The following is a 57,671-nucleotide window of genomic DNA, read 5'->3' on the forward strand; positions in this document are numbered from 1 at the left end:
ACCGAGGCGGGATCAACCGGCGTTGCACGTGCGCGCGACGCCGCGGAAGGTGAGCAATTCCGTTGTCCGCCAACCCAGCACCCGCAGTGTCCGCACTGTTTCGCTACATCGAGACCCTGCACGGCGACCGCCCCTGGGGCAGCATGCTCGACTCCGGTGCCGGCGTGAAGTCCCTGCAATGGATCCAGACGCTGCCGACCGACCGCTGGACCGCGATCACTGCCGCATCCGGGATGGCCGAGGCCAGCCGCGCCGCAGTCGGGGACGGCGTCCGGCCGCAGGATCGGATACTGGTGGGCAACTGGATCGATGACGGCCTGCTCGCCGGCGAGACGTTCGACACCGTGCTTGTCGATTATCTCGTCGGTGCGATCGAGGGCTTCGCGCCCTACTGGCAGGACCACGTCTTCCAGCGGCTGCGGCCCCTGGTCGCCGACGGCGGCCGGCTCTACGTCACCGGCCTGGAGCCCTATGTGCAGTACCCGCCGAACACCGAAAGCGGCCGGATCATCTGGGAGATCGGCCGCGTTCGCGACGCGTGCCTGCTGCTGGCCGGCGAACGGCCCTACCGGGAGTATCCGCTGGAGTGGGTGCTGCGGCAGCTTGCGCGGGCCGGCCTGCGCACGGTGCAGTTCCGCCGTTTCCCCATCCGTTACGGCCCCCGGCACGTCCACGGCCAGCTCGACATGTGCCGCCGGCGGGCCGAACGCTTCGGCTCGCCGGAGCTGGCCGCCTCGATGCTGCGCTACGTCGACGACCTGCAGCAGCGAGCGCTGGCTCTGCACGAGCGCGAGGGCGGCCTGCGGCACGGTCGCGACTATGTGATCGCCGCCGAGCCCATACCCGGCGCAGGTGCCGGGTCTTAGATGTACATCGCCGGGTCGATGTAGCTGGTTGGGTCGACCAGCGGCTCCCGCTGCTTCTCGGTGCGGTGCCGCACCGAGGCCGGAATGCCCGTGGCGATGCAGTCCGCCGGGACGTCCTGGGTGACCACCGCATTGGCCCCGATGGCGCTGCTGTCCCCGATGGTGATCGGGCCGAGGACCTTGGCACCGGCTCCCACGGTGACGCCGTTGCCGATGGTCGGGTGGCGCTTGCCGTGGCTCAGCGAGCGCCCGCCGAGGGTCACCCCGTGGTAGACCATGACGTCATCGCCGATCTGGGTCGTCTCGCCGATCACCACGCCCATGCCGTGGTCGATGAAGAAACGCCGGCCGATGGTCGCGCCCGGATGGATCTCGATGCCGGTGGCGAACCGGGTGGCCTGGGCCAGCAGGCGGGCCGCCCCGCGCAGCGCCGGCCTGGCCCACAGCCGATGTGCCACCCGATGCGACCAGATCGCGTGCAGGCCCGAATAGACCAGGGCGTTCTCGAGGTCCCCGCGCGCGGCCGGGTCATGGTCTCGCGCGTTGCGCAGGTCCTCACGCAACGTCTTCCACACGCCTGTCATAGGCGTGATCATTCCCTAATGTGCTCGAACAGCGGCGTCGAGATGTAGCGTTCGCCGAAGTCGGGGATCACCACCACGATCAGCTTCCCAGCGTTCTCGGGGCGTTTGGCCAGCTCCAGGGCGGCCCAGACGTTGGCGCCGGCCGAAATGCCACCGAGAATGCCCTCCTCGGTCCCCAGGGCGCGAGCCACCCGGATGGCGTCGTCGAACTGGGCGTCGATGATCTCGTCGTAGCAGTCGCGATCGAGCACCTCGGGGATGAAGTTGGGTCCCAGCCCCTGGATCTTGTGCGGACCGGGCTGGGCACCGTGCAGGATCGCCGAGTCCTTGGGCTCCACCCCGACGATCTGGACTTCCGGCTTGCGCGACTTGAGGACGTGCGAGACGCCGGTCAGGGTGCCACCGGTACCGATACCGGCGACGAAGATGTCCACCGCGCCGTCGGTGTCCTTCCACACCTCTTCGCCGGTGGTGCGTTCGTGGATGGCCGGGTTGGCCGGATTGGCGAACTGATTGGCCGCCAAGGCGTTGTGGGTGTCGGCAATGATCTGCTTAGCCCTGGCCACCGCGCCGGCCATACCCTCGGATCCGGGCGTCAGGACGATCTCGGCGCCGAAGGCCCGCAGCATCACCCGCCGTTCGGTCGACATGGTGTCCGGCATGGTCAGGATCACCTTGTAGCCGCGCGCGGCACCGACCATCGCCAACGCGATGCCGGTGTTGCCGCTGGTGGCCTCCACGATGGTGCCGCCGGGGCGCAACTCCCCGGCCTTCTCGGCAGCCTCGATGATCGCGAGACCGATGCGGTCCTTGACGCTGTTGGCCGGGTTGTAGAACTCGAGTTTGGCCGCGACCTGGGCACCCAATCCCTCGGTCAGCCGATTGAGCCGCACGAGTGGCGTGTGGCCGATCAGCTCGGTGACGTTGTCGTAGATCCTGCCCATCAATTGCCCTTTCTCACCAAAACCACCATCGGAGCTACGCGCTTCCCTCGGCGATGCGCCGGACGGCCCTGATGAACACGTCGATCTCTTCGAAGGTGTTGTAGAACGCGAACGACGGACGCACGGTGGCCTCCAGCCCGTAACGGCGCAGGATGGGCTGCGCGCAGTGGTGCCCGGCGCGCACCGCGATGCCCTCGCCGTTGAGGGCCTTGCCGACGTCGGCCGGGTCGTGGCCGGCCAACACGAACGACAACACGCTGGCCTTCTCGTCGGCGGTCCCGACGATCCGCACGCCCGGTATGGCGGCCAACCGCGGCGTGGCGTACTCCAGCAGCGCGTGTTCGTAGGCGGCGATACGTTCGATCCCCACCTGCTCCACGTAGCGCAGCGCCGCGCCGAGGCCGACGGCGTCGGCGATATTGCCGGTGCCCGCCTCGAATTTGTTGGGCGGTTGCTGGTACAGCGAACGCTCAACGGTGACGTCGGCGATCATGTTGCCTCCACCCTGCCACGGCGGCGTCTCTGCCAGGGCCTCTTCGGTCCCGTAAAGCACGCCGATCCCGGTGGGCCCGAAGATCTTGTGCCCGGAAAACGCGAAGAAGTCCGCTCCCAACGACTGTACGTCGATCGGGATGTGGGGAATCGACTGCGCCCCGTCGATCAGCACCCGGGCGCCGTAGCGGTGCCCGAGTTCGACGATCTCGTGCACCGGAGTGACGGTCCCCAACGCGTTGGAGACGTGCGTGGCGGCAACCAATTTGGTCCGCGGACCCAGCAGATCCTCGAACTCGCCCAACAGCAGGTTGCCTGCCGCATCCACCGGGGCCACCCGCAGAATCGCGCCGGTCTGCTTCGAGATCATCTGCCACGGAACGATATTCGCGTGATGCTCCAGATGTGTGATGACGATTTCGTCGCCGGGGCGCAGATGCTTGCCGCCCCATGCGTAAGCGACCAGGTTGATCGCCTCGGTGGTGCCCCGCACGAACACGATGTCTTCGCTGCGGGGCGCGCCCACAAACCGCCGGACAGTGTCGCGGGCATCCTCGTAGGCATCGGTGGCGCGGGCCGCGAGTTCGTGCGCGGCCCGGTGGATATTGGAGTTCTCGTGGGCGTAGAAGTACGCCAGCCGGTCGATCACGGCCTGCGGCTTCTGCGTGGTGGCGGCGTTGTCGAACCAGATCAGCGGTTTGCCGTTGACGGTCTCGCGCAGAATCGGGAAGTCGGCCCGCACCGCGTTGACGTCGAAAACCTCATGGGTGTCCGGCGTCGCCGGAACCGGCTGGGTGGCCGGCGCCGGGCGCGACAGGAAGTAATAGTTCGCCTCGTCGCCGCCGGTTGCCGGCGCCGGAGCATCGGGCAGCCCCAGGTGGGGAACCGCCGGACTGCCGGCCGGCCAGCCCGGGGCCGATCCGCGCGGAGCGACCGGGACGGCCGGGCCGGTGGCCGGATAACCGGCCAAAACGCCCGGCACGGTCGGCACGATGCCGGACGGCACCGCGAACGCCGCGAGGTCGCCCACCCCGGCCGGCAGCAGTCCGCTCGGATCGCCCGCCCCGCCCCGCGGGGCCACCGCGGTGGTCTGCGGGGGTGAGTCCGGACCGGGCTGAGCGCCGAGGGTGTAGAGCTGGTTGGCCAAGATCTCCAGCTCGGCCGCGCTGATCGGCGGGTTTCCCCCGGCAGCTACCGGCCCGGGGTCACTCGTACTCATGGAAACGGTCCACCGAGACGTCGTCGAGCACAGCGAGCGCATCGTCGGTGAGCACGGCCAGCGAGTTGTACAGCGTGACCAGATAGGACGCGATCGCCGACCGGTTGATCCCGGTGAACCGGACCGACAAGCCCGGGGCCTGCTCGCCGACCAGGCCGGGCTGGAACAACCCGACGACGCCCTGGCGCTCCTCGCCGGTTCGCACCAGCAGGATCTTGGTCTTGGAGTCTTCCACCGGAACCTTGTCGCTGGGCACGATCGGGATGCCGCGCCAGGTGATGAACTGCGCGCCGAACAGGTTCACCACCACCGGGGGCACGCCGCGGCGGGTGGCCTCGCGGCCGAAGGCGGCCACGCCCAGCGGGTGGGTCAGGAAGAACCCGGGCGTCTTCCACACCTTGGTGATCAGCGAGTCCAGGTCGTCGGGAGTGGGCGGCCCGGTGATGGTCGAGATGGTCTGCTCCGGGGTCACCTGGGCCAGCAGGCCGTACTCCGGGTTGTTGACCAGTTCGAACTCCTGGCGTTCCTTGATGGTCTCGATGGTGAGCCGCAGCTGCTGGGCGACCTGGTCGTGCGGGCTGGAGTACAGGTCGGAGACCCGGGTGTGCACATCGAGAATCGTCGAGATCGACCGCAGCGTGTATTCGCGTGGGCTGGTCTCGTAGTCCACGAAGGTCTGCGGCAGCGGTTCGGCAGAGCCCGCCCCCTGCTCGGCGTGAATGGCCACCTGACCGGGGTTGACCACTCGGTTGACCCGGTAGATGCCGGCTTCCACCGGAACCCAGTTCAGCAGGTGTAACAGCCAGCGCGGCGTGATCGTGGCCAGCTGCGGGACGGTCTTGGTCGCATTGGCCAATTGCCGTGCGGCAAGGTCCCCGAGGGCCTGAGATTCGTTCTGCGCGGACGTCATTGATTTCCTCCTGATGAGTAACGGCGCCAATCATGGACTATCGGTCGGGTTTGCCCACCAGTTGCGCTCATGGCGAATTGAAATCATGGCAACTCGCGCCGCTGCGGTACATGTCGTAGGGTATGTGTATGTCGAACATCACGCAGCCGCAGCCGCACGTTTCGTGCCGCCTTGCCGCGTGTTGTTGTCGTTGATTCTCTGACGCCCTGATTCCTTAGCGTCGCAGCCCGTCCCCGGTTTCCGGTCAGGTGCTGCCGTGCGCGCATCAGACCAGAAAGTCGACTCGGCATGACCGTTTCTGCCTCCGTTCTTCCGCTGACCGATACCCATCCCGCGGTGACCGTCCGCCGCAGGGTCCATCCGCGACCGGCGGTCGATATCGACCGGATGACCCGCTACCACGGCGGGACCTATTCGCACACCGTGGACCGCATCGTGTTCACCGACGGCACGAGCGCGCGCACGGATCTGATTCGGCTCAACCCCGGTATCGCGGCGTATTCGCTGGACTTTCACGGCATTGCGCCGACCCGCCCCTCGGCCTACCGCATCGACACCTGGTCGGCGGTTCCCCACCTGGGGGCCGCCGAACGGGACGCCCGCGAGGTCCAGGTCGACTGGATCCTGCGCAACTCCGTACCGCGGCACAGCACCGTCGAGGTGAGCCGGCGGTTGCGAGAGGCCGGGTATCTGGGCCGCGGGAACATCGCCGAGCACGAGGCGATAGCGGCCACCCAGGCGGCGATCTGGCGGCTGACCAACGGTTTAGAGCTGGACACCCGTGCCCGCACCGAGCCCGTCCGGGTGCTGCGCCGGCCCGACGGTGTGACGGTCGAGTTCGCCGAGGCCCTCGAATTGGGTGGGTACACCGTCGAACTGGTCGCCGCGCAGCCGGTGGAGGTGACGCTGCACAAATCCGACGACGGCCAGACCTGGCGCGAGGTGCTGTCGTCGCGGCTGTCCGCCCAGACCCCTGGGACCCGGCGCAAGGCGCTCGGGGTCGGGGCCACCGCCGGGGGACACCGCTACTACCGCCTGGCGGTGACCGGACCGGGGGCAGCCACCATCGGCGACGTCGGCTTCTGGCCCGACGGCACCAGCACCTACCGCAATCCCGACCGGATCGTGGCCCTCTACCGCTATCTGGTGGCGGGGGCGGCACGGGCGCGCACCACCGCACCCGGGTTGGACGTCTCGGATGCCAGCGTGACCGACGGGGTGGTGGGGCCGCTGCGCCTGGCCGTCGCGGACTCCGCCGCAGTCAGTGCGCAGGGCGCCGTTGTTCTGGACGCCGACGGTGCCGAGTTGGCCGATCCGGTACCGCCCGGCGGCGTCTTCTTCCTGCGTGCACGGCCGGGCGCGGTCTCGGCGCGGCTCCGCGTCACGGTGCCGGGCACCGAGGACGGCTACGGCGGCCGGGTTCTCACCGGGATCGCCGGCGACGAGCAGTCGCAGACGTACACCCCTGTTGCGCTGGCGGTCCCGGCTGCACTGGTGGTCGACTTCCAGGTGTCCTGGGCACCGCGGCAGGCCGGCGCCCGGCGGGCCCGGCGCTACCCGCGCCGATAGGGCGACGGGGAAAGGGCCCGTCCGGATGTCACCGCGGTGCCGACAACCCGGGAACGGCAGTGGAATACAGCCAGGCCTGCCAGAACGACTGCAGCGGTTGTGCGCTGTATCCGGCGGCCAGCGCGGTGAAATCCTCAGTGCCGGCGTTGCTGTGGCGGTAGCGCGAGGTCCAGTCGCGCAGTAAGGCGAAGAAGGCGTCGTCGCCCAGTCGGCCGCGCAGCACGTGCAGGGTGAGCGCGCCGCGTTTGTACACCCGGTCGTCGAACATCTCGACCGGTCCGGGATCGGCCAACAGCAGATCCTGCGGCAGGCCGGTCAACTGTCGGTGGTAGCGCCGGGCAAGTTGGTCGGCGCTGGGCCCACCGGAATGCTCCGACCACAGCCACTCGGCGTAGCAGGCGAACCCTTCGTGCAGCCAGATGTCGCTCCAGCGCCGCACGGTGACGCTGTTTCCGAACCACTGGTGGGCCAGCTCGTGGGCGATCAGCCGCGTCGACGAGCCGCGGCCGTTGCAGTGGTTGGCACCGAAGATCGAAATCCCTTGGGCCTCCAAGGGGATCTCCAGATCGTCGTCGGTCACCAGCACCGTGTAGCCGGCCGCCAGCGGGTAGGGCCCGAACAGTTGCACGAACAGCTGCATCATCTGCGACTGGCGTGCAAAATCCCGCTCGAACTCGGTCTGCAGGCGGGCGGGCAGCACCGCCCGGATGGCCACGGCCGACCCGGGTACCCGGCGGGTCACGTACCGGCCGATCTGCAGGGTGACCAGATAGGTGGGCGTGGGCTCCGGCTGATCGTAGGTCCAGGTGGTGCGGGTGGCGCGGACCCGCCGCGAGATCAGTTCGCCGTTGGCGAGCGCGTAGTAGGAGCTTTCGGTGCTGATCTGGATCCGGTAGCTGGCCTTGGCGCAGGGATGGTCATCGCAGGGAAACCATGTCGGTGCGCCATTGGGCTGACCCGAGACCAGGACGCCATCGGAAAGCTCCTCGAAACCGACTTCCCCCCAGACCGTTTCGCTGGGACGCGGCGATCCGGAATACCGGACCGCGATCACCAGGGCGGCACCGGCGGGCACCGTGGCGGCCAGGGTGATCCGCAGCTTGGCCCCCGAGGTGGCGAACCGGGCCGGCGGCCTGCCGTTGATCCACACCTTTGCCACCGACAGCGTGTCGGCGAGGTCCAGGGTGATTTCGCGCAGCGCGGCCAGCGCGACCGCGGTGATGGTCGCGGTGCCCGCCAGCCGGTTAATGCTGACCTTGTACTCCAAGTCCAGTTCGTAGCGCGAGACCCGGTAGCCGCCGTTTCCGCTGCCGGGCAGGTAGGGATCGCCGACGGGGGCCGGGGCCGGCGTCGCGGGAATCTTGGCCGGTTTGCTCACGCCGCCGGCTCCTGCCTGGTCGATGCCGCAGAGGGCTTCTTGCCCGGCAGCGGCCACGGCGCGATCGGATTGCCCTGCCAGCGGGTGGCGGGGGGCACCTGGTCGCCGCGCATCACCAACGAGGCCGGTCCCACGGTGGCCCCGGAGCCCAGCCGGGCCGCGGGCAATGCGACACAGTTGGGTCCCAACGTGGCGCCCGCCTCCAGGGTGACGGTGTCCATCTGCATGATGCGATCGTGGAACAGGTGGGTCTGCACCACGCAGCCCCGGTTCACCGTTGCGCCGGCGTCCAGGGTGACCAGGTCGGCTTCGGGCAGCCAGTAGGTTTCGCACCACACGCCCCGGCCGATGGTGGCTCCCAGAGCGCGCAACCACAGGTTCATCACCGGGGTGCCGGTGGCGGCCCGGGCGAACCACGGGGCGGCAACCGTCTCCACGAACGCGTCGGAGACCTCGTTGCGCCACACGAACGACGACCACAGGGGGCGCTGGCAAGCCCGGATCCGCCCCACAATGAGCCATTTCGCCAGCACTGCGCTGGCCCCGGCCGCGGCGCCCGCGGCCAGCAGCGCCACACCGCTTCCCAGTGCGGTCCAGCCGTAGCCGAATCGTGTTGCTGCCCACTGCAGCACGCCCAGCACGGCGACACCGATCGCGAAGGTGACGATGACGGGGAGCAACCGGAAGGTCTCGACCACCGCGCGCATCACCCACAGTCTGCGCGGTGGGCGGAAGGTCCGTTCGACATCGAGGTCGGCGGCTTTGCGGCGCAACCGCACCGGTGGGCTGCCCAGCCACGACGAGCCGGTCTTGGCCTTGTGCGGTGCGGTCGAGAGCACCGCCACCAGGGCATTGTCGGGTACCCGCCGGCCCGGCTGGGTGATCCCGGAATTCCCCAGGAACGCGCGCCTGCCGATGGTTGCCGGTGCGACATGAATCCAGCCGCCGCCCAGCTCGTAGGAGGCGACCATGGTGTCGTCGGCCAGGAAGGCGCCGTCGGCGATCGTGGTGTATTTCGGGATGAGCAATGCGGTGGAGATCTCGGTTCCCCGACCGACTTTCGCGCCCAGCAGTCGCAGCCACCACGGTGTTATCAGCCCTGCATAGAGCGGAAAGAGGTAGTCACGCGCGGCGTCCATCAGGCGTTCGGTGGCCCACAGTTGCCAGCCCACGCGGCTGCGCACCGGGTGGTAGCCGCTGTGCAGACCGATCGACAACAGCCGCACCCCGATCGCGGTCAGGGCGGCGTAGCTCAACATCGCGACCAGCGCGGCCGGTGGAGTCGCGAGCAGCGCCGGCCGAACGGCATCGGCCAGACTGGCGCAGTCCCGCACGGCACGGCCCACCACCGCCAGTCCGGCGCCCAGCGCTAACAGCGGCAAAGCGCCGAGCAGCAGCGAGGTCAGTCCGTACACCGCTACCCACAGCGGGCGCGGCGGCGGCCGGTGATCCGGCCAAGGGTGGTGCGCCTTACCGGATTTCATAGCCGGCGAGCCGGTCCAGTACTGGCCTTTCTTCACCTCGCCGATCACTCCCGACCCCGGCGCCACGTCGGCGTCCTTGCCCACGGAAGCGCCGGGCAGCAGCGTGGTGCGGGCGCCGATGCTGGCGTCATTGCCGACCGCGATCCGGCCGACGTGGAACCGGTCGCCGTCGATCCAATGCCCGCTCAGGTCCACCTCCGGTTCGATGGAGCAGCGGTTGCCCAGCGTCAACATTCCGGTCACCGGCGGGGTCGAGTGCAGGTCCACACCCTCGCCGATCTTGTTGCCCAGCGCCCGTGCGTAGTACACCAGCCACGGTGCGCCGGAAAGGTTCTCGGCGCCGCTGGCGGTGGCGAGCCGCTCGGCGATCCAGACCCGCAGATGCTCCGGTCCGCCGCGCCGGTAGGTCCCCGGCTCCAGGCGGGCCAGCAACAGGCGCGCCCCCAGCGCGGCGATCCCCATCCGGCCCAGCGGGGTGACGAACAGCACGAAGGCGGCCACCACCCACCACCAGTCGAGCCGCGCCAGCCAGGGCAACGGGTGCACCGCCGCCACGATGTTGTTGATCAGCGCCAGCCAGGTGACCCACTGCAGACCCGACAGCGTCGCCAGCGGCACCGACAGCAGCACCTGCGCGGCCTGGGTCAGCGGTGGGGTAGGGGCCACCGTGCGAGAGGCCAGAGCGGCCTGCGGCCCGCGGTCGCCGCGGCCCAGGTCGTCGAGGAACCCCGCAAGCGAACCCAGCCGGGGACGGTCGTAGAGCTGGGCGACGGTGGTCTGCGGGTAGCGCTGCCGCACCGCGGCCACCAGCTGTGCGGCTTGCAGCGATCCACCGCCCAGGGCGAAGAAATCGGCCTGTTCGTCATCGACCGGGGCGCCCAGCACGTCGCGCCACAATCCGGCCAGCCAGCCCAGGGTGCTGTCCGGATCGTCGGCACCGGCCATGCCCGGCCCGGCGGACTCCGGCCCGACGGGCCAGGGCAGTGCGTCGCGGTCCACCTTGCCCGAGGTGCGGGTGGGCAGCTCGTCGACCAGGACCAGCCGGGGAACCAGCGCGGCGGGCAGCCGGCGGGTCAGCTCGGCGCGCGCAGCCCCCAGGTCGAAGTCCGGGTCGGTGCTGACCAGGTAACCGACCAGCAGCGGGGCGCCGGTGGCGCTGGTCCGCACGGCCGCTGCGCCGCCGCTGACACCGGGCAGCGTCACCAGTGCGCTGTCCACCTCGCCCAGTTCGATGCGCCGGCCGCCGATCTTGACCTGATCGTCGGCCCGGCCGCAGAAGGTGAGACCTGCGGGGTCCAGTCGCACCAGATCGCCGCTGCGGTAGGCCCGGGACCAACCCAGGGCGGGCAGCGGCGCGAATTTCTCGGCATCCCGGTCGGGATCCAGGTAGCGGCCCAGCCCCACCCCGCCGATCACCAGTTCGCCGGTCTCCCCGTCGCCCACCGGCGCTCCGTCGGCGCCCAGCACCGCCAGGTCCCAGCCCACCAGCGGCAGCCCGATCCGGACCGGACCGCTGCCGTCGAGCTGCGCGGCGCAGGCCACCACGGTGGTCTCGGTGGGGCCGTAGGTGTTCCACACCTCGCGGCCGTCCACCGCCAGCCGGGCCGCCAGCTCCGGCGGGCAGGCCTCGCCCCCGAAGATCAGCAACCGGACCGCTTCCAGGGCCTCGGCCGGCCACAGTGCGGCCAGGGTGGGCACGGTGGACACCACCGTCACGTCCCGCGCCACCAGCCAGGGACCCAGATCCATGCCGCTGCGCACCAGCGACCGCGGTGCCGGCACCAGGCAGGCGCCGTAGCGCCATGCCAGCCACATCTCCTCGCAGGACGCGTCGAACGCGACCGACAGACCGGCCAGAACCCGGTCGCCCGGCCCGATCGGGTTGTCCTGCAGGAACAGCTGCGCTTCGGCGTCGACGAAGGCCGCGGCGTTGCGGTGCGTGATCGCCACGCCCTTAGGCGTGCCGGTGGACCCCGAGGTGAAGATGATCCAGGCATCGTCGCTGGGCTGCGGCGCCGTGGCCCGCCAGCCGCGCGACGCCCCGGGCCCACGTGTCAGCCCCGCTTCGGTGAGCACTGCCGCCACCTGCGCCTCGCCGAACACCAGCTCGGCGCGTTCGGGGGGATCGTCGGCATCCACCGGGACGTAGGCCGCACCGGTGGCCAGCGTGGCCAGAATCGCCACGTAGAGCGCGTAATTGCCCGACGGCATCCGGATGCCGATACGGTCACCGCGGCCCAGGCCGCGGGCGGCGAGCCACGCAACGCTGTCCTGGACGTCCTCGATCAGCTCGCCGTAGGTCAACACCACCTTGCCGTCGTCGATGGCCGGCGCGTCGGGGTAGCGGGCGGCGGTCTCCCACAGAATGTCGATCAGGGTGCGGGGAGACGGCGCAGCGGAGCCGCGCAGAAACTGTGCGGGAACTTGCGGGGCGGGCACGCCTGTAGAACGTACCGAGCGTGGTGGCGGTGTGCAGCGTGTCATCGTCACCTCGGCGCGACGTAGCCGACAGGGCCGACGGCGATGCACACCGACAGCGCCGCAGTGTCGGCGCCCACGCGGAGACCGTCTCCGGCGCCGGGGAGCCGGACGAAGACACGGTTGAGACCGGGGTGCACCCGGACCCGGACCTGCGGTCCCTCGGACAACGACATCGTCATGGCGCCGTCGACATTGGCCAGGTAGTTGATCTCGGCGGTCCAGTCCGCGGGCAACAGCGGACCGTCGAGTGGCACGGTCACCGGCCGGTCGGGCTGCACCAGGTATCCGCAATCCGGCACCGGCCCGGGCGCCAGGGCACGGACCCAGGTCACCTGGGCGTCGGTCAGTGACCCCGAACTGGTCAGCATCCGCAACTGCGTTGTCGTCGAGGCGAATTCCGGCCGGTCGTGCAACAGGGCGAACATGTGGCTGGCCAGGTTCTCCGGGTAGACGACCCGCCCCAGCACCAACGGGTCCACCTCCTGGTCCAGCAGCGGCGCGTCCGAGGCGGCCCGGGCGGCGGCCAGAGCCTGCCGGGCGTTCTGCAGATATGCACGGGCCGGATCGTCACGCCAGCAGGCCAGGAAGGTCGCCGTGGAATACAGGCTGCTGGCGGTGAACGCCGCCGCCAGGGCCGTCACCGCCACGGCACGCCCGCGGGAGGGGGCCAGCCACCGCGCGGATTCCCGGTTGGGGGCGCACAACCCGACGGCACCCAGGATCGCCAGCACCACCACGAAGTCGGCCAGATAGCGCAGGGTCTGAGCCAGTTCCAGCGCGGTGAACGCCGAAGACCGCATCAGATAGATCGGCACCTGGCAGGCCGCCAGGTAGCCGGCCGCGGCCAGCCACACCGGCCCCAGGCGCCTTTTTCCTGCCAGCGACACCGCCACAAGTCCGGCCAGCACCAGCCAGCCCAGTGCCATCACCACCGGCCCCGGCAGTGCCCAGGGCGAGGCCGGCGCCCAGCGGGCCCACGTCCACGGGCCGCCGGCCAGGCTCGGGACCACGCCGTGGGTGATCGACCGCCACAGCAGGTCACCGGTCATCTCGAGGTCGAAACTCCAGCGCTTCTGATTGACCACTACCAGGTAGACCCCGATCCAGGCCGCGGTCACCGCGAGCGCGGCCGTCCACAACCGGGCCCCGGAGCGCCACGCCCCGGTGATCGCGCCGGTCAGCGGCGCTCCGCGGACGTAGCCCAGCAGTGCCGTCACGGTGAACGCGACGAACGGGATGACCGCGGCCTTCTCGAAGAACAGCAGGCCACCCAGGTAGACCCCAAGCGCGCTGTAGCGGTAGCGCTGATTTCCGGTGCGGGTCAACGCAATCGCGTCCGCACACACCCAGGACAGCGCCGCGCACAACGGCAGCGAGTTCAGCGCCGCCGCCCACCAGGCGAAGGCCGGCAGGCCCAGCGGAGACCACAGCGCAAAGGTCAGCGGCACCAGCAGCACCGGCCGCCAACCGAGAATCACCCACAGCACGCGCAACAACGCGCAGGAGAACAGCAACTGCAGCAACACCAGGCTGAGCGCCGGGGCAGCCCACTGCAGCGGCCACAGCCGCGACAGGGCACCGGCCACCAGGTAGGCGCCCGGCATCACATGACCGTCGTGATCGTCAAACAGGTAGGCCGGCGACCACAGGGGGTGGGTGCCGGCCCGGCCGATCAGGATCAGGTCATCCCAATAGAAATAGCCCCCGAAAGCGACCACCGCCCGGACCGCCAGTTGAGCGGCGATCAATCCCACGGCCGCCCAGAAGACCCACGGCAGGGTTCTCAGCTGCGCGCGCAGGTCCCGGCCCGTGCCACCCGCATCGTCGGGTGCTGCTCGCCGGGCCGGCACTGCTGTGTCGTCGCCGGCGGTCATCTGTCTTTCTTACCTGTCGGTATGGTGGGCGCGTGCGAGCACTGGTAACCGGGGCAGCCGGGTTCATCGGATCGACGTTGGTCGACCGCCTTCGGGCGGACGGGCACCAGGTGATCGGGCTGGACAATTTCGCCACCGGTCGAGCCACCAACATCGAGCACCTGGCCGACGACACCGGCTTCTGCTTCGTCGAGGCCGACATCGTCAGCGCGGACCTCGATGCCGTCCTGGCGCAACACCGCCCCGAGGTGATCTTTCACCTGGCCGCCCAGATCGACGTGCGCCACTCGGTGGCCGACCCGGCCTTCGACGGCACGGTCAACGTGCTCGGCACCATCCGGCTCGCTGAGGCGGCCCGGTCCGCCGGGGTGCGCAAGATCGTGCACACCTCCTCCGGCGGGTCGATCTACGGCACCCCGCCGACCTACCCGACCAGCGAAGACGTCCCGACCGACCCGGCTTCGCCCTACGCCGCCGGCAAGGTGGCCGGGGAGATCTACCTCAACACCTTCGGCCACCTCTACGGGCTGCAGTGTTCCCACATCGCCCCGGCCAACGTCTACGGGCCTCGCCAGGACCCGCACGGCGAGGCGGGTGTGGTGGCGATCTTCGCTCAGGCCCTGCTGAGCGGAACGCCGACCAAGGTGTTCGGGGACGGCTCCAACACCCGCGACTATGTGTTCGTCGACGACGTGGTGGACGCCTTCGTGCGGGCCTCCGGCGAGGCCGGCGACCGGCAGCGCTTCAACATCGGCACCGGCGTGGAAACCTCGGACCGCCAACTGCATTCAGCGGTGGCCGCCGCGGTGGGCGCACCGGATGACCCGGAGTTCCACCCGGCCCGGCTGGGTGACCTGCGACGTTCCTGCCTGGACATCGAGCGGGCGCGGCGAGTGCTCGGCTGGCAGCCGCAGGTGGCGCTGGCCGACGGAGTGGCGCGCACGGTGGCCTATTTCCGGTCTGCGCCCTGACTTTCGCTGCGGCGATTTGGTCCGCCGTTGTGGCATACTGGCCCGTCGGAGGGGAGTATTCCCCAAATCGCAGTGTCGTCATCACGTCACCCGTCATCGGGTGACCGGGGCTGTGGGCCGGTCTGCCCGGCGGAAGAGACCTCCAGCGCCGCAGTAACGCTGGAGGAAGTCGATGGACGTTTTCGCAATCGGGCGTTTCGGCATCGGCGCGGTCGGCGCGGTGGCATCTGCCAGCCTGGACCTCGCGGCAATCCCCCTGCGTGAAGGCGCCAAGCGGCTGGCCGGCGAAAGCAGCGATCTGACCACCAGCCGGCGCAGTTGGCGTGGCGCGGGCCGTGCCTGGATCGAGGTCCGTGGGCTCGACGACCCGGAGATCGGCGGCGATGTCGGATCCGCGGTGCTCGAAGCGCTGCAGGCCCGGCCGGAGGTCAACTCGGTACGGCTGAACCGTCCGCTGTCGCGGGTGATCGTCGAGATCGGCGATGAGGCATCGCTGGCCGAGCTGTGTGCCGCCGTGGCGGCCGCCGAACAAGACCTGGAACTGTCTGCCACCGAAACCGCGGCACTGCCGGGTGACGGTCTGCTGCTGGCCGCCAAGGGCGCCGCCTTCGGCGTCAACGCGGTGGGCCTGGCGATCGCCACCGCGGGCACGCTGCTGCGTTGGCCCGCCGCGCCCAAGATCTTCGATGCAGCCGCGTCGGTGGCCCGGTACCAGCCGCTGGCCCGGGAAACGCTGGAAAGCTGGATCGGTCCCGGGCGAGCCGACACGGTGCTCTCACTGGTTTCGCTGGGATCGCACGTCATCACCATGTCCCCGGCGATCCTGGCGGTCGACCTGTTGGTGGAGGGCCTCAAAGCCTCCGAAACCCGGGCCGCGGCGCTGGCCTGGAGTCGCTACGAACCGCAACTGGCGCGCTACTGCGATGTCCCCGAGGCATATGCCACGGCTCGCCCGGTCCCGCCGCCCGACGGTGCGGCAGAGCGCCACCTGAGGCGCACCGCGCTGGCGCAGGCGGCCACGGCTGCCGTGGTGGCCGCTTTGACCCGCAACCTGGACATGACGTCGAGCGCGATTCTGGCCACCTCGCCCAAGGCGGTGCGCACCAGCTGCGAATCGTTCGCTGCGACGTTGGGGCAGGGACTGGCCGACGAGCACGGGGTGCTGCCGCTGCGGCCGGACAGCCTGCGCCGCCTCGACAAGATCGACACCTTGGTCATCGATCCGCGGGCGCTGACCGGCGAGCAACGCCGCGTGGTGCAGATCCGCGGGGCGAGCGAACACGAACTGCCGCAGGCCTGGGAGAACGCGCAGAGCCTGCTCGGTAAGGCGGGGCTGGGCCCCGGCTGGCACCGGGTGCCCCGGATGACAACCCGGGGGACCGCCCGCAAACAACCGGTGGAAGCGCTGATCCTGCCCGCCCACCATGCGCTGGCCTCCGCGGTGGTCCTGCAGGGACGTGCCGCCGGCGTGGAGCTGGTCACTGTGGACACCGAAATCCTCGGCGAACTGCGTCCCGGCTTCGACGACATCCGCCCGGTGCACGGCGGCGGCACCGCCGACCTGGACGCCGCGCTGGCAGAAGCCGTGACCGAGCTGCAGCAGGCCGGCCGCACCGTGGCGGTGCTGTCGACCGAGGCGGCGCAGGCACTGGCGTCGGCGGATCTGGCGCTGGGGGTCATGCCGGAGCACGAGAATGACGCCCTGCCCCCGCCTTTTTATGCCGACCTGCTGCTGGCCGATCTGGACGGTGCCTGGCAGGTGCTTCATGCGCTTCCGGCGGCCCGGGACGCCACCGAGCGCGGTGTCGCGATCTCGATCGGGGCCTCGACCATTGCCGGGCTGCTGCTCGTCCGTGGGGTTCGGGCGACCATCCCCGGGGTGGGGGCAGGCCAGAGCCGCGGCCCGGGCCCGGTCACCATCGGCGCCGGAGCCGGGATGCTGTCGGGGTACCTGCTGGCCCGCCGGGTGCTGCGCGCGCAGACGCCGAAGCCGGCCCCGGCCTACGAGTGGCACGCCATGTCGGTCGAGCAGGTGCGCGAGATGCTGGGCACGCCGCAGGGCAGCGAATCGCACGCGTCGCTGACCGAACGCGTCCCGGCTGAGGTGGAATCGCCCGGCATGTTCTGGCCCTACGTCCACGCGGTGCGCGCCGAACTGTCCGACCCGATGACCCCGATCCTGGCGTTGTGCTCGGTGGCGACGGCCATGCTGGGCTCGCCGATCGACGCCGTGATGGTGGGAACGGTGCTCACCGGCAACGCCATGCTGGCCGCCTACCAGCGGCTGCGGGCCGAAAGCCGGCTGAACGACCTGCTGGCGCGGCAAGCCCCGCCGGCCCGGGTCGTGCTGATGGATGCCGCCGGGAATCCGACCTATCACGAGATCGCCGCCGAGCAGCTGCTGCCCGGGGACCTGATCGAGGTTCGCAGCAACGAGGTGGTTCCCGCCGACGCCCGGGTCATCGAGGTGTCCGACGTGGAGGTCGACGAGTCGTCGTTGACCGGTGAATCGCTGTCGGTCGGCAAGCAGCTGGACCCGACTCCTGGGGCCGAACTGGCCGAGCGCAGCTGCATGCTCTATGCCGGCACCACGGTGATCGCCGGCAAGGCCATGGCGATGGTGACCGCGGTGGGGGCCGACACCCAGAACCGCCGGGCCTCCGAATTGGCCTCCGGAGACCTGCCCGAAGTCGGGCTGCAGCACCACCTGTCCCAGCTGGTCCACCGGACCTTCCCCTACAGCGCCGCCGGCGGAGTGGCCGTCGGCGCGCTGGGGCTGCTGCGCCAGGGCGGCCTGCGGCAGGCGCTCGGCAACGCCATCGCCGTCGCGATCGCCGCCGTCCCGGAGGGCATGCCGCTGATGGCCACCCTGGCCCAGCACGCGTCGTCGCAGCGGTTGAGCAGATCCGGTGCGCTGGTGCGGATCCCGCGTTCGGTCGAGGCGCTTGGCCGGGTGGACGTGGTGTGCTTCGACAAGACCGGAACGCTCAGCGAGAACCGCTTGCGGGTCACCACGGTGCGCCCGCTGACCGGCTACACCGACGACGACGTCCTCGGCACGGCCGCGCAGGCGGCGCCGGCGCCCGATGGGGCGGCGCACGCGCACGCCACCGACCAGGCGATCGTCGAGGGCGCGGCGGCCGCGCCCGGTGCCCGGCCCTGGACCGAGCCCGACGCCCACCTGCCGTTCCGTTCCGGCCGGGCCTTCTCGGCGTCGGTCGTCGGGTCGGAGCTGCTGGTCAAGGGCGCACCGGAGGTGGTGCTGGGAGCCTGCAAGAACGCCGGAGCTCAGGAGGAGAAGCAGGTGGCCGCCATGGCCGCCCAGGGACTGCGGGTGATCGCGGTCGCCCAGGCCAAACTGACTGCCGCCCAGGCGCGTTCGGTCGGGGATGACCGCGAGGGAACCGACCGCATCACCGAACTCAGTTCCTCGGGGCTGACGCTGATCGGGTTCCTCGGCCTGGCCGACACGCCGCGCGCGGACGCCCCGAAGCTGCTCGCCGATCTGGCCGCCCGCGGCGTCGACATCCGGATGATCACCGGCGACCACCCGATCACCGCCACCGCGATCGCCGCCGAGATGGGCGTGACCGTGGCCCCCGAGCAGGTCATCACCGGCTCGGAATGGAACGCGCTGAACCGCAAGGAACAAGAACGCGTGGTCTGCGAGCGGGTGATCTTCGCCCGGATGTCGCCGGAGAACAAGGTGCAGATCGTTCAGACGCTGGAGCGCGCCGGCCGGGTTTCGGCGATGGTCGGCGACGGCGCCAACGACGCCGCCGCGATCCGGGCGGCCACGGTGGGCCTCGGTGTCGTCGCGCACGGCAGCGACTCGGCGCACGCCACCGCCGACGTCGTCCTGACCGACGGCAAGATCGGTGCGCTGGTCGACGCCATCGACGAGGGCCGGCGGCTGTGGCGCGGCGTGCAGCTGGCCATCTCCGGCCTGCTCGGCGGCAACGTCGGGGAAGTGCTGTTCTCGGTCATCGGCACCGCGGTCACCGGGAACTCGCCGCTGAACACCCGGCAGCTGCTGCTGATGAACACGCTCACCGACGCCCTGCCGGCCACCGCCGTGGCGGTGAGCACCCCGGCCGGTCCGATCGGCGGGGCGGTGCGCGGGCTCGACGAACGCAGTCTGTGGCGGGCGGTGGCGTTCCGCGGCGGAGTCACCGCCGCGGCGGGTACCGCCGCGTGGGCGATGGCGAACTTCTCCGGGTTGCCGGGCAGTCCGCAACGGGCCGCAACGGTGGCGCTGATCTCGCTGGTGACCACCGAACTCGGTCAGACGGTGGTCGACTCGCGGGCGCCCATGGTGCTGGCGACCGCGGCGGGCTCCTTCGTGCTGTTCGCGGGGATGGTCTCCACTCCCGGGGTCAGTCAGCTGTTGGGCTGCACACCGGTCGGTCCGATCGGTTGGGCGCAGGGTGTCGGAACGGCCGCGGCCGCCACTGCCGCGGTGGCTGTGGCGAGCCGGCTGTCGGCCGAGCAGACTCCGCCCGAGCCGGTAACGCAGGCCCCCGCTGAGGAGCAGCCCCGCCGGCTGGAACTGGTGCGCTGAGCGCCGCACCTCAACCGGCCGGCCGTAGCGATGTCTCCTCGGCCCGTGGGCTGGCCCGGGCGGCCATAACCACCTCGAGCAGGCCCGCCCGCCACAACGCGGCGTAGAGGTGTCGGGTCGGCTTGGTCAGCAGCAACGCCGTCACTTCCGCCAGGGGTTCTGCCAGGACTGCTTTGGCCCGCATACCTGCCACGGTGCGGGTACAAATCGGACGGGCGGCAAACCCGTCGTGACCGCGAAGACAACTGTTGCCGAATTACTGTGTTTTGTGCGGCGGCAGCTTCGTCTCGCCGGTAAGACCAGCTGGGCTGGACTCGGGCGGCTGGGCCGCGCTGAGCGCGATCAACCGCGCCAGCCGGGCATAGCGCAGTTCCATGTCGCGGAACCGCATGTAGGTGCTCAACGTGGTGAACGCGAACGCGATGACCAGCACATAGAGCATCAGATCGGTGCCGCGGCGCACCCCCAGCCAATTGGCCACCACAGTGGTGTCATCCGGGCGCAGCACCGCATAGATGCCGGCCACCACGAACATCAGGTAGCCCACTTTCACCCACGCCCGCGACTGCGCCGACCTGCGCGACAACAGCAGGTAGATCAACAGCCCCAAGACCGCTGCGATCAGCAGCACCTTGATCCAGTTCATCGGTGAATATCCCCCTCATCGCGACATCCTTCTGCGCAGCATGCCGTCGAACAAGATGTTGACTCCGTTGAGCAGCGGTTGTCCCTTCGACTTCGAATAGTCGGTGTAGAGCACCTCGACCGGTTCTTCCCCCACTCGCCAGCGGTTTTCGGCGATCAGGGCGATGAACTCCCCGGCATGGCTCATTCCAGTCATGGTGAGGTCAAGTCGGTCGGCCACCCGGCGGTCGAACACCCGCAGCCCGTTGTGGGCGTCGGACAATCCCAGCCGGCGGATTCGCGGACTGAGGACCACCGCAGCGCGCAGCACCAGCCGTTTGAGCGGCGGCACCGTCGTGGCCGCAGCCGGAGCGGCAAACCGGGTGCCGATCACGATGTCCAGGCCGGCGGTGTCGAGACGGTCGACCAGGCGCACCAGGTCGGCCACCCGGTGCTGGCCGTCCGCGTCGAACGTGGCGAAAAGCCGGGCGCCGGGCTGGGCGCGCGCGAACTCGACGCCGGTCTGGATGGCGGCGCCCTGGCCGAGGTTGATCGGATGGCGCACCACGTAGGCGCCCGCACGCCTGGCGGCCTCGGCGGTGTTGTCGGTGCTGCCGTCGTCCACACAGACCACGAAGTCGAACACCGCACGAATCCCGGCGATCACGTCGCCGACGACGGTCGCCTCGTTGAAGGCCGGAACGATGATCCAGACATCGGGGTAGCGGTGGTCTATATCCGAGAAAATACACGCCTACCGGGGTCAGGAATCGGTGCGCAACGCGGCCAGGTGTACCGCGATTCCCACCACGGGCCCGCACAGCAGGGCCACCACCGCCCGGGTGGGCAGATCCAGCGGGAGCAACAGGAGCAGGGCCGAGGCCACCGTCGCCCCCACCCAGCCCAGCGCGTACGCGCGGTGCAGGGCAGCGGCGACCGTTGCCGCACCGGTCAGCGTCAGCAGCGCTATCGCCGTGGCGGCCACGGTCAGTTCTGCCAGCAGCCACCCCCCGGCGTGGTATTCCGGGCCGAAGACCGTACGCAGCAGCCACGGACCGAGCAGACCCGCCGCCACCGCTCCGGTCGCGCCCAGCGCCGCCACCGCCGCCGCCGGTGTTCGCAGCGCCCGCAGCCGGCGGCCGCGCTGATCCACGAAGTGTGCGATCAGGTTGCCCTGCATGGCGGTCAACGGCACCAACAGCGGTGCTCGGGTCACCGTGACCGCCAGGATCACCACACCGCCCGCGGCGCCCAATTCGCCGTAGGTGGCCTGCAGCAGCACTGGAAATCCCATCACCAGGATCGCGCTCGCCCCGGCCGCGGTGATCGAATGTGCAGCGCCACGCAGGAATCCCGCGGTGCTCACCGGGGTCAGCAGCCGAGCCGCCGAGCGCGCCGTGGGTGAGGCTGCCAGCAGCAGCAGCCAGGCCAGCGCACCGGCAACAGTCGCCCACAGGAACCCGACCAGACCCCAGCCGATCAGGAAGGTCACGGTGGCCACGGCCACCCGGATGCCCGCATCGGTGACCATCAGCGCGCCGTACGGCGTCCACCGGTCGGCCCCGGCCAGGGTGCCGAGCAACGTCGCGTGCACCGCGAAGTTGGCCAGGCCGAAACTGAGCAGGCCCACCGACAGCCAGCGCGCCTCGACGAACACGTGCCCGCTCCACAGCGGCGAACTCGCGGCCACCAGCGCCGCGGCCACCAGCCCGCTGAGCCCGGCCACCCGCAACGGATGGGTGTGCGGCGTGGTCGCGCGGTCGGCCTGGATCTCCCGGGCGAACCGGATTTCCCGGGTGGTCTCCTGCAGCAAACCGTTGGCAGCCCCGTTGACCAGTCCGAACGCGCCCCAGAACACGCCGAACACCGAGAATCCGGCGGGGTCCAGGTCCCGCGCGGCCAGATACAGCACCGCGTACCCGCACAGGGCGCTCAGTAGGGTCGCGGTGCCGACCCGGGCCATACTGGCCCGGCCGACGGGTCCGGTGGTCATGCCACGGGGAAACCCGGCGGATCCGGTACCCCCGACATCGGTCACCACGGCGAAAATACTAAGCGGGGGGCGGGGTACGGTCGGGCGGCCCACTGAACCCACCACTGATGATCGGAGGCGCGCCGTTGGACCCGTCGCTGCTGGAATGGCTGCTGACATTCGCGGGTCTGGGGGCGGTGCTCGGGTTCGACCTGCTCATCATCGGCCGGCGGGTGCGCGAGCCCTCGATCCGGGAGGTCGCCGGATGGCTGACGTTTTACCTCAGCCTCGCAGTGGCTTTCGGTGTGTGGGTCTGGTACTACCACGGCCCGAAGTACGGCATGCAGTTCTACGCGGGCTGGCTGACCGAGTACAGCCTGTCGGTGGACAACCTGTTCGTGTTCGTCATCATCATGAACAGCTTCAACGTCCCCAGGAAGTTCCGGCAGGAAGCGCTTTTCGTCGGCATCGTCATGGCGCTGTCGCTGCGCGCGGTGTTCATCGCTCTGGGCGGGGTCGCGGTGCAGCGGCTGTCCTGGACGTTCTACGTCTTCGGCGCTTTCATGGCCTACACCGCCATCAAACTGCTGCGCCACGACGATCCGACCGGCGACGGCGAGCGCGAGGGGGGCAACAACGCCGTGGTGCGCTTTGCCCGCACCCACCTCAACGCCACCGACGGATGGGGTTCGGGGGTGCGGTTCTTCGTCCGGGACAAAGCCGGGGCGTGGGCCATCACCCCGATGTTTCTGGTCGCGCTGGCCTTGGGCACCACCGATCTGGTGTTCGCGATGGATTCCATCCCGGCCATCTACGGGCTGACTCGCCAGCCCTACCTGGTGTTCACCGCCAACGTGTTCGCCCTGATGGGATTGCGGCAGCTGTTCTTCATCCTCGGTCACATGCTGGGCCGGCTGGTGTACCTGTCCCAGGGGCTGGCGGTCATCCTGGGATTCATCGGGGTGCGGATGGTGTTGCACGCGCTGCGCACCAACGATGTGTGGTTCATCCACTCCGGGCGGCCCTTCAATGTCCCGGAGATTCCCACCCCGGTCAGCCTGGGCGTCGTGGTGGGCGTGCTGGCGCTGACGACGGCGGCCAGCCTCTACCGGACCCGCGGATCCGCCACAGCTGTCTAAGCCGCCGGCGTCTGCGCCGGCAGGGATCGAGCGGCCGGAGCCGTGCCGCTCAGTGACCGGAGGACTTGAACCGCTCGATCGACCGGGTGATCTCGGCCTCGGCTTCGGCCCGGCCCACCCAGTCGGCGGCCTTGACGAACTTGCCGGGCTCCAGGTCCTTGTAGTGCACGAAGAAGTGCTTGATGGCGTCCAGTTCGTGCGACGGCACGTCGCCGATGTCGTTGATGTGGTCCCAGCGGTGGTCGCCGGCCGGCACGCAGAGCACCTTGTCGTCGCCGCCGGCCTCATCGGTCATCCGGAACATGCCGACCGGCCGTGCCTCGACCAGCACACCGGGGAACACCGACTGCGGCAGCAGCAGCATCGCGTCCAGCGGGTCGCCGTCCTCGCCGAGGGTGTCCTCGATGAACCCGTAGTCGGTGGGGTAGCCCATCGGCGTGTACAGGTAGCGGTCGAGACGGACCCGCCCGGTGGCGTGGTCGACCTCGTACTTGTTGCGCTGGCCCTTGGGGATTTCGATGGTCACGTCGAATTGCACCGGGTCAGTGTAGAGCGGGTCGCATTGCCGCCCGGAGACCGCCCGTCGGGCACAATTGCGCCTGAGAAGGCAGGAGAGACATGCAACCCACTCGGTGGCGACACTCCACCACGCATCTGGGTATCGCGGCCGCGGTCCTGGCGCTGGCCGCCGCGGTGGTGGTCGTGGCGGCGGTCGTGCTTCCGAACGAGTCCGGTGCCGGTGCGCGGGTGGTCTCGCCGACGCCGACGGCGACCGCTGATCCCGGGGTGGTTCCGGTCTCCGAGGACGCCCCGGTGCCGGCCGGCAGCGGCCTGGCCGCAGCCCTGGCCGGGCCGCTGGCCGACCCCAACCTGGGCCGGCTCACCGGCCGGATCACCGATGCGTTGACCGGCAAAGCGCTGTGGACGAAGCAGGAAGACCTTCCGGTGCTGCCGGCATCGACCAACAAGGTGCTGACCGCGGCCGCCGCCCTGCTGGCGCTGGACCGCGACGCCCGGGTCACCACCCGGGTGACGACCGGCGCTGCGCCCGGGGTTGTTGTGCTGGTCGGCGGCGGCGATCCGACGCTGTCGACCGCCCAGGCCGGTGCCGACACCTGGTATCGCGAAGCCGCCCGTATGGACGATCTGGCCGAACAGGTCCGCAACAGCGGGGTCGAGGTCACCGAGGTTCAGGTCGACGTGTCGGCGTTCACCGGCCCCACCATGGCGGCCGGCTGGGATCCCGCGGACATCGAAGGCGGCGACATCGCCCCCATCGAGGCGGTGATGGTCGACGGCGGTCGCGTCCAGCCGACCACCGTCGAGTCCCGTCGGTCGCTGACACCGGCGCTGGACGCCGGCCGGGTGCTGGCCGCCGCCCTGGGCGTCGACCCGGACCGGGTGAGCATCGCCTCGGCGCCGGTGACCGGCCGGGAGCTGGGCGCGGTCCGATCGGCGCCGCTGGTGGTCCGCCTGGGCGAGATGATGAACGCCTCGGACAATGTGATGGCCGAATGCATCGGGCGTGAGGTGGCCGCGGCGATGGGCCGCCCCCGATCCTTCGCCGGTGCCGTCGACGCGGTGACCAACCGGCTGGCCACAGCCCACATCGCGGTCAGCGGGGCGAGGCTGTCCGATTCCAGCGGACTGTCGGTCGATGACCGGTTGTCGGCCCGGATCCTCGACGCGGTGATTCAGGCGGCGGCCGGGCCGGATCTGCCGGAGTTGCGGCCGCTGCTGGACATGCTGCCGGTCGCCGGTGGCAGCGGCACCCTGTCCGAGCGGTTCCTCAATCCGCAGACCGGGCGTGGTGCGGCCGGCTGGCTGCGCGCCAAGACCGGGTCGCTGAGCCGCACCAACGCGCTGGCCGGCATCGTCACCGACCGCGACCAGCGCGTGCTGACGTTCGCCTTCATCTCCAACGACGCCGGCCCCACCGGGCGGACGGCGATCGACGCGCTGGCAGCGGTGCTGCGAACCTGCGGATGCCGATGAGCGGATCCGAAGTCGGCAGCGCGGTGGACTGGGAGTTCGCCGCGATGGTCGGGGGCCGGCTGGCACGCCCGGCGCCGCCGATGACCGACTACACGCGCCGCCAGGTCGTCGAGGAGCTCTACGCCAGCGCCCGCGCGGCAGAACCCCTGGTCCGCGAGGTCACCGGCCTGGGTGCGGTGGCGGCGGGCGCCGCCATCCCCGAGGCCCGGGTCGTCGACCGGCGGCAGTGGATCGCCGCCGCGGCGGAATCGATGAAGGTGATGATGGGCGGCACCGACCATCCCGCCGGCTTCCTCACCAGCCGGCTGACCGGGGCGCAGACCGGCGCGGTCCTGGCGTTCGTGTCCTCGAGCATCCTCGGCCAGTACGACCCGTTCTGCCCCGGCGGTGGCGAGCTGCTGCTGGTGTATCCCAACGTGGTCGCCGTCGAGCGCCAGCTTCGGGTGACGCCGGCGGACTTCCGGCTGTGGGTGTGCCTGCACGAGGTCACGCACCGCGTGCAGTTCACCGTCAACCCATGGCTGACCGGCTACATGTCCGATGCGCTGGCGGTGCTGACCGGCCAGAGCAGCCCGGATCTTGCCCAGGTGGTGGGCCGGCTGGTCGGCTACCTGCGGGGCAACCACGGCGAATCCGGGGAGACGGGCCCGTCGGGAATCCTGGGCCTGGTGCGGGCGGTGCAGTCCGAACCGCAGCGCACCGCGCTGGACCAGCTGCTGATGCTGGGCACACTGCTCGAAGGCCATGCCGACCATGTGATGGACGCGGTCGGGCCGGCAGTACCGACGGTGACGACGATCCGCAGTCGTTTCGAGGAACGCCGGCAACGCAGCCAACCGCCGCTGCAACGACTGCTGCGCGCGTTGCTGGGCCTGGACGCCAAGCTCAGCCAGTACACCCGGGGCAAGGCCTTCGTCGACGCCGTGGTCGGCCGGGTCGGCATGGCGCGGTTCAACGCGGTGTGGACGGGTCCACAGACGCTTCCCCTGCCCGCCGAGATCGAAGAGCCGCAAGCGTGGATCGACCGGGTGCTGTAGCCCGCCTGCGCGGCGCGCTGGGGGCGTTCGCCGAGCAGTATCTGACGTCGGGCGACCGCTGGTCGGTGGCCCTGTCCGGTGGGCCGGACTCGCTGGCGCTGACCGCCGTGGCCGCCCGGCTGCGGCCCACCACCGCGCTGATCGTCGACCATGGTCTGCAGCCCGGCTCGGCGCAGGTAGCCGCCACCGCGCGTCAACAGGCCCTGGAATTGGGCTGCGTCGAGGCGCAGGTCATTGCGGTGTCGGTGGGAAATCAGGGCGGGCCCGAGGCCGCGGCACGCACCGCGCGCTACGCCGCGCTGGCCCAATCCGCCGGCCGCGACCCCGTCTTGCTGGGACACACCCTCGACGATCAGGCCGAGACGGTGCTGCTCGGTCTTGGCCGCGGTTCGGGCGCACGGTCGATGGCCGGCATGCGGCCGCATGACCCGCCCTGGTGCCGGCCGCTGCTGGGAGTGCGGCGCTCCCTGACCGCCCAGGCCTGCACCGAACTGGGGCTCACACCGTGGCTCGACCCGCACAACAGCGACCCCCGCTTCACCCGGGTGCGGCTGCGCGCCGAGGTCCTGCCGCTGCTGGAGGACGTGCTGGGCGGCGGGGTGGCCGAGGCCCTGGCCCGCACCGCCAGAGCCCTGCGGGAGAACACCGACCTGATCGACGGCCTGGCCGAGCAGGCCCTGACCGGCGCCGGATCCGGCGACGGCCTGGCTGTCGCGGAGTTGCAGGTGCTGGCGGGACCGGTGCGCCGCGCGGTCATCCGGCGCTGGCTGCTCGCCGGGGGCGGGCGCGGCCTCACCGACCTGCAGATCCGCGCGGTGGACCGGCTGATCACCGCATGGCGGGGGCAGGGCGGGGTGGCGGTCGGGTCGGACCTTCCCGGCCAGCGGCTGTTCGCGGTACGCGGTGACGGCCTGCTGCGACTGCGCTACGAACCGGTCTGAGCCCGCGGCGCGAATTGGCCGCCGCAGTTGGTTGTCGAACTCCCGCCATGGCACGCTGTTCGGGTGGCTGCGATCTCGCCTGGGCAGGGACCCGAGTTGTACCCCGGTGACATCAAATCGGTGATGCTGACCGAGGAGCAGATCCGGGCCCGCACCGCCGAACTGGGCGCCCAGATCGCCGCCGACTACGCCGAGGGCCGCGAGAGCGGCGACCTGCTGCTGATCACCGTGCTGAAGGGTGCGGTGCTGTTCGTCACCGACCTGGCCCGGGCGATCCCGCTGCCCACCCAGTTCGAGTTCATGGCGGTCAGCTCGTACGGCTCGTCGACCTCGTCGTCGGGAGTGGTGCGCATCCTCAAGGACCTCGACCGCGACATCAGCGGCCGCGACGTGTTGATCGTCGAGGACGTGGTGGACTCCGGACTGACCTTGTCGTGGCTGCTGCGCAACCTGGCGGCTCGACGGCCCCGGTCGCTGCGGGTCTGCACCCTGCTGCGCAAACCCGACGCGCTGGGTGCCGGCGTCGACATCGCCTACGTGGGTTTCGACATCCCCAACGACTTCGTGGTCGGCTACGGCCTGGACTACGCCGAGCGCTACCGCGACCTGCCCTACATCGGGATGCTGGACCCGCGGGTCTACCAGGGCTGACGGCTTCCCATCGGCGCGAACGAATCGCCGCCGTAGCACCACGCATGTGAAGCCCTGACCGGCCCGACGAAGGCCGTGTCGATAGGATCACCCAACACGCCAACGATGCCGCGTTCAGAGCTCCGGGCTGCCCCGGTAGCGGATCTGTGACAGATCGGTAGGTGTGAAGGCTGTGTCGACATCAACGCGAAGTGCCCGGGCCCGCAATGGCAAGTCGATCTTCTCGGGCTATCAGCGGACCGACGGCAGCTATCGTGACAGCTTCGACGAGATGTTCGACAACAACGGCAATCCCCGGACCGCCTATCGGGGCATCTTCAACGCGCTGGCTCCCGCCGACAACGAGGAACTGCAGGCCCGCGTCGATGCGCTGGGCCGCGCATTCATCGAGCAGGGTGTCACCTTTTCGCTGTCCGGAAAAGAACGGCCCTTTCCGCTTGACCTTGTGCCACGGGTGATTTCGGCGACCGAGTGGACCAAACTGGAGCGCGGGATAGCGCAACGGGTACGCGCTCTGGAGCGGTTCCTGGACGACATCTATGACGATCAGGAGATCCTGCGTGACGGGGTGGTCCCCAAGCGCCTGGTCACCTCGTGCGCCCACTTTCACCGCCAGGCTGCCGGCATCAAGCCGCCGAACGGCGTGCGAATCCATGTCGCGGGAATCGACTTGGTGCGCGACCATCAGGGCGAATTCCGGGTGCTCGAGGACAATCTGCGGTCTCCGTCCGGTGTGTCCTATGTGATGGAGAACCGTCGCACCATGGCCCGGGTCTTTCCTGATCTGTTCGCCACGCACCGGGTGCGGCAGGTCGGTGACTACGCCACTCACCTGTTGCGGGCGTTGCGGGCCGCCGCGGCGTCCAACGAGGCCGACCCGACGGTGGCGGTGATGACGCCCGGGGCGTCGAACTCGGCCTATTTCGAGCATTCGCTGCTGGCCCGTCAAATGGGCGTCGAGCTGGTCGAGGGACGAGACCTGTTCTGCCGCGACAACATCGTGTACATGAGCACCACGGAGGGGGAGCAGCGCGTCGACGTCATCTACCGGCGAATTGACGACGAGTATCTGGATCCGCTGCAGTTCCGGCCCGATTCGGTGCTCGGTGTGCCGGGACTGGTCAACGCTGCCCGCGCAGGAAACGTGGTGATCAGCAGCGCGGTGGGCAACGGGGTGGGCGACGACAAGCTCATCTACACCTACGTTCCACAGATCATCCGGTATTACCTGGGCGAGAAGCCGATTCTTTCCAACGTCGACACGCTGCGCTGCTGGCTGGACGACGAGTGCGAGGAAGTCCTGGATCGGATCCACGAGTTGGTGATCAAGCCGGTCGAGGGTTCCGGCGGGTACGGCATCGTGTTCGGCCCGCAGGCATCTCGCCGGGAACTCAACGCTCTGGCGAAGAGGATCAAGGCAAGTCCGCGCGACTGGATCGCGCAGCCGGTGGTGCAGCTGTCCACCGTACCCACCAAGGTGGGAGATCGACTGGCCCCCAGGCATGTTGATCTGCGTCCGTTCGCCGTCAACGACGGTGACGACGTGTGGGTACTGCCCGGAGGTCTGACCCGGGTGGCGCTGACAGAGGGTTCCATGGTGGTGAACTCAAGCCAGGGCGGAGGTTCCAAAGACACCTGGGTGCTGGCGCCCCGCAGGGCGGACAACGGACACGAGTTGTCCGGCGATCAGCTGGTCCGCCACCAGGATCTGGCGACCGAAAACACATCCGATCAGGGACCTGCGCTGCCCGGAACCGACCTGCAGCAACAACAGCAACAGCAGCAGCAGGCGTCCGATGGGGGTGAGAGCCGATGATGCTGGCGCGCAACGCCGAGTCGTTGTTCTGGATCGGCCGCTACGTCGAGCGCGCCGACGACACCGCGCGCATCCTGGATGTCGCCGTGCACCAATTGCTCGAAGACGCCACGGTGGACCCGGACCGCACCTGTCGGCTGGTGCTGCAGGTGCTGGGGCTCGACTGTCCTGAAGACGGTCAGGTCCAAAGTGTCTGGACTCTGACCGATCGAGTGGCGTACGCGGGTGCGGGCTCGGGGTCGATCGCCGACAGTATCGCGCGGGCCCGTGAGAATGCGCGTGGCGCACGAGAAGTCACGTCCAGCGAGATGTGGGAATGTCTCAATACCACCTTCAACGGCTTGGCCGATGCCGAGCGGGCCGCTCGGCGGCTGGGGCCTTATGAGTATCTGTCGTATGTGAAGAATCGGTCGGCGATGTTCGCCGGCCTGACCGACGCCACGATGAGTCGCGACGACGGCTACCGCTTCCTTCTGCTGGGGCGTTCCGTCGAGCGAGTCGACATGACGGTGCGGATGTTGCTGTCTCGTGCCGGCGATCGGTCCGGATCGCCGGCTTGGGTCACGGTGTTGCGGTCGGCCGGTGCCCACGACACCTATCTGCGGACCTATCGCGGTGCTCTCGATGCGAACAGGGTGGTGGAATTCATGTTGTTGGATCGGTTGTTTCCACGGTCGGTCTTTCATGCCATCACGCTGGCCGAGCAGTGCCTGATGGCCCTCGACAGCCGCAACGACAGCCGGGTAGGCGCCCGAGCTGAAGCGCAGCGCCTGATCGGCCGCGCGCGCAGCGCGCTGGAATTCATGCCGCCGGGGCTGCTTCTAGAAGACCTGCACGACCGCCTGACCGGTTTGCAGGAGACCTGCAAGGACGTCACCGAGGCGGTGACCCAGCAGTATTTCCATGTGACCCCGTACGTTTCATGGACCGGGGCCGGAGCAAGCGGAGGCCGCGACTACGACGGCCAGTTGGTTGCGGAGGTTGACCGGTGAGCTGGCGACTGCGGGTGGTGCACTCGACGGGGTTTGCCTATAACGCACCCGTGACCTCGTCGTACAACGAGGCGCGAATCACGCCCCGCAGCGGCAACCGGCAGAACGTGATCTCCAGCCGGGTGCAGACGGTTCCCGCGACTCGGGCGTACCGATACGTCGACTATTGGGGAACGGCGGTGACGGCGTTCGACCTGCACGCGCCACATGAGGAGCTGGAGGTGTCCGGCACCTCGGTGGTGGAGACCGAGCCCGACGTCTATCCCGAGGACGCCGAGCCGGTGGACTGGAGCGATCTGGCCGGCGAGTATGTGATCGACCAATATCATGAATTGCTCACCTACACCGCATATGTGCCGCGCAACCGAACGTTGGCGGCCACCGCCCGGCGGTTGACCAAGGGGCTACAGCCGCGCGAGGCGGTGCGAGCGGTGTGCTCCTGGGTCTACTCGGAGATGGACTACGTGCCCGGGACCACCGGAGTGCACAGCTCGGCGATCGATGCATGGTCTGAGAAGAAGGGCGTCTGCCAGGACTACGCACACCTGACGTTGGTCTTGTTACGCAGCGTGGGTATCCCGTCGCGTTACGTCTCGGGATACCTGCACCCCAAGGCAGACGGTGCAATCGGGGAAACGGTGGAGGGGGAGAGCCACGCCTGGATCGAGGCGTGGACCGGAGTCTGGTCGGGTTATGACCCGACCAATGACATGCCGATCACCGAACGGCACGTGTCAGTGGGTCTGGGCCGCGACTATTCGGATGTGACCCCGCTGAAAGGCACCTACATCGGTGGCGAGGCAACGGACTTGGACGTCATTGTGGAGATCACCCGGCTGGCCTGATGACGGCGGGTGGCCGGGCGATGCCGCGTCTCACCGGTTGACCCGCCACGATGCGGGTCCTGCATCCAAGCTCAGGCCGGGTGGGCGGCTTGGGTGCGGCGGCCTCGAGACAGGAATCGGGCGAGCCCGGCGATGCGCTTGACCGGCCCCCCGGAGAGCGGGGGATCTTCCGCCGTGCGCGGTCGCTCCGACCGCAGCTCAGCCTGATAACCGGCCTCTTCGATGGCCGCGCACAGCTGCGCCACGCTCACCGTGGCGTCGGCGTCGATGGTGGCCGTCGCGGTCGGGAAGTCCGCCGAGGCCAGCACGCCGGGGATCGTGTTCAGTTTCAGCTCGATATGGGCCGAGCACATCCGGCAGGTCATGCCCGTCACGTCGAGTTGGATCCGTCGCATGTCGGTCAAAGCGTCTCCTTCGTCAAGCCCTCTGACAAGTGGTCGTCACAACGGGCCGTTCGGTTCCATGCCACAGGTCACCAGCTCGGTCAGTGGCGACGCCGGGGCAGACACCTCGGTCACCGCCTCTACATGCAGGTCGAGACTGGCGTGGCCGGCAAGGTACTGCGCGTAGGACTGCTCGCCCAGACGCGCCCCCAAGGTGATCCAGGCGTCGATGACCGCCCACCGGCGCGGACTGCTTCTGGCCCAGGAGCTGGCGTCCAAGTCCTGCTTCCACTGGTCGACATCGCATTTGCGCGAGCCGAACTGAGCCAGAAATGGCGCGTACTCGACGGGAGTCCCGCGCAGCACGGTGACGCAGCGGCCCGGCGGCGCAGACAGCATGCCCAGGATCGCCGCCGCTGCTGACCGGTTACTGGTCACCTCCTCGACCAACTGAACGGCGGGGTAGGCGTCCAACGCCGTGCAGGCGTCGGCAAGGGCGACCAGGATGTCGGCCGATGTCCGCAGTTGGTGCGGCTCTCCCAACACCCGTGGCAGCCGCACCAGGGAGAAGGCCAAGTGGCCGGAATGGCGCGCGACGATCAGTTCGGCGAGCGCTTTGGATGCCGCGTAGGGATACGGTGCCACGCGGGGATCGACGACCAGCGGTGTCGCCGGCTGAGGGCTCACCACGGACGTCGACAGATGCACCAGCCGGGCGCCGCGTTCTGCGCACGCCGCCGCGATGGTCGACACCGCCGCCACGTTGGCCGGCCGAAGTTCCCGGTAAGGCACCACCACGTTGGTGTTGCCGATGGCGTTGACCACGGTTGCAGCGCCGGCGGTGCGGATCAGTTCGGGGATGCGTTGGGGGGTCGTGTGTTCGATGCGGACATCAGCGACCCGCGACAGCGCGCGCCATGGACCGGGATCGGGCAGGGTGGCCGAGGTGGTGGCCAGAACCAGCGGCGAGTCGAATCCGCCCGCGCGCAGTTCGGTCACCGCTCGGGCAAAGCCGGTGCCCAGGATTCCGGAGGCACCGAGCACCACCACGGTGCCGGTGCGCGCCGAGGCCGGGCAGGATGCGGGGTGGGGCAGCGGTGGGGCCAGGGTGGCGAGATCGTCGTCGATCTCGGCGGCGGTGGTCTCGTCCATACCCGCGCCCTCGGTCATCTCGATCAGCCGGCCGGCACTGTCGGCGCTGATCACGTCGAGCAGCGACAGGTGTCGGCCCAGATAGCGGCGAGTGGCGGGCAGGATGCGGATCAGATCCAGCGAACCGACTCCTTCGGACAGCAGCGAAGAGTCCGGCGCCAGATCGCGATCCAACTGCTGACTCCACAACCGTGCCAAGCCACTCGCCTGATCCGCTGCCTCACCGCGACAGTCGTCGCGGAGCGTCTTGGGCAGGCGGGCGGAATCGACCTTGCCGCCGGGTTTGCGGGGGATCTCCGCGACCGCCGAGATCGCGAAACCGGGGACCCGCGCGGCCAGCAGTACCCGGCGAGCCCGTTGCTGGGCTGCCGCGTCGGGGGCGCCGTCTCGGGTCAGCGGGGTGGTGAACCAGACCCCGAGACGCGAACCGTCGGCCTCGACGGCGACATCGCAGATCGCGGGGTCCTCGGCTATCAGCCGAGCGATCTCCGCGGTGTCGACGCGCCTTCCGGCGAGCTTGACCACGGCATCCTTGCGGCCCACGAAGACCGGGAAGCCGTGACTGTCCAGCCGCACCCGGTCGGCGGTGGCGAACGCTCGTCGCGTCGTGGCGTCACTGCCGGTCACCGTGCCGAATCCGGTCCCGGTTCGGCCCAGGTACCCGGTGGAGACCGTGTCCCCGACGACCACGATCTCGCCGAATGCCAGGAACACCGTGTGAGGCGCGGTGGGTCGGCCCACGCAGTGCGGTCCGGGTCCGCCGGCGGAGCCGTTCAGCGGCAGGTAGGTCGCGACCACGGTGGTCTCGGTGGGCCCGTAGCTGGAGATCAGCGAGATCGGTGAGGCGCCCACCGCTGCCTGCCATTTCTGCACCGACCGGGCGCGAACCGCCTCGCCGCCGATCACCACCTGGCGCAGCGCAGATGCGGCCAGTCCTGCCAGCAGTTCCGGCTGCTCGCAGCACAGATGCCACAGCGCGGTGGGCAGATCGAGGACCGTGGGCCGGTGGCGGTGCACATCGTCAGCCAGCTGTGCCAGGTTGCCGCTGCGTACGGCCGTCGAACGGATCAGGGCCGCGCCGCAGCGGGCGGCGCCGAAGATCTCTTCAACACTGATGTCGGATGTCAACGGCGCGCACTGCAAGACGGTGTCGGCCGAGGTCCAGCCACAGGCGTCGTGGTGGCCGCGGCAGAAGAGCGCGAGCGCACCATGGGATATCGGAACCAGCTTGGGAGCTCCGGTGGATCCGGAGGTGGGCATGACATAGGCGACGCGCTCTGCCAGTCGGGGGTCGCGTGCGACCGCGCGCAGCCGGTCGGTGACCGCGACCGGATCGCTGGGAAGTTCGGTGCCGGTCACATCGACGACGGGGCAGTGCGACCCGGTTTCGGTGGCGATCACGCGTGCGCGCTCGGCCAGTTCCTCGGCGGAGTCGCAGACGCTGTAGCCACACCCCGCCAAATGGCAGGCGACCAGAAGATCGACGGTCTTGTCGGTCCGGTCGTCGGTGAACACCAGCACAGCGCCTGGCTGGATGCCCGTGCGGACCAGCCAGCCGATCCAGCCGTCGACACTGCCACGGCGCCGGCGCCAGTCGCCGGTCTGCGCGGCCGGGTCCAGAAACCAGGCCGGCGCCGGCGGGCCGGCAACGGCGGGTACATCCCGGCTCGGCTCGCAGGCACCGTCGGGACCGATCTGGGCCCAACTGTCGACGCTGATGGCCACGGGCAGGTTCCATTGCGCGGCGAATTTCCGCAGTGCCTCAGCGATCGGTGCGGCCAGTGGCGAAGCGGCGCTGGCGGGTTCCGGCTCCTGACTGTCCCAGATGGCCAGGTCGAGTGTTCGCCGCTGCTCGTCGTGGACCGCAGCCACCGTACGACATTCGATCGGGCCGATATCGGAGGTCACCGGGTTGCCGTCGAGAAACGGACGCAGTTCGCGAGCACAGGGCTCCCGGAGAAAGTTCAGCGCTATCGCCTCAGTCGCCGGGGCGCGATGGGTCGTCAGATAGATGCGACGGTAGAGCTCTTCCCGAAACCACCTGCGACGCACCGTCTTCACGTACCCGCGGTCCACCGTCTCAACGAGCTCCCCTACCGAGGCGAACGCGGGAAATCGCACCGATTGCGCCACCGAGTTCACCAGGCACGTGGCCACGTCGAGGGCGGGTTCGCCGAACCGGTTGTCCACGGCGTGTACCACCAGTGCCTCGGTGCTGTCCCGGCGAGCCGCGTCCACCGCCACCGTTGCCGTGGTCAGCAGAACCGGCAGCGGAACCTGTTGGTGCTCGGCCAGTTCCATCAGCGCGTCGTAGTCGGTACCGCTGATCTGCACCGACTCACACAGATACCCACGGCGTGCGCTGCCCGACGCGGCGGAACTCTGGGACTGACCGCCGAGGAGAGGCTCAGCGGCCAGCTCCCGCTGCACCGCCTCGGCCAGTCGCTGATGTGCTGCGTGCACCTTCTCCCGTTCACGGCTGTGCGCCTCGATCAGCCGGTCCAACCCGGCGGTCACGTCGGCTGCCTCGATCAACGGATCCGACAGGCAACGGCCCAGATCCGCTTCGATCAGCCCGGTCGCGCCGCCGTCGAGCAGAATGTGGTGGGCGTGCACGTCCAAGGCCACGGCGTTGCCGCCCGAATCGGTGTGCACGGTGTAGCGCACCAACGGGCGGGCCAGAATTCCCGAATCCCATTCCCGGATCAGGGGATCGGGAGTGTCGGAGGCGAGGCGGATCACGTCGTCCACCCGCAGGCTCGGCACCAGGTCCGGGTAGGGCGCCACGCCCTGTTCCAGCACGCACAGCTGCACCGGGTTGCGGCACAGGGCGGCTTCCACCGCCGCGACCAGACTCCGAAGCGGTACCGGGACCAGGCGGTAGGTGCGACCGATCAGATACAGCGCGCAATCGTCGTCCTGCAGCACGCCCCGGTAGATGTTCTGCTGGGACACCGACAGCGGAATGCGCCGTTCGGGGTCTGCGTCAGGCGTTCCCACCGCAATCCCTCAGTTCAGCAGCCCAACCGGCGATCGTCAGATCCTCCGCCAGACGCGCGGGCAGGTCGGACTCGCGGTCCACGCCGAGTCGCTTCATCAGCAGCACGAAGCGCACCGAGTCCAAACCCAGATCGCGCAGGTCGGTGGCGTCACCGTCGGTGAAGTCGGTTTCGTCGACGTAGAGCACATCGCAGATCGCGGCGAAAATCCTCTGCCGGACAGAATCACTCACGTTCGCGCGCATCGATCGTCGCGGCCAGCGACGTGCGCATGACCTTGCCGGACTGGGTTCTGGGGATGCTGGTGACCAAGACGATCGTCGATGGGCGCGCGGCGGATTCCACTTCGCTGCGGTAGCGGGCGGCGATGGCCTGCTTGAGGGCGCGAACGCCCCGGTCGTCGAGCTCATCGGTTGCGACTACAGCCAGACCTACCAGCGCTCCGAACTCAGGGTCGGCTATCTCGTAGCATGCCGCGTCCCGGACTCCGGGAACCGACGACGCCACCCGGTCGACCTCGTCGGGTGCGACGTTCACACCGCCGCAGATGATCATCTCCGAGGCCCGCCCGCGGATATAGAAGAGTCCGTCGCTGCCCGCGTCGAGCAGATCGCCGGTGTTCACCCAGCCGTCCTGCAGGGTCTGCGCGGTGCGCTCCGGATTGTTCCAGTACTCCAGCATGTTGGCCGGTGACTTGATCCACAGCGTTCCCGACGACGCCGGCCTGCCGTGCGGGCCGCTGCCGTCACCGTCGAGATGGACCTGCACTCCCGGATACGGCCGGCCGACAGCACCCGCCTCGATGGCTGCCGTCGAGCCGGGGCCGGTCGGCAGACACAGTGCTGTGCAGCCGGTTTCGCTCAGGCCGTAGACCTGTGCCGTTCGCACCCCGGCATCCTCGACATAACGCACATCGGAGGCGATGGCCCGGGAGCCGCCGTAGCCCAGAAAGCGCAGGGTCGCCGGAACCGGCGCGCCGGTCGCCTTCAGCTCACCGACCAGTCGGGCGAGCAGCGTGGGGACAAGGCACACCGTCGCGACCTGGTTGACGGTGAGAAGTTCCAGTAAAGAGGCCCCGGCGTCCCCGCCGGTGATGCATCGCCCGCCGTGCATCAGGCAGTTCAGGATCCACCACAGTCCGCCGATATGGGTTGCGGGCAACGGCGAGTAGGCCACTTCGCCGTCCACCCACTCGATCCACGTCAACCCGGTGTCGCGCAGGATGTCGGCGACGGCGTAAAAGGTCCGGTTGGCCAACAACACCGCCTTGGGCTCCCCGGTGGTGCCGCTGGTGAAGATCATCGCCAGCGGATCATCGGCGCTGCCGGCGGGTCGCGGGAGGGCGGGTGCCACGGACGGGCCGGTGCTGCCGAGGGCCGACAGCGTCGGTATCGACGACAGCGCCTCCGTCGGGCCGGCGAGGGACAACCGTGCGCCGTCGGTGCACACCATGGCGGCAGGTTCGGTGAGCTGGGCGAACCGTTCGACCGTCGCCACCGGCAGATTGCCGTCGGCCAGTACGGCGATGGCACCCAGTCGTGCGCAGGCCAGCACCGACAGGTACGTCTGTGGTCCGCTGTCGGAGATGATCAGCACCCGAGAGCCCTGCGACACCCCTGCCTCATGCATGGCTGCGGCCAACTGTTCCCACCTGGTGGCCAACTCGCGGTAACTCAGCGGATCACCGCCGTCGCAGCGGCGTAGCGCGATCGCCTCCGGCGTTGCGCGGACGTGTTCGAGAATGCGCTCCAGCACGCTCTGGGGCGCCTGCCTGGTCATGTCGGTGCTCCGTTTTCTTATTGGTAGCCGGGGATGTTGAGGGCGGCGAGTTCGAACTCGCCGAAGGCGGAGCCGCCCTGCGGGTCCCAGAACTCGATGGCGCACGGCACCCGCAGGTAACGCACCGAGCGTTCGACGACCTCAAGATCGTGGCAGTGCAGGCGCGCCTGGAACCGCGCCGCGTTGATCGGCCTTCTGAACCGTGATGACGACGTCCGGATGTACATGCTGGAGAGCTGATGCTTGAGGTAGTCGTCGAGGGTCCAGCCGTGGAACGCGGGAATGACGCCGTCGGCGATCGCAGGCGCGAAGGCGCTGTAGGCGAGCTGGTTGAAGCACAGCACCAACTCGACTGCGTTGAAGTGTCCGGTGCTGCGAATGTAGGCCGACTCGGTGATCGTGAAACTTCCCTCGGCCAGGACTGAGCCGGGGTCGGCCTGCGCCACCGCGTCGGTCAGATAGCGACAACCCTTGTACGCGTAGGGTTCCAGCACCTTGGCCAACAGTTCTTCGGCTATCGGGGCAGCGGCGTCGGTCAGGGCCGGCGTCCTGAGGTCGCTGCTGCTCATGCCGGGTATCCCGGGGTCTTGAGGCCGTCGAGCATAGTCAGCCGGTAGGTGGTCAAGGTGCCGTCGGAGTTGCCGTGCTTAGCTCGGTGCATCAGAACTCTGTTGTCCCACAAGATGATATCTCCGACCTCGTAGTGTTGGGTGTGGATGAAGGGATGGGTGAAAGTCGGGTCCAGTTGGCCGGTCGCCTCCATGAGCCGGTGCAGCAGCTCGGGGTCGAGGACTCGGCCGTCTTTGTCTTGGATGCGGGTGGTTCCCGACGCGCAGATGTACAGGATCTCTTCCCCGGTCATCGGGTGCCGGATGACTGTTGGCCACGTGATGGGCGGTGTCGTCCGGCTGATCTCGTCCCACACCTCCCCGATGGGCCGGTACACATCGTCGGGGCGGATCTTGATATGCCGTCGGGGATCGTGGGTGCTCAGTGTTCCTCGGGCAGCGTCCTGGAGGGCCTCGGGCACCGACGCCCAAGCCCGGTTCAGATCGATGAAATAGGTTCCCCGGTCGGGGCCGGGAACGGTCAGGGGCAGCACCATCGAGAATGCGAACGGCTCGGGCATGAACATGTAGTCGATGTGCCAGAACGCGCCGGTCCGCGGAACCCCCTGTTGCTCCTCGGTGGAGGAGACGAAGATGTCCGGAAATTCATGGTGGTGGTACATGGATTCGTAATAGGGCACCACGTCGCCGACAATCCGGCCCAACTGGAGGAACTCCTCCGGTGAGGGGTGAACGCCCTTGAGGATGACGAGTTTGTTGGCGTAAACGATCTCGCGGATCTCGTCTCGGGTGACGGTGCTCAGATCTTGGGGATCGAGCCCGGTGATCTGGGTCCCGAGTCCGCTGCCGGTGACCGTCAGCGTCATCCGCGAGTACTTTCGCTGTTCATCTGTCAACTCCCTCGTTCATCGGTTGTGTCGATCGCTCGATCTGGTCGGTGGCGAGCCAACTGGTCGGCAGCAGCGGTGCCAGCTCGCCGGAGCGGCCCGCCAGTCCGGTTGCCCGGGTGGATGCGAGCACCGCCGGGATGGGGGCGGGCGTCTCGGCGATGGGATCGGACTCGGTGGACAGGGCCGCCCCGTCGGTCGCCCGCAGGAACTCGTAGCGGTGGGCGCGCATACGGGTCTGCTCTCTGCCGCGTCGTACGCGCTGGCTGCGGGCTGGGGCGACGGCTGCGCGCTGAGCTGTTGCAGGGCTCGCCGCGACGGCGTGGTCGGTTGCGGGCATGTCCCGCGGTGGACCGGACCTGACTCCGGGTGGGCCCCAGCCCGAGACGAGGTAGCCGAACATCGTGGCGGCGGCGCTCGGTGTGATGACGGGTGCGTGGCCGGTCGCCGGGACGGCGTGGGCACCCGCACCGGCGGAGGAGCCTGCGACCGCAGCAGGCGCAGCAGCCGCCGCAGCGGGGAATTCCACGCCTGGGTCACCGACCGACGCGGCCACCATGTCGGGTAGGTGATCGACCGTGAACTGCTGACCGGTCAGCAGCGGCAGCAGCTTCAAGGCGCTCAGTGCGCTGAGCGCAGGTGCGAAGAAGGGCAACAGGAGCAGCCCGTAGGACGCGTAGTAGGGATACCACAGCACGTCGTAGGCGATCAGCGCGACCACCGCCAGAAAGGCCGCGATCACCGGGTTGAATCCCAGGCTTTCGAAGAAACTCTCGAACAGCCGCAGCAGCTCCTCGACCTGCCCCGAAGCGCCGAGCAGATCCCCGAGCTGCCGGGTGAGCTCCGCCAGCCACCCGCCGTCGCCACCGCTGGGCGTCGCGGTGTCCCCGGCCGGGTCGGTGACGACAGCCGGGGCAGGGGGGATCCGGGGGGCTGCTGCGATCGCCGCGGCGGTGGTGCCCTGATACACCGACATGGTCTCAGCGGCCTGCACCCACATGCGGGTGTAATCGGCCTCATTGACGGCGATCGGGACGGTGTTCACCCCGAAGAAGTTCGTGGCGACCAGCACGGCGTGGATCGCGTGGTTGGCGCCCAGCTCTTCCAGGCTGGGCATCGAGGCCACCGCGCCGCTGTATGCCGCGGCGGCCGTCTGGTGTTGCGCGGCCGTCGCGGCACTGGCGGCGGCGGCCTGTTCCAGCCACGCCAGGTACGGCGCGTGTGCGGCCAGGTAGGCAGCCGCGCTGGGCCCCTGCCAGGGGCCGGCCTGCACGGCGGCCAGGAGCTGGGCCAGTTCGGCGGCGGTGTCGTCGTAGATGGCGCTGAGTTGCTGCCATTGCGCGGCGGCCGCCAACAGGGAGCCCGGGCCCGGACCACTGGTGAGCATTGCCGAGTGAGTCTCCGGAGGCATGGCCATCCAGATCGGGGCGGTCAGGATGGCACCTCCTTAAATTGCTGTGGGCTGCGCGGCACGCGAAGCGGGGCGATTCCCCGCCGACGAGGTGGTCGGACACGATGATCAAAAAGTTCCGCTCGACCGCCGTTAGGTTTCTCGCAGCGTGCAACGCCGGATGGCGGGTACGGTCTGAGGCCGTGCCAGTCATTGACGCCCGCCACCTCGACGGGGTATCGGAGACCGCCCTGCTCACCCTGTATCAACGAGCAGCGGAGGCACAACGGCCCGACGGGGTGATCGAGGATCCCTGGGCGATCGAACTGCGCAACAGCCTCGACTACGACTTCGCCGACTTCGGCAGGACCCACCAGGCCACCGCGCTGCGGGCATTGGTGTTCGATCAGGCCACCCGCGCATACCTGTCGGTGTATCCGCGCGCCACCGTCGTAGCTCTTGCCGACGGCCTGCAGACGAGCTTCTGGCGGGTGGACAATGGCCAGTTGAACTGGCTTTCGGTGGATTTGGAACCCGTCATCGCGCTGCGTCGCCGGCTGCTGCCGGCATCGGAACGACTGCGGTACTGCGCGCAGTCTGCGCTGGACTACTCATGGATGAACCTCGTCGACGACTCCGCCGGCGTGTTGATCACCGCGGAGGGGTTGTTGCAGTACCTGGATCGTGACGCGGCATTCGGTCTGATCGCCGCCTGCGCCCAGCGGTTTCCCGGCGGCCGGATGATATTCGACAGTGTCCCGCGGCTGCTGAGCGCCTACTCACGCTCACGTCGCGGGATCAGGCTCAGCCAGAACTACACGGCACCGCCGATGCCGTTCTGGTTCACGGCCCAGGACTACGATGCGCTGCGCGCGATACCCGGCGTACGCGCCGTCTCCGAGCTCGGCGTGCCGGCTGGGCGAGGCAAAGTGCTCGGTAAGGCACTCGCGGCGGTCTACCGTTCCCGGGTCCTGAGTCGATTCCGCGCGCCGACCAACCTGGTCGAATTCGGCTGAGCCGTCGTCGTCGGCGTGTTCGGCCTTGGCGCACAGCGAATGTGACCTTCGGCACATCCGCGCGGACTGGTCGGCATTTCTTGCCGAAGTCAGGAACTTTTTTCATGTTCGGTCGACTTCTTAGGCATGACACAGTTACGTCCCTCTCAGGGCAGCGCAGTTCAGCTCAGCCGCTCCGGCGGCATCGTCGCCGGGGCGGCCTTGGCCGTTGCCGGAATGTGCGCAGCGGGCCCCGCCGTCCCCGCGCTGCCGATCATCACGACAGCGTCGCAGGTGCAGCTCGCCGCTTCGATCGACCCGTTCGGGCCCTGGGCGGACGTCTTCAATACGACAGTGGCCAACGGGGCGCAGGTCTTTGACGCGGTCAAGGACGCACTCGCCGGGTTTGCCGACACCGTGGCCGGACAGTTCGCGGCGGCGACATTCATCGGGGTGGATGCGGCAACACCCGAGGGCTCGGAGTTGGCGGCCCAGACCCTGGACTGGAGCCACCTGTGGGGGCTGCAATACCTGTCCGGGATGGACATGGGCAACGGTGTCGTGCCGATCGAGGCGGCCGAGCCGGCGGCCACCATCCTGACGCTGTTGTCGTCGCCGCTGAGCGGTGTCGTGATGGGACTGATCGGCCCGCTGGTCAGCCCCGGAGTGGAACTGCTCAACAGCATCGGGTCGATCCTCGACAGCCTCGGTGGCGGGGACCTCGAAGGGGCGCTGCAAAACCTGCTGGCGGCACCCGCCAACGTGCTCGGGGCATTCTTCAACGGAGCCACCTTGAACCTCGACGCGCTGGTGCCCTTGCTGAACGACATCCTGCAGGTTCCCGAGGGCAATGCGGTCCTGGGCGCCAGCTTCGACTTCGGTGGTCTTCTCACGCCCGGCGAGACCGAGGCCGGCAATGTGGGCGGTTCGATCTTCAACTCGCTGGGTCTCGACCTGCAGATGGTGGGGATGGGAATGCCCTACTCCGCGCCCGGTGAGGGGGTCGGGCTGATCGCGTCGCTGGTCAACCTCGTGGACATGTTCGCCGACGGTTGGGGCTGATGCGCAACCGATTTCGGCCGGTGAGCACGAAAGCGGGCGTTTCCTTCCAGGAAGCGCCCGCTTTCTCGTCGGCCCGGTCGGGCAGCGCGAGGCCGTCGCGCCAGGAGGTCAGCGCACGCTCGGGGCTGTTGGGGCGGCCTGCTCCAACCGCTCGGCCGGTGCCGGCCAGCGGGCCGGGACGGGACGCGGCCGAACCCGCTGCGGCCACCAGAACCACTTGCCGAGCAGCGCGGCCAGCGAGGGCATCACGAATGACCGGATGATCAGCGTGTCGAAGAGCAGGCCGATGGCGATGGTGGTACCGATCTGTGCCACCACCGTCAGGTCGCTGACCACCATCGACAGCATGGTCAAGGCGAACACCACGCCGGCCGAGGTGACCACCGAACCGGTGCCGCCCATCGCTCGAATGATCCCGGTGTTCAGCCCGGCGTGGATCTCCTCTTTGAAACGCGCGACCAGCAGCAGGTTGTAGTCCGAGCCGACCGCCAGCAGGATGATCAACGACATCGCCATCACCATGAAGTGCAGCTCCAAGCCGATGATGTGCTGCCACAACAGGATCGACAGCCCAAATGACGCCCCCAGTGACACCACCACGGTGCCGACTATCACCGCGGCGGCGATCACGCTTCCGGTGATGACCAGCATGATGATGAAGATCAGGCACAGTGCGGCGATCCCGACTGCCAGCAGGTCGTAGTTGTTGCCCTCTTGCATGTCTTTGAACACCGACGCCGTCCCGCCGACATAGATCTGTGAACCCTCCAGGGGAGTGCCTTTCATGGCCTCCTTGGCCGCATGCCTGATGCCGTCGATGTGGTGAATCCCCTCTGGGGTCAACGGATCGCCGTCGTGGCTGACGATGAATCGCACGGCGTGGCCGTCCGGGGAGACGAAGGTCCGCACGCCGCGCTGGAATTGTGCGTTGGCGAAGACCTCGGGCGGCAGATAGAACGTGTCGTCGTTCCTCGAGTCGTTGAATGCCGCGCCCAGGGCGGATTGGTTGTCCAGCATCGCCGCGGTCTGGTCCAACAGGCCGTTCTGGGCGGCAGTCATGGTCAGCATGGTGGTTCGTGTCGTCGCCAGTGCCTGGATCTGTGCCGGCAGCTGCCGGAGCAGTTGCGGCAGCAGGGCATCGAGTCGATCAAGGTCGGGCAGCACGTGGTCGATGTCGCCGCTGAGCGCATCGCTGCTGTCGAGGGCATCGAAGACCGATCGCACCGACCAGCATGCCGGTATGCCGAAACAATGTGGATCCCAGTACAGGTAGCTGCGCAGCGGTCGCAGGAAATCGTCGAAGTCGGCGAGATGATCCCGCAGTTCCGAGGTGTCCGAGGCCAGTCGGCGCATCGTGTCGACCATGTTGTGCACGGTAGCGGTCATCTCGGTCATCAACAGCTGCATCCGCTCCATGGCGTCGATGCTGTGCTGCAGATCTTCAGTGCTGGAGCCGAACTCGGTCATCCGGTCGTGTAGGTAACCCTGATTGAGTGCCTGCAGCGTGCCCTGCAGGCTGAGCTGAGCCGGCAAGGTGCTGAACTTCAGCGGGGTGCCGTCCGGTCGGGTGATGGTCTGTACCCGGCTGATCCCCGGCTGCCGTACTACCCGCTTGGCGATCTTGTCGATCACCAGGAAGTCCGCCGGATTGCGCAGATCCCGATCGGTCTCCACCAGCAACACCTCGGGATTCATGCGCGCGGTGGAGAAATGCTGCTCGGCCGCCGCGTAACCGGCGGTGGAGGGCAGATCCGCGGGCAGGTAACGACGTTCGTTGTAGCTGGTGCGATAACCGGGCAGGGCCAGCAGGCCGACAAGGGTCAGTGCGGTGCTGGCGACCAACACCGGCGCCGGCCAGCGGGCGATTGCCGCGCCGAGTTTGCGCCATCCGCGGGTCCGCATCGTCCGCTTGGGCTCCAGCAGCCCCCGCCGGCTGGCCACGGTGATCATCGCCGGACCGAGCGTCAATGCCACCAGCATGGCGACGACCATTCCGGCCGCCAGCGGAATGCCGAGCGTCTGGAAGTAGGGGAGCCGGGTGAAGTGCAGGCACAAGGTGGCGCCCGCGATGGTCGATCCCGAGGCCAGGATCACGTGCGCCGTGCCGTCGAACATCGTGTGATAGGCCGTCTCGCGGTCTTCGCCGGCGGTCCTGGCTTCCTGGTAGCGGCCGACCAGAACGATCGCGTAGTCGGTGGCGGCCGCAATCGCCAAGGTGACCAGCAGGTTTGTCGCAAAGGTGGTCAGGCCGATGAGGTGGAAATACGCCAGCGAGGCCACCACGCCGCGCGCCGCGGCCAGGGCGAGAAACACCATCGCCAAGACCACCAGCCCGGTGCCCAGGGACCGGTACACCAACAGAATCATCGTGGTGATGACCAAGAAGGTCAGACCGACGATGACCTGCGCGCTGTGGTCACCGGCGACCTGCTCGTCGGCGGCTAGCGCCGCCGGGCCGGTGATGTGGGCGCTCACCCCCGGCGGTGCGTCGACCTCGGCGACAAGGCTGCGGACCGCCTCGAGCGACTCGTTGGCCAGGGTCTCGCCCTGATTGCCGGCGAGGTGGACCTGCACGTAAGCCGCTCTGCCGTCGTTGCTCTGCGCCCCGGGGGCGGTCAGTGGATCACCCCAGAAATCTTGGACGTGCTCCACATGGTCGGTGTCGGCTTCGAGCTTGCTGACCAGGGTGTCGTAGTAACGGTGCGCATCATCGCCGAGCGGCACGCGGCTCTCGAGGAGGATCATCGCCGAACTGTCAGAGGTGTATTCCCCGAAGACGTGGCCCACCCGCTTCATCGCGGTGACCGACGGCGCGAAGTCGGGACTCATCGGTACCGAGCGCAGCTGCCCTACCACCTCCAGCGGCGGCACCACGGTGCTCAGCACGACGACGAAGGCAATCCAGCCGAGAATGACGGCGGCGGCGCGGCGGCGAATTCCGGCGGCGACAGCGGTGCGCGGCGGCGTCACCGGCGGCACCCGTGCTCACTCGCCACCATCCGCTACGCCATTCCTTCCTGATGTCCGCTTGGTGTGAGGCCGGCCGTGCGGACCGGACCCCGCGTCGGGCGCGGTCGCGCCGATGATGCGGACTTCCCACGCGCAGGCGAACAACCCCGCACCACTGGATGGGTCGGATGCGGTGCGGGGAAAGTTCCCGAGGGCTTCGCCGGCGCGGCGGATTTCGGTGAACGCCGCCTCAGAAGAAACCGGTGCCGGACCGCCCGTCAGATTCGCTGCGGCCGACCCAGCGAGTCCACGGCGGTGCTCAGCTCAGCTCCCACACCGCCGTCACGGTGAAGCTCACGGTCTGCTGGCCGGGCTCGACGGGGGGAGCGGAGGCCATCGCGCGCGGCATCGGCATCATGTCCGGCACCGGAGGTGCGGTCCCGCCGGCGACTTCGGAGATCGCAATCACCTGACCGAGCCGCAGTCCCGACAGCTGCGCGTACTGCTGGGCGCGGTCACGGGCATCGTTGAAGGCCCGTTCCCGGGCGTCGCGCACCAGCGCCGAATCGTCCTCGATGGAGTAGGACACGCCGTTGATCCGGGTGGCGTCCCCGCCGGCCCGTACGATCACCGCGAGCACCTGGGAGGCGGAATCGCGCTCGACCTTGACCCGGATGGTGTTGCCGGCCCGGTATCCGGTGATGTTCGCCGACCCACTGGCGTCGGGATTGCCGTACTGCGGTTGGAGGCTGACCTGGGTGGTGCTGATGTCCTTGCGGTCCACGCCGGCATCGACCAGCGCATCGATGACCGCCTGCTGGCGCTCGCTGGTCTGGTTCATCGCGCTGGTGACGTCGCCGGCGACGAACTCGATGCCCGCCTCGGTGGTCAGGGTGTCCGGGACACCCTGGACCTCGCCGGTGCCCACCACGGTCACCTGCCGCGCGATGTCGGAATCGCCGCCCGGCGTGGCGTCACAGCCGGCCACGGCGAGCGTGGAGACGCCCGCCAGCGCCAGCGTCATCGACCAGCGGAGAATCGTCCGGGCGCTGTGTGTCGGCATGCTAGGAACCCTAGCGGAGTCGACGCGCACCCCGCCGAAAAAGATCGATGAGGCACACTGATGCGATGACCTCCGACCCGTCGCGAGTACTGTCCGCCGCCATCGAGCCGTTCGCCGGCCAGGTCTACTTCTCCCCGGAGTGCCACCGCGGTTATGCGGCACTCGGTTTCGGTCCCAGCCCGGCGACCGTCGACGGGGTCGAAATGCCGGACGGGCCGGCGTACTTCTGCAGCCGCGGCTCCGCGATGGGGCAGGCGCCGGGCGAGCTGATCGCCGCGGCATTCGCGGTGTTCAACCCTGCGGTGGTGGTTCCGGCCGTCGACTACGGCTGGAAGCTGACCGACGCGCCGACCATCCGGGCGGCGCGAATCGAAGGCGCGACGGCTCAGTTGCGGCGCGTCCTGGGGGCGGCTCCCGAGGGACTCGACCGGGCGGTGGAGTTGCTGCGCCGCGCCGCCGAGGGCCTCGCGGTTGCGGGCAAGCCGCTGTTCGCCGGGCTGGTGGGCGTGGGGCTGACCGGCGACCCGCTGTCCGACGCCTGGCTGTTGGCCGACCGGCTCCGGGAATTCCGCGGCGACGCGCATGTGAACGCCTGGGACGCAGCGGGGTTCGACGCCGTCGAGATCGGGCTGATCACTGAGCTCTACCGCGGTCTGCCGCCGCGCAGCTACGTCCGGACCAGAGCGTGGAGTGAAGAGGAGTTGGCCGGCGGCGAGGCGCGACTGGCCGAGCGGGGCCTGGCGCGTGACGGCGTGATCACCGACGCCGGGCGTGCCGCTCGCGAGGCCGTCGAGACCGCTACCGACGCCGCATGTGCCCCGATCGTCGCCCGGCTCGGCGACGACCTGAGCGAGCTGGCCGATTTGGTCGGCGGGTGGTCGGGTCAGCTGGTCGACGCGGGCGCCTTCCCCAAGGGCTGATCAGCCCTATGGGGTGACCAGGATCTTGCAATGCCGGTCCGGGTCGGCCAGTTCGTCGAACGCCGCACCCACGCCGTCGAGTCCGACCTCGCCGGTGATCAGCGGTGCCACGTCGATCTCGCCCTCGGCGATGGCGCGCAGCGATGCGGCGAACTCCGCCGGTTCGTAGCCCAGCACGAACTGCACACTGATCTCCTTGGCGATGCCGTAGAAGGGGTGCACGGTGTCGGGTTCCATGCACACCCCGGCGACCACCAGCCGGCTGCCCACCGGCGCTCGCCGCAGGACATCGTCGATGACGCCCGGCACGCCGACCGCCTCGAAGATCACTTTCGGGGTCACCGTGTCAAACGGCGATCCCTGGGCCGGGTCCACGGTGCGGTGAGCGCCCATGGACGTCGCCAGCTTCCGCCGGGCGGCGGAATAGTCGGCAGCCACAATGTCGTGCACGCCCGCGTTGCGCAACGCGGCGATGATCGCCATGCCGATCGGGCCGCAGCCTAAGACCAGTGCGGTCTCGCCGGGAAGCACGGCGGACTTGTTGACCGCATGCAGCCCCACGGCCATCGGCTCGGTCAGGGCAGCGTGGCGCGGATCCAGCCCGTTGGGGATCTTCAGCAGCAGCGGAGCCGACAGCAGCATCCTCTCGGCGTATCCGCCGACCGTGGCGTTGGAGTAGACGATCGGCTCGACGCCCGTGGCGGCCAGCAGAACCGGAATCGAGGTGACCGGTGTTCCGGCGGGAAAGGTCTCCGTAGCCGGTCCGGCCTGCAGCACCTTCGCGCTGAACTCGTGGCCCATGAAGATGTCGGCGCCCAGGTCGACCGATGCCTGCGCCGAAGGGCTGCCGGACATGGCCTGCGTTGCGGCCAGCACCTGCGCGCCGTGCGAGGCGAAATGCAGGTCCGATCCGCAGATGCCGCAGGCGGTCACCTCCACCAGCACCTGGCCCGGACCCGGTGCGGGCTCCGGCAGGTCGTCGCGGTAGACCATTCGCCCGTCACGCAGCACCGCTGCGCGCATCAGCGTGAATTATCCGCTGTGGGGGGCGCCGTCTCGGTCACGTGCTCCACGACGGCGTTCTTGAGCGCCTCGCCGACCCGGCCGAACAGCGTGTCGCGCATCCCCTTGGCCCACTCGTGGGAGGCCTTGGGTGCGGCGAGTTGGCCCTTGAAATGCGGAATCACCTTGCGGGCCAACAGCTCGTAGCTGTGGTAGGTCGCCTCCGGTGAGGCCCAGTCATGCCCGAGGAACAGCAGGGTGCCGAATCCGCCGGAGCGCTCCAGCAGGTCGGTGATGTGTTCGATCGCGTCATCGGGCGTACCGATGCAGCAGCTTCCGGCCGCGGCGTAGGCCTCCACGAATTCGGTCGGCGTCTGCGGTGAGCCCTCGACCTCGCTGGCCAGCGGTACGAACCCGGCCGCACCGAAGTAGTTCGCGAAATCCTGCAGGCCGTAGGTGCAGTCGGCCACCGCCTGCTCGCGGGTGTCGGCGATGTGCATGATGCTCAGCACCCGCCAGGTGTCGCGGTCCGGTTCGTCGCGGCCGGCCTTGGCCGCCTGGTCGCGCACCACCTCCCAGGTGTTCTCCAGGGCGGCAAACCCGCCGGGCACCGACATCGACAGGGACAGCAGCGAGGTTCCCAGCGCGCCGGCCAGTCGCGGACCGGATGGCGAAACCATTGCGGCGGCGGAGATCTCCGGGTATGGCCAGGTGTAGGGGCGGATATGCAGGGCCGCGTCGCGCAGCGTGAACCAGTCCGAATGCCGGGTGACCAGTTCGCCCGGCTCGGCCCGGAACAGCGCCAGGATCGCCTCTAGGGATTCCTGCATCATCCGGCGCTGTTCGACCGGATCGATGCCCATCATGTGGGCGTCGGTGGGCAGGGCACCCGGGCCGGCGCCGAACATCACCCGCCCGCGGGTCAGGTGATCCAGTAGCACCCAGCGGTCGGCCACCATCAGCGGGTGGTGGTAGGGCAGCGAAACCACGCCGGTGCCCAGCCGAATGTGCTTGGTGCGTTCGGCGGCGGCGGCGATGAACACCTCGGGGCACGCGATCAGTTCGTAGCCGCCCGAGTGGTGTTCACCGAACCACGCCTCGTCGAAGCCCAGACGGTCCAGCGCGACCACGCGTTCCAGGTCGTATTCCAAAGCGACGGTGGGTGATTGACCCAGCGCATGGAACGGGGTGATGAAAACCCCGAACCGCAGCGGCCGGGCGGTCACGATGCGGCTCCGGTCGGAAGGCCGGCCACAAACTCCAGCAGTGCCGCGTTGACCTCGTCGGGCCGCTCCTGTTGCAGCCAGTGGCCGGCGCCGTCGATCATCACCTCGCGGTAGGGGCCCGTCACCAGCTTGGCCGCGCGGTCGGGGCGGGTGAAGGTCAGCACCGGATCGGCGGTCCCGGCGATGAACAGGGTGGGTACATCGATGGTGGCGGCGGCAGGATTGGACATGATCTCCCAGTTGCGGTCGAGGTTGCGGTACCAGTTCAGTCCACCGGTGAAACCGGTGCGCGTGAACTCGGCGATGTAGTGGTCCAGTTCGTCGCCGCTGATCCAGTCCGGACGCGCGGCCGGCTCGGCGATCCGCTCGATGAAGCCCATCGGGCCGGGAGCGGTCATCAGCAGCGCCGCTTCGCGGTCGCTGGGGCTGAGGCTGCCCACCATCCGGCGGATGGTCCGGGCCGGGTCGGCGGCCAGTTCCGCGTCGGCCACCCCCGGCTCCTGGAAATAGAGCATGTAGAAAAAATTCTCGCCGAACAGGGCGCGGAACGCCTCAGTGGGCGGCACCTGCGACCGGGGCACCGGCGGCACGCTGAGGCCGGCCACCGCCGCCACTCGGTCCGGGTGCAGCTGCGCGGCGCTGTAGACCACCGGGGCGCCCCAGTCGTGGCCGATCCAGATCGCACGCTGTGCGCCGACGTCGTCCAACAGGCCGACCAGGTCGCCGGTGAGTGACGCGATGTCGTAGGCGGCGATCTCCTCCGGCCGCGACGAGCCGCCGTAACCGCGCTGATCGGGGGCCAGGACATGGAAACCGGCATCGGCCAGCGCCGGGATCTGATGTCGCCAGGAAAAGGCCAGCTCGGGGAATCCGTGCGCCAGCAACACCACCGGCGCGCCCCGCTCGCCCGCCTCGGTGACCCGCAGGGTCACGCCGTTGGTGTCGACGAAACGTTCGGTTGCGCGCTGGATTGCCGGAGACACCGTCACACCAAACCACAACCCGGTCGGGATGGAACAGGGTTCAGTGGGTCTGCGGTGGCCGCCCTGGGCCCGTTTGTGCCGGGGGACGGTAGCCTGAACATGCCCCGCTGCATGTAATTGGAAGGATTTGGCCGCGTCCGGCCGATGTCTGATGAATCGCAAAAATGTGATCCGAACCGTCACCGCGATCGCAGTGATCCTGCTGCTCGGTTGGTCGTTCTTCTATTTCAGTGACGACACGCGCGGCTACAAGCCGGTCGACACCTCCGTCGCGGTGGCCCAGATTCACAGTGGCAACGTCAAGAGCGCTCAGCTCGACGACCGCGAGCAGCAGCTGCGCCTGGTGCTCAAGAACCCGCTCACCAGCGTCGAGGTGACCGGTCAGTCCGGCAAGGCCGACAAGTCCGGCCGGGCCGAGAAGGTCGACAAACTGATCACCAAGTACCCGACCGGGTATGCGGTTCCGCTCTACACCGCGTTGACCGCCAAGAAGGCCGAGATCAACACCACGGTGAATCAGGGCAGCCTGCTGGGCTCGCTGCTGATCTACATGTTGCCGATGCTGTTGCTGATCGGGTTGTTCGTGATGTTCTCGCGCATGCAGGGCGGGGCGCGGATGGGCTTCGGCATGGGCAAGTCCCGGGCCAAACAGCTGGGCAAGGACATGCCCAAGACCACCTTCGCCGACGTCGCCGGTGCTGACGAGGCCGTCGAGGAGCTCTACGAGATCAAGGACTTCCTGCAGAACCCGGCCCGCTACCAGGCGCTGGGCGCCAAAATCCCCAAAGGCGTGCTGCTCTACGGCCCGCCGGGCACCGGCAAGACGCTCCTGGCCCGCGCGGTTGCCGGTGAGGCGGGCGTGCCCTTCTTCACCATCTCCGGCTCGGACTTCGTGGAGATGTTCGTCGGTGTCGGCGCCTCCCGGGTGCGGGACCTGTTCGAACAGGCCAAACAGAACAGCCCGTGCATCGTCTTCGTCGACGAGATCGACGCCGTGGGCCGCCAGCGTGGCGCCGGCATGGGCGGTGGCCACGACGAGCGTGAGCAGACCCTCAACCAGCTGCTGGTGGAGATGGACGGCTTCGGCGATCGAGGCGGGGTGATCCTGATCGCGGCCACCAACCGGCCCGACATCCTCGACCCCGCGCTGCTGCGGCCCGGCCGGTTCGACCGCCAGATCCCGGTGACCAACCCCGATATCGCCGGGCGGCGTGCGGTGCTGCGGGTGCATGCCAAGGGCAAGCCCATCGGGCCCGACGCCGACCTGGACGGACTGGCCAAGCGCACGGTAGGCATGTCCGGCGCGGACCTGGCCAACGTGATCAACGAGGCGGCGCTGCTGACCGCGCGCGAGAACGGCACCGTGATCACCGGCGCCGCTTTGGAAGAGGCGGTGGACCGGGTGATCGGCGGCCCCCGCCGCAAGAGCCGAATCATCAGCGAGCACGAGAAGAAGATCACCGCCTACCACGAGGGCGGCCACACCCTGGCGGCCTGGGCGATGCCCGACATCGACCCCGTCTACAAGGTCACCATCCTGGCCCGCGGCCGTACCGGCGGGCACGCGGTGGCGGTTCCCGAGGAAGACAAGGGGCTGCGCACCCGCTCGGAGATGATCGCCCAGCTGGTCTTCGCCATGGGTGGGCGCGCCGCGGAGGAACTGGTGTTCCGCGAGCCGACCACCGGCGCCGTCTCCGATATCGAGAAAGCCACCGCGGTCGCGCGCGCCATGGTGACTGAGTACGGCATGAGCGCCAAACTCGGCGCCGTGCGCTACGGCAGCAACCACGGCGACCCGTTCGTCGGTCGGGCGATGGGCACGCAGCCCGACTACTCCCATGAGGTGGCCCGAGGCATCGACGACGAGGTCCGCAAGCTGATCGAGGCCGCCCACACCGAGGCCTGGGAGATCCTCACCGAGTACCGCGATGTCCTCGACGTGCTGGCCGGTGAGTTGTTGGAGAAGGAGACGCTGCACCGCGCCGACCTGGAGAAGATCTTCGGCGACGTCGTCAAGCGGCCCCGGCTGACGGCGTTCGACGACTTCGGCGGCCGCGTTCCGTCCGACAAGCCGCCGATCAAGACCCCCGGTGAACTGGCCATCGAGCGCGGCGAACCGTGGCCGCAGCCCAAGCCCGAGCCGGCGTTCAAAGCGGCCATCGCCCAGGCGACGCGGGAGGCGGCGGCCAGGGCGGCCGAGGCCGGCCCCAACGGGAGCAACGGTGTGCCCGCCGGCGGCGACGCGGTGCCCCCGGCCACCCAGCCCGACTACGGCGCCCCGGCGGGCTGGCAGGCGCCCGGCTGGCCGCCCGCACAGCAGCAGTCGCAGCCCCCGCAGCAGGGCGGCTACTGGTATCCGCCCCAGCATTGGCCGCACCAGGGTTACCCACCCGCTCAGCAGTACCCGCCGTATCAGCAGCACCAGCCGTACCCCGGTGCAGGCCAGCCGCCGCCACCGCCGGTACCGTCCGGTGAGGCCGACGGCGGCGGTCGCAGTGCCGAGAAGAATCGGTCCGAGCAGCCGTCGGGTGACTGAGAAAGCGGGGTCGACGATGTCGTCGGCAATTTTCGATCAGGCGCGCGCGGAGGCTGCCGTACGCGAGCTGCTGTTCGCCGTCGGCGAAGATCCCGACCGGGCGGGTCTGCTCGACACCCCCGCGCGGGTGGCGCGGGCCTATCGGGAGATGTTCGGCGGGCTCTACACCGATCCGGATGAGGTGCTGGAGACCACCTTCGACGAGCAGCACGAGGAGCTGGTGATCGTCAAGGAGATCCCGCTCTACTCGACCTGCGAGCACCATCTGGTGGCTTTTCACGGTGTCGCGCACGTCGGCTACATCCCGGGCGACGACGGACGGATCACCGGCCTGTCCAAGCTGGCTCGGCTGGTCGATCTCTACGCCAAGCGGCCCCAGGTGCAGGAGCGGCTGACCGCGCAGGTCGCCGATGCGATGATGCGCAAACTCGACCCACGCGGAGTCATCGTGGTGGTCGAAGCCGAACACCTGTGTATGGCGATGCGGGGAGTGCGCAAACCCGGTGCGATCACCACCACCTCTGCGGTTCGGGGGCAGTTCAAATCCGACAGCACGTCGCGCGCCGAGGCCCTGGAACTCATCCTGCGCAAGTGAGCCAGCCACGCGTCCAGATCGTCGGGGTGGTCAACGTCACCGCCGATTCGTTCTCCGACGGCGGGCGCTACCTCAACCTCGATCGTGCTGTCGAGCACGGCCTGGAACTGGCGGGCCAGGGCGCGGCGATCATCGACGTGGGGGGTGAGTCGACGCGCCCCGGAGCGGTGCGCGTCGATCCGCGGGCAGAGGCGCAGCGCGTGGTTCCGGTCGTGAAACAACTCGCCGCCCACGGTATTACCGTCAGCATCGACACGATGAACGCCGCCGTCGCCGAGGCGGCGCTCGACGCCGGCGCCACGATCGTCAACGACGTGTCCGGGGGAGCGGCGGACCCCGACATGGCACCGCTGGTGGCCGCCTCGGGAGCCCGATGGGTGCTCATGCACTGGCGCCCGGTCGACCCGGAGAACCCGCACCGCGTGCCCTGTTACCGCGACGTCGCCGCCGAGGTGCGCGAGGATCTACTCGCCGCCGTCGCCGCGGCAGTGGCCGCCGGCGTGGACCCGGCACGGCTGATCATCGACCCCGGACTGGGCTTCGCCAAAACCGCGCAACACAATTGGGCGCTGCTGCACCGGTTGCCGCAACTGGTCGAACTCGGATTGCCGGTGCTCATCGGGGCGTCCCGCAAGCGGTTTCTCGGTACGCTGCTGTCCGGCGAGGACGGCACGCCGCGGCCGCCCGACGAACGCGAAACGGCCACGGCGGTGGTCTCGGCCCTGTCCGCTCTACACGGCGCCTGGGGCGTTCGGGTGCACGATGTGCGGGCCTCGGCCGATGCGCTGCGAGTCGTCGAAGCCTGGAGGCAAGGAGGCGGGGCCGGTGACTGATCGGATCGAGTTGCGCGGCTTGACGGTGCGGGGCAACCACGGGGTGTTCGCCCACGAGCGGGCCGACGGTCAGGATTTCGTCGTCGACATCACCGTCTGGATGGATCTCACCGTCGCCGCGGCCAGCGACGACCTGTCCGACACTTACGATTACGGTCTGCTGGCGCAGCGCGCGGCGGACATTGTCGCGGGGCCGCCGCGCGATCTGATCGAGACCGTGGCCGCCGAGATCGCCGAGGAGGTGATGGGCGACCTGCGGGTGCAAGCCGTCGAGGTGACGCTGCACAAACCGCAGGCGCCTATTCCCCTTGCCTTCGCCGACGTGGCGGTGGTGGCACGGCGCTCGCGGGGCGACCGGCGCGGCAGGGTGGTCCCGGCGTGAGCCGCGCGGTTTTGTCCATCGGCTCCAACCTGGGGGACCGACTGGCGTGGCTGCAGTCGGCGGTCGACGGCCTGGGCAGCGCGGTGCGCGCGGTGTCGGGGGTATATGAGACCGCGGCGTGGGGCGGCGTGCCACAGGGTCCCTTCCTCAACGCGGTGCTCGTCGTCGACGACCCGGCCGCCGACGAGCGGCACTGGCTGCGCCGGGCGCACGAACTGGAGCAGGCGGCCGAACGGGTGCGGATGCAGCGGTGGGGGCCGCGAACCCTGGATGTCGACGTGATCAGCTGCCGGCGTGCCGACGGCACGCCGGTGCGCTCCGACGACGAGGCCCTGACCCTGCCGCATCCCAGGGCCCACCTGCGCGCCTTCGTCCTGGTTCCCTGGTTGTCGGTGGAACCCGACGCGCGCTTGACCGTGGGAGACCGGTCCCGGGCGGTGCAGGACCTTCTCGATGACCTCGATCCCGCCGAGCGGGACGGGGTGGCGTTGACGGATCTGGTGCTGCACCGCCCGCGCGTCGGGGGCAACTGATGGGGCCGACCCGTACCCGCGACGTGACCGCGGCGGCGGTTGCCGTCGCGATCCTGAGTTACCTGGCGGTCCCGCTGCTGTACCGGTGGTTTCCCCCGATCACGGTGTGGACCGGCATATCGCTGCTGGCGGTCGCTATCGCCGAGGCCGGCTGGGGCCGCTACGTCGGACGCAAGATCGCCGACGGTCAGATCGGTGCCGGGGCGGGCCGGCTGCATCCGCTGGCGGTGGCGCGCACGGTGGTGGTGGCCAAAGCGTCGGCGTGGATGGGGTCGCTGGTGCTGGGCTTCTGGCTGGGCGTGCTCGGCTACCTGCTGCCGCGCCGTTCCAGCCTGCAGGTCGCCGCTGAGGACACCTCGGGTGCGGTGGTGGCGGCGGCCAGCGCCCTGGCGCTGCTCATCGCGGCGTTGTGGCTGCAGAATTGCTGCAAATCGCCGCACGATCCGGGCCCGCCCACCGAGCTGCCCGGAAAACAACCCGGGTGAGAATCGCCGGTGCGGGGCGACACGCTGATTGACCTCGCCCAGGTACAGTCGGGCAATGCGCGCCAGCGACGAAACGGGACGAAGCGACGAGGTGGAGCCGCGCAGATGAATTCGGTCCTGTTCCGCGCCCCGGGTCGGCGTGGAGGCCGCAGGCCGGGCTGGACGTTGATGACGGCGTTGCTGATCCTGGCGATCGCCGCCAGTTCGGCGCTGGTGTTCACCAACCGGGTGGAGCTGCTCAAGCTCGCGGTCATCATCGCGCTATGGGCTGCGGTCGCGGCGGCGTTCGTCTCGGTGATCTATCGGCGGCAGAGCGATGTCGACCAGGCCCGCGCCCGTGATCTGAAACTGGTCTATGACCTGCAACTGGATCGGGAGATCTCGGCGCGGCGCGAGTACGAGCTCACGGTGGAGTCCCAGCTGCGTCGCGAGCTGGCCTCCGAGCTGCGCGCGCAGGCCGCTGACGAGGTCGCGGCGCTGCGCGCCGAGTTGGCCGCGCTGCGCACCAACCTGGAGATTCTGTTCGACGCAGACCTGAGTCAGCGGCCGGCTCTCGAACCGGAGCGCACTCCGGTTCGTGCCTACAGCGACTGGGCGCGCTCGGGCGGGGAGTCCACTCCCGGTGGACCCACCCGCGCCACGTCGTCGGCCGCCACCGGCTATCCGCCGGATTCGGTCACCGAGACCGCGGAGAATCCGATCATCGACGTACCGGAGGTGCGGATTCCGGCCGCCGGCAGCCCCCTGCCCCAGGAGTCGGCCCAGGAATCACCCCAGGTGTCCCCGCAGGCGCCCTCGTACGCCGATGGCCGGCGTGGCTCGCATCGCCGCAGGGCGGACGAGTCGCCCCGCCGGGCCTCCGAGGACACCGCGCCGCCACCGGCTGCCGGGGGCTGGGCGCAGCCGCCGCAGCCCTTCGTCGCTGCCGAAACGCGCCGCGAGCCCGAACCGCCGCCACCACCACCACCGCCACCGCCACCGCCCTGGGTTTCGTCCTCGGCCCCCAGCTGGAAACCTGTTGGTGCCGAAGGGGAGTGGCGTCCGCCCGGCGCGCCGGGCAGCAACTGGTCGGCAGATGCGGCGGCAGAATCGCTCCGGCGCCCGGCGCCGGAACGCAGCGAGGAGAGGCCGAGCAGGCACGGTCGCCACGCCGGCCCAGCCGACTCCGACAGCGGCGCGCAGCCGGCACGCCCGGAGGGGCAGGGGCGCCGGCGGGCGCGCTCGCGTCACGCTGCCGAATCGGACGGCGACCACTTCCGGCTCCCGCCGGTCGAGTCCCCGGTAGGGGAGGCCGCCGGATCGCCGGAGACCGAACCCGAGGCTGCCACCCCGGGACGGCACGGCCACGCGGATGAACCCGGTACCGGCGGTCAGTCGGTGGCCGACCTGCTGGCCCGCCTGCAGCAGGGGCCCGTCGAGGGCCGTCGGCGCCGCCGCCGCGAAGACTGACCGCCACGCACTGCGACCAACGTCACTCCCGAGGCAGTCGCGGATCGGGATAGAATTCCGGCGACCGTCCGGTACCCGCAGAGCGGGACTGGAACGAATATCGAGAGAACCTGTGAGGTCGTCTGCATGGCGCAGTTCGACGGACTGCGGCCCG

46 protein-coding genes and 1 pseudogene (1 of these 47 only partly in view) are annotated in these 57,671 nt (G+C 69.2%); 23 read left to right on the forward strand and 24 right to left on the reverse strand.

Annotated features, from left to right (window positions below; translation table 11 throughout):
• Positions 1–86 precede the first annotated feature (86 nt).
• Positions 87–866: pseudogene (locus tag AWC02_RS10570) on the forward strand (class I SAM-dependent methyltransferase); the annotation flags it as partial.
• On the opposite strand, the gene epsC reads toward AWC02_RS10570, so the two are convergent.
• Genes epsC through AWC02_RS10590 form a run of 4 tightly spaced genes read right to left on the reverse strand, consistent with a single transcriptional unit; the run spans position 863 to position 5,015 of the window.
• Positions 863–1,450, reverse strand: a complete 588-nt coding sequence (epsC, locus tag AWC02_RS10575; RefSeq protein WP_085128726.1) for a serine O-acetyltransferase EpsC — start codon at positions 1,448–1,450, stop codon at positions 863–865. The pseudogene AWC02_RS10570 and the gene epsC sit on opposite strands and share 4 nt — an antisense overlap.
• A gap of 8 nt (positions 1,451–1,458) precedes the next feature.
• Positions 1,459–2,394, reverse strand: a complete 936-nt coding sequence (cysK, locus tag AWC02_RS10580; RefSeq protein WP_085128727.1) for a cysteine synthase A — start codon at positions 2,392–2,394, stop codon at positions 1,459–1,461.
• Between the two features lie 34 nt (positions 2,395–2,428).
• Positions 2,429–4,147 (reverse strand): family 2A encapsulin nanocompartment cargo protein cysteine desulfurase, encoded by a 1,719-nt coding sequence (locus AWC02_RS10585; protein ID WP_419179235.1) that lies wholly within the window; start codon positions 4,145–4,147, stop codon positions 2,429–2,431.
• Positions 4,092–5,015, reverse strand: a complete 924-nt coding sequence (locus tag AWC02_RS10590; RefSeq protein ID WP_085128729.1) for a family 2A encapsulin nanocompartment shell protein — start codon at positions 5,013–5,015, stop codon at positions 4,092–4,094. The genes AWC02_RS10585 and AWC02_RS10590 overlap by 56 nt, the downstream gene beginning before the upstream one ends.
• A 288-nt stretch (positions 5,016–5,303) precedes the next feature.
• Between AWC02_RS10590 and AWC02_RS10595 the strand changes: the two genes are divergently transcribed.
• The gene (locus AWC02_RS10595) at positions 5,304–6,584 is read left to right on the forward strand and encodes a TQXA domain-containing protein (RefSeq protein ID WP_085128730.1); all 1,281 of its coding nucleotides are present in this window, start codon (positions 5,304–5,306) and stop codon (positions 6,582–6,584) included.
• A 28-nt stretch (positions 6,585–6,612) separates the two neighbouring features.
• On the opposite strand, the gene AWC02_RS10600 is transcribed toward AWC02_RS10595, so the two are convergent.
• Genes AWC02_RS10600 through AWC02_RS10610 form a run of 3 tightly spaced genes read right to left on the reverse strand, consistent with a single transcriptional unit; the run spans position 6,613 to position 13,801 of the window.
• Complete coding sequence (locus AWC02_RS10600) at positions 6,613–7,962, reverse strand: M1 family metallopeptidase (protein WP_085128824.1); 1,350 nt, start codon at positions 7,960–7,962, stop codon at positions 6,613–6,615.
• Positions 7,959–11,885 (reverse strand): Pls/PosA family non-ribosomal peptide synthetase, encoded by a 3,927-nt coding sequence (locus AWC02_RS10605; RefSeq protein ID WP_336385673.1) that lies wholly within the window; start codon positions 11,883–11,885, stop codon positions 7,959–7,961. Before AWC02_RS10605 ends, AWC02_RS10600 begins: the two co-directional genes overlap by 4 nt.
• Before the next feature lie 47 nt (positions 11,886–11,932).
• A complete protein-coding gene (locus AWC02_RS10610) occupies positions 11,933–13,801 on the reverse strand; it encodes a hypothetical protein (RefSeq protein ID WP_237160421.1) in 1,869 nt (622 codons plus the stop codon).
• A 32-nt stretch (positions 13,802–13,833) separates the two neighbouring features.
• Between AWC02_RS10610 and AWC02_RS10615 the strand changes: the two genes are divergently transcribed.
• Entirely contained in the window at positions 13,834–14,772 is a 939-nt protein-coding gene (locus AWC02_RS10615) for an NAD-dependent epimerase/dehydratase family protein (RefSeq protein ID WP_085128732.1), read from the forward strand.
• Positions 14,773–14,944: 172 nt separating this feature from the next.
• Positions 14,945–19,333, forward strand: coding sequence for a cation-translocating P-type ATPase (locus AWC02_RS10620; RefSeq protein WP_109560965.1), 4,389 nt, complete (start codon positions 14,945–14,947; stop codon positions 19,331–19,333).
• 10 nt (positions 19,334–19,343) lie between these two features.
• On the opposite strand, the gene AWC02_RS21910 is transcribed toward AWC02_RS10620, so the two are convergent.
• From AWC02_RS21910 to AWC02_RS10635, 4 genes are all read right to left on the reverse strand, one after another.
• Positions 19,344–19,517 (reverse strand): Rv1535 domain-containing protein, encoded by a 174-nt coding sequence (locus AWC02_RS21910; protein ID WP_165757886.1) that lies wholly within the window; start codon positions 19,515–19,517, stop codon positions 19,344–19,346.
• 72 nt (positions 19,518–19,589) lie between these two features.
• The gene (locus AWC02_RS10625; RefSeq protein WP_085128733.1) at positions 19,590–19,979 is read right to left on the reverse strand and encodes a DUF2304 domain-containing protein; all 390 of its coding nucleotides are present in this window, start codon (positions 19,977–19,979) and stop codon (positions 19,590–19,592) included.
• A 15-nt stretch (positions 19,980–19,994) separates the two neighbouring features.
• On the reverse strand, positions 19,995–20,705 hold the full coding sequence (locus AWC02_RS10630) for a glycosyltransferase family 2 protein (RefSeq protein WP_085128734.1): 711 nt from the start codon (positions 20,703–20,705) through the stop codon (positions 19,995–19,997).
• Between the two features lie 15 nt (positions 20,706–20,720).
• Positions 20,721–21,950, reverse strand: coding sequence for a polysaccharide biosynthesis protein (locus AWC02_RS10635; protein WP_085128826.1), 1,230 nt, complete (start codon positions 21,948–21,950; stop codon positions 20,721–20,723).
• A gap of 125 nt (positions 21,951–22,075) precedes the next feature.
• Here AWC02_RS10635 and AWC02_RS10640 point away from each other — a divergent pair, with 125 nt between their 5' ends.
• Positions 22,076–23,068 carry a TerC/Alx family metal homeostasis membrane protein gene (locus AWC02_RS10640; protein ID WP_109560975.1) on the forward strand — a complete coding sequence of 331 codons (993 nt, stop codon included), beginning with the start codon at positions 22,076–22,078 and terminating at the stop codon, positions 23,066–23,068.
• A gap of 49 nt (positions 23,069–23,117) precedes the next feature.
• Here the strand turns inward: AWC02_RS10640 and AWC02_RS10645 are convergent, their stop codons facing one another.
• Positions 23,118–23,606 carry an inorganic diphosphatase gene (locus AWC02_RS10645; RefSeq protein ID WP_085128736.1) on the reverse strand — a complete coding sequence of 163 codons (489 nt, stop codon included), beginning with the start codon at positions 23,604–23,606 and terminating at the stop codon, positions 23,118–23,120.
• 80 nt (positions 23,607–23,686) lie between these two features.
• Here AWC02_RS10645 and dacB point away from each other — a divergent pair, with 80 nt between their 5' ends.
• The 7 genes from dacB (at position 23,687) to AWC02_RS10680 (ending at position 31,345) form a co-directional block, all read left to right on the forward strand.
• On the forward strand, positions 23,687–25,063 hold the full coding sequence (gene dacB / locus AWC02_RS10650) for a D-alanyl-D-alanine carboxypeptidase/D-alanyl-D-alanine endopeptidase (protein ID WP_085128737.1): 1,377 nt from the start codon (positions 23,687–23,689) through the stop codon (positions 25,061–25,063).
• Complete coding sequence (locus AWC02_RS10655) at positions 25,054–26,100, forward strand: zinc-dependent metalloprotease (RefSeq protein WP_419179236.1); 1,047 nt, start codon at positions 25,054–25,056, stop codon at positions 26,098–26,100. Before dacB ends, AWC02_RS10655 begins: the two co-directional genes overlap by 10 nt.
• Positions 26,079–27,041 (forward strand): tRNA lysidine(34) synthetase TilS, encoded by a 963-nt coding sequence (gene tilS / locus AWC02_RS10660; RefSeq protein ID WP_085128738.1) that lies wholly within the window; start codon positions 26,079–26,081, stop codon positions 27,039–27,041. Before AWC02_RS10655 ends, tilS begins: the two co-directional genes overlap by 22 nt.
• A 123-nt stretch (positions 27,042–27,164) precedes the next feature.
• Complete coding sequence (hpt, locus tag AWC02_RS10665) at positions 27,165–27,692, forward strand: hypoxanthine phosphoribosyltransferase (protein ID WP_237160429.1); 528 nt, start codon at positions 27,165–27,167, stop codon at positions 27,690–27,692.
• A gap of 271 nt (positions 27,693–27,963) precedes the next feature.
• Entirely contained in the window at positions 27,964–29,508 is a 1,545-nt protein-coding gene (locus AWC02_RS10670) for a circularly permuted type 2 ATP-grasp protein (protein ID WP_085128828.1), read from the forward strand.
• The gene (locus AWC02_RS10675) at positions 29,508–30,500 is read left to right on the forward strand and encodes an alpha-E domain-containing protein (protein WP_085128829.1); all 993 of its coding nucleotides are present in this window, start codon (positions 29,508–29,510) and stop codon (positions 30,498–30,500) included. Before AWC02_RS10670 ends, AWC02_RS10675 begins: the two co-directional genes overlap by 1 nt.
• Positions 30,497–31,345: a transglutaminase family protein gene (locus AWC02_RS10680; protein WP_085128740.1), complete on the forward strand. Its 849-nt coding sequence runs from the start codon at positions 30,497–30,499 to the stop codon at positions 31,343–31,345. Before AWC02_RS10675 ends, AWC02_RS10680 begins: the two co-directional genes overlap by 4 nt.
• A 71-nt stretch (positions 31,346–31,416) precedes the next feature.
• On the opposite strand, the gene AWC02_RS10685 is transcribed toward AWC02_RS10680, so the two are convergent.
• The 7 genes from AWC02_RS10685 to AWC02_RS10715 are packed head-to-tail and all read right to left on the reverse strand — an operon-like array spanning position 31,417 to position 40,549.
• Positions 31,417–31,740, reverse strand: coding sequence for a heavy-metal-associated domain-containing protein (locus tag AWC02_RS10685; protein ID WP_085128741.1), 324 nt, complete (start codon positions 31,738–31,740; stop codon positions 31,417–31,419).
• 45 nt (positions 31,741–31,785) lie between these two features.
• Positions 31,786–35,880 carry an AMP-binding protein gene (locus tag AWC02_RS10690; RefSeq protein ID WP_237160422.1) on the reverse strand — a complete coding sequence of 1,365 codons (4,095 nt, stop codon included), beginning with the start codon at positions 35,878–35,880 and terminating at the stop codon, positions 31,786–31,788.
• Positions 35,867–36,112 (reverse strand): acyl carrier protein, encoded by a 246-nt coding sequence (locus AWC02_RS10695; RefSeq protein WP_237160423.1) that lies wholly within the window; start codon positions 36,110–36,112, stop codon positions 35,867–35,869. Before AWC02_RS10695 ends, AWC02_RS10690 begins: the two co-directional genes overlap by 14 nt.
• Entirely contained in the window at positions 36,105–37,658 is a 1,554-nt protein-coding gene (gene fadD10 / locus AWC02_RS10700; protein ID WP_085128743.1) for a fatty acid--CoA ligase FadD10, read from the reverse strand. The genes AWC02_RS10695 and fadD10 overlap by 8 nt, the downstream gene beginning before the upstream one ends.
• Before the next feature lie 17 nt (positions 37,659–37,675).
• Positions 37,676–38,227 (reverse strand): FcoT family thioesterase, encoded by a 552-nt coding sequence (locus AWC02_RS10705; protein WP_085128744.1) that lies wholly within the window; start codon positions 38,225–38,227, stop codon positions 37,676–37,678.
• Positions 38,224–39,093 (reverse strand): (3R)-3-[(carboxymethyl)amino]fatty acid oxygenase/decarboxylase, encoded by an 870-nt coding sequence (scoE, locus tag AWC02_RS10710; protein WP_085128745.1) that lies wholly within the window; start codon positions 39,091–39,093, stop codon positions 38,224–38,226. The genes AWC02_RS10705 and scoE overlap by 4 nt, the downstream gene beginning before the upstream one ends.
• Before the next feature lie 19 nt (positions 39,094–39,112).
• Positions 39,113–40,549 (reverse strand): PPE family protein, encoded by a 1,437-nt coding sequence (locus tag AWC02_RS10715; RefSeq protein ID WP_419179240.1) that lies wholly within the window; start codon positions 40,547–40,549, stop codon positions 39,113–39,115.
• Positions 40,550–40,707: 158 nt separating this feature from the next.
• Here AWC02_RS10715 and AWC02_RS10720 point away from each other — a divergent pair, with 158 nt between their 5' ends.
• Together AWC02_RS10720 and gjpA are read left to right on the forward strand one after the other, a co-directional pair.
• On the forward strand, positions 40,708–41,520 hold the full coding sequence (locus AWC02_RS10720; RefSeq protein ID WP_109560967.1) for a class I SAM-dependent methyltransferase: 813 nt from the start codon (positions 40,708–40,710) through the stop codon (positions 41,518–41,520).
• Positions 41,521–41,646: 126 nt separating this feature from the next.
• Positions 41,647–42,561 (forward strand): outer membrane porin GjpA, encoded by a 915-nt coding sequence (gene gjpA / locus AWC02_RS10725; RefSeq protein WP_133055624.1) that lies wholly within the window; start codon positions 41,647–41,649, stop codon positions 42,559–42,561.
• A gap of 108 nt (positions 42,562–42,669) precedes the next feature.
• Here gjpA and AWC02_RS10730 read toward each other — a convergent pair whose 3' ends face one another.
• Positions 42,670–45,540 carry an MMPL/RND family transporter gene (locus tag AWC02_RS10730; protein WP_085128749.1) on the reverse strand — a complete coding sequence of 957 codons (2,871 nt, stop codon included), beginning with the start codon at positions 45,538–45,540 and terminating at the stop codon, positions 42,670–42,672.
• Between the two features lie 289 nt (positions 45,541–45,829).
• Positions 45,830–46,573 carry an SIMPL domain-containing protein gene (locus AWC02_RS10735; RefSeq protein WP_085128750.1) on the reverse strand — a complete coding sequence of 248 codons (744 nt, stop codon included), beginning with the start codon at positions 46,571–46,573 and terminating at the stop codon, positions 45,830–45,832.
• Between the two features lie 65 nt (positions 46,574–46,638).
• Between AWC02_RS10735 and AWC02_RS10740 the strand changes: the two genes are divergently transcribed.
• Positions 46,639–47,493, forward strand: coding sequence for an SCO6745 family protein (locus AWC02_RS10740; protein ID WP_085128751.1), 855 nt, complete (start codon positions 46,639–46,641; stop codon positions 47,491–47,493).
• Positions 47,494–47,499: 6 nt separating this feature from the next.
• Here the strand turns inward: AWC02_RS10740 and AWC02_RS10745 are convergent, their stop codons facing one another.
• The 3 genes from AWC02_RS10745 to AWC02_RS10755 are packed head-to-tail and all read right to left on the reverse strand — an operon-like array spanning position 47,500 to position 50,692.
• The gene (locus AWC02_RS10745; RefSeq protein WP_085128752.1) at positions 47,500–48,516 is read right to left on the reverse strand and encodes a zinc-binding dehydrogenase; all 1,017 of its coding nucleotides are present in this window, start codon (positions 48,514–48,516) and stop codon (positions 47,500–47,502) included.
• Positions 48,516–49,721 (reverse strand): LLM class flavin-dependent oxidoreductase, encoded by a 1,206-nt coding sequence (locus tag AWC02_RS10750; RefSeq protein WP_085128753.1) that lies wholly within the window; start codon positions 49,719–49,721, stop codon positions 48,516–48,518. Before AWC02_RS10750 ends, AWC02_RS10745 begins: the two co-directional genes overlap by 1 nt.
• Positions 49,718–50,692 carry an alpha/beta fold hydrolase gene (locus AWC02_RS10755; protein ID WP_109560977.1) on the reverse strand — a complete coding sequence of 325 codons (975 nt, stop codon included), beginning with the start codon at positions 50,690–50,692 and terminating at the stop codon, positions 49,718–49,720. The genes AWC02_RS10750 and AWC02_RS10755 overlap by 4 nt, the downstream gene beginning before the upstream one ends.
• Before the next feature lie 163 nt (positions 50,693–50,855).
• Here AWC02_RS10755 and ftsH point away from each other — a divergent pair, with 163 nt between their 5' ends.
• The 8 genes from ftsH to AWC02_RS10795 form a co-directional block, all read left to right on the forward strand.
• Entirely contained in the window at positions 50,856–53,240 is a 2,385-nt protein-coding gene (gene ftsH, locus AWC02_RS10760; RefSeq protein WP_085128755.1) for an ATP-dependent zinc metalloprotease FtsH, read from the forward strand.
• Positions 53,241–53,256: 16 nt separating this feature from the next.
• Positions 53,257–53,835, forward strand: a complete 579-nt coding sequence (folE, locus tag AWC02_RS10765) for a GTP cyclohydrolase I FolE (protein ID WP_085128756.1) — start codon at positions 53,257–53,259, stop codon at positions 53,833–53,835.
• Positions 53,832–54,668 carry a dihydropteroate synthase gene (gene folP, locus AWC02_RS10770; protein ID WP_085128757.1) on the forward strand — a complete coding sequence of 279 codons (837 nt, stop codon included), beginning with the start codon at positions 53,832–53,834 and terminating at the stop codon, positions 54,666–54,668. The genes folE and folP overlap by 4 nt, the downstream gene beginning before the upstream one ends.
• Complete coding sequence (gene folB / locus AWC02_RS10775; protein WP_085128758.1) at positions 54,661–55,050, forward strand: dihydroneopterin aldolase; 390 nt, start codon at positions 54,661–54,663, stop codon at positions 55,048–55,050. Before folP ends, folB begins: the two co-directional genes overlap by 8 nt.
• Positions 55,047–55,583 (forward strand): 2-amino-4-hydroxy-6-hydroxymethyldihydropteridine diphosphokinase, encoded by a 537-nt coding sequence (gene folK, locus AWC02_RS10780; protein ID WP_085128759.1) that lies wholly within the window; start codon positions 55,047–55,049, stop codon positions 55,581–55,583. The genes folB and folK overlap by 4 nt, the downstream gene beginning before the upstream one ends.
• Entirely contained in the window at positions 55,583–56,068 is a 486-nt protein-coding gene (locus AWC02_RS10785) for a DUF3180 domain-containing protein (protein ID WP_085128760.1), read from the forward strand. Before folK ends, AWC02_RS10785 begins: the two co-directional genes overlap by 1 nt.
• Positions 56,069–56,173: 105 nt before the next feature.
• Positions 56,174–57,517, forward strand: a complete 1,344-nt coding sequence (locus AWC02_RS10790; protein ID WP_085128761.1) for a DUF6779 domain-containing protein — start codon at positions 56,174–56,176, stop codon at positions 57,515–57,517.
• A gap of 126 nt (positions 57,518–57,643) precedes the next feature.
• Positions 57,644–57,671, forward strand: partial view of a Rossmann-like and DUF2520 domain-containing protein gene (locus tag AWC02_RS10795; RefSeq protein ID WP_085128762.1) — the 5' portion only. Its footprint extends 875 nt past the window's final position; only the first 28 of its 903 coding nucleotides appear in the window; the start codon lies at positions 57,644–57,646; the stop codon falls past the right edge of the window.

The sequence above is a fragment of the Mycolicibacter engbaekii genome (assembly GCF_002101585.1).
In the GTDB taxonomy this organism is placed as follows: Bacteria; Actinomycetota; Actinomycetes; order Mycobacteriales; family Mycobacteriaceae; genus Mycobacterium; species Mycobacterium engbaekii.

Excerpts from the sequence above, each read along its gene's own strand:
- epsC (WP_085128726.1), bottom strand. The coding sequence starts at position 1,450 with ATGACAGGCGTGTGGAAGACGTTGCGTGAGGACCTGCGCAACGCGCGA.
- cysK (WP_085128727.1), bottom strand. The coding sequence starts at position 2,394 with ATGGGCAGGATCTACGACAACGTCACCGAGCTGATCGGCCACACGCCA.
- AWC02_RS10585 (WP_419179235.1), bottom strand. The coding sequence starts at position 4,147 with ATGCGCTCGCTGTGCTCGACGACGTCTCGGTGGACCGTTTCCATGAGT.
- AWC02_RS10590 (WP_085128729.1), bottom strand. The coding sequence starts at position 5,015 with ATGACGTCCGCGCAGAACGAATCTCAGGCCCTCGGGGACCTTGCCGCA.
- AWC02_RS10595 (WP_085128730.1), top strand. The coding sequence starts at position 5,304 with ATGACCGTTTCTGCCTCCGTTCTTCCGCTGACCGATACCCATCCCGCG.
- AWC02_RS10610 (WP_237160421.1), bottom strand. The coding sequence starts at position 13,801 with ATGACCGCCGGCGACGACACAGCAGTGCCGGCCCGGCGAGCAGCACCC.
- AWC02_RS10620 (WP_109560965.1), top strand. The coding sequence starts at position 14,945 with ATGGACGTTTTCGCAATCGGGCGTTTCGGCATCGGCGCGGTCGGCGCG.
- AWC02_RS21910 (WP_165757886.1), bottom strand. The coding sequence starts at position 19,517 with ATGCGGGCCAAAGCAGTCCTGGCAGAACCCCTGGCGGAAGTGACGGCG.
- AWC02_RS10625 (WP_085128733.1), bottom strand. The coding sequence starts at position 19,979 with ATGAACTGGATCAAGGTGCTGCTGATCGCAGCGGTCTTGGGGCTGTTG.
- AWC02_RS10635 (WP_085128826.1), bottom strand. The coding sequence starts at position 21,950 with ATGACCACCGGACCCGTCGGCCGGGCCAGTATGGCCCGGGTCGGCACC.
- dacB (WP_085128737.1), top strand. The coding sequence starts at position 23,687 with ATGCAACCCACTCGGTGGCGACACTCCACCACGCATCTGGGTATCGCG.
- AWC02_RS10655 (WP_419179236.1), top strand. The coding sequence starts at position 25,054 with ATGCCGATGAGCGGATCCGAAGTCGGCAGCGCGGTGGACTGGGAGTTC.
- hpt (WP_237160429.1), top strand. The coding sequence starts at position 27,165 with ATGCTGACCGAGGAGCAGATCCGGGCCCGCACCGCCGAACTGGGCGCC.
- AWC02_RS10670 (WP_085128828.1), top strand. The coding sequence starts at position 27,964 with ATGTTCGACAACAACGGCAATCCCCGGACCGCCTATCGGGGCATCTTC.
- AWC02_RS10675 (WP_085128829.1), top strand. The coding sequence starts at position 29,508 with ATGCTGGCGCGCAACGCCGAGTCGTTGTTCTGGATCGGCCGCTACGTC.
- AWC02_RS10685 (WP_085128741.1), bottom strand. The coding sequence starts at position 31,740 with ATGCGACGGATCCAACTCGACGTGACGGGCATGACCTGCCGGATGTGC.
- fadD10 (WP_085128743.1), bottom strand. The coding sequence starts at position 37,658 with ATGACCAGGCAGGCGCCCCAGAGCGTGCTGGAGCGCATTCTCGAACAC.
- AWC02_RS10705 (WP_085128744.1), bottom strand. The coding sequence starts at position 38,227 with ATGAGCAGCAGCGACCTCAGGACGCCGGCCCTGACCGACGCCGCTGCC.
- scoE (WP_085128745.1), bottom strand. The coding sequence starts at position 39,093 with ATGACGCTGACGGTCACCGGCAGCGGACTCGGGACCCAGATCACCGGG.
- gjpA (WP_133055624.1), top strand. The coding sequence starts at position 41,647 with ATGACACAGTTACGTCCCTCTCAGGGCAGCGCAGTTCAGCTCAGCCGC.
- AWC02_RS10735 (WP_085128750.1), bottom strand. The coding sequence starts at position 46,573 with ATGCCGACACACAGCGCCCGGACGATTCTCCGCTGGTCGATGACGCTG.
- AWC02_RS10740 (WP_085128751.1), top strand. The coding sequence starts at position 46,639 with ATGACCTCCGACCCGTCGCGAGTACTGTCCGCCGCCATCGAGCCGTTC.
- AWC02_RS10745 (WP_085128752.1), bottom strand. The coding sequence starts at position 48,516 with ATGCGCGCAGCGGTGCTGCGTGACGGGCGAATGGTCTACCGCGACGAC.
- ftsH (WP_085128755.1), top strand. The coding sequence starts at position 50,856 with ATGAATCGCAAAAATGTGATCCGAACCGTCACCGCGATCGCAGTGATC.
- folE (WP_085128756.1), top strand. The coding sequence starts at position 53,257 with ATGTCGTCGGCAATTTTCGATCAGGCGCGCGCGGAGGCTGCCGTACGC.
- AWC02_RS10785 (WP_085128760.1), top strand. The coding sequence starts at position 55,583 with ATGGGGCCGACCCGTACCCGCGACGTGACCGCGGCGGCGGTTGCCGTC.
- AWC02_RS10790 (WP_085128761.1), top strand. The coding sequence starts at position 56,174 with ATGAATTCGGTCCTGTTCCGCGCCCCGGGTCGGCGTGGAGGCCGCAGG.